The organism is Bacillus cereus group sp. N6 (assembly GCF_016483705.1).
Lineage (GTDB): Bacteria > Bacillota > Bacilli > Bacillales > Bacillaceae_G > Bacillus_A > Bacillus_A wiedmannii.
On the sequence record NZ_JAEHBI010000003.1, the window covers coordinates 171,318 to 228,988 of the forward strand.

A 57,671-nucleotide genomic window follows, 5' to 3' on the forward strand; every position below is an offset into this window, starting at 1 on the left:
ATATAAGTCCAGCAGATAACCGCGGAGCAGGGTCTTGGGTAGGAAATAAGTTAGATAAATACCCAGATGGTACGCGTGTGAAATTTGACGTAAAGTAGTAGTTGCATATTTCATAATGAAGGAGAAGGGGAACGATGGAGTTAACAATTTCTTATTCGCAATTAATGTTGATGAACTATGACGGTGATCAGCCTTACGTAGACTGGACGGATGAAGATTTTGAAAGAGGTTATGCGAAGGTGGATGGAACTTTTATTTTTGAAGCACTCTCTGATTATACTTGTGAAGTAAAAGTGACCCCTGGGAAACATATTGAGAAAGAAGAGGTGATTAGAACGGTTACAGTTCCTTTTACAGTTAAAAATGAATGTATCGTTGTAACAAGTATTCTTTCGAATAAATTCCAAATCCCTATTCCGAATGGTGAGTATACGGTTGTATTACAGGCAACTCCTCTTGAAGAACCAACGGATGATGAATTATATAAAATACAATACGAATTCTTTTTTGAAAGTAAAGAATAAAAAATGGGTTATCCTCAAAAAGGATAACCCATTTTTGTTATGCGTTTGTTTTTAGCAGGGAACGAGCATCTTTTGCTGCTTGCACCATGTGTTCTAAAGCCGGGATAACTTCTTCCGTTCTTCTCGTTTTTAAACCACAATCAGGATTAATCCAGAAATATTTAGGATCACATACTTCTAAAGATTGTTCTACGATTTTATACATTTCATCTTTACTCGGTACACGTGGGCTATGAATATCATATACACCTAGACCGATGCCTTTTTCGTATGTTGTATGTTTTAATGTGTCAATAAATTCACCGTGACTTCTTGATGTTTCGATAGAAATCACATCTGCATCTAATGCGCGAATCGCATCAACAATATCTTCGAAGTTACTGTAACACATATGCGTATGAATTTGTGTTTCATTTGCTACAGAAGAAGTTGCTAAAAGGAAGGATTGTACTGCCCATGTAATATAAGCATCCCAATCTTTTTCTTTTAGTGGCATTCCTTCACGAAGTGCTGGCTCATCGACTTGGATTACTCGAATTCCGGAAGATTCAAGTAGTTCAATTTCGTGACGAAGAGCTAATGCAATTTGATACGAAACTTCTTTTCTTGGAATGTCATTTCGAACGAAGGACCAATTTAAAATCGTAACAGGTCCAGTTAACATTCCTTTTACAACTTTCTCTGTTAAGCTTTGTGCATAAACTGTTTCCTTAATAGTCATTCCGTTAATAAAGGCAACATCGCCATAAATAACAGGTGGTTTTACGCAGCGAGAACCGTATGATTGTACCCAACCGTTTTTAGTGAATGAGAAACCAGCAAGGCGCTCACCAAAATATTCGACCATGTCAGTTCTTTCGAATTCACCATGTACAAGAACATCAAGACCAATTTCTTCTTGGTAACGAATCCATTTTTCTGTCTCTTTTTCAATAAATTGTTCATATTGTTCATTTGAAATAACACCGTTACGCCATTCTTTTCGAGTTTGACGAACTTCAGTTGTTTGCGGGAAGCTACCAATAGTCGTTGTTGGTAATAACGGTAACTCCAGGGCAACTTGTTGTAATTCGTATCGTTTTTCAAATGGAAGAGGACGTGAAAAATCTTCTTCTTTTAGTGCTGTTCGTGCTGCTTTAACATCTTCTCGGTTACGTGCAGCAGATGAACGAATTGTATGATGTACATTTCGGTATGTTTCCAGCTCATTACTAATGCTTTCTGTACCTTGAGTAAGAGCGGAATGAATAAGAACTAACTCTTCTAATTTTTGATTTGCAAATGCTAACGCATCGAATAGCTCAGTTGATAAGTGAGCTTCTTCTGTTTTATCAATTGGCGTATGCAATAAGCTACAAGAAGGCTGAACGATGAAATCTTTCGTTTGGACTTGTTTTTGTAACGTTGTAAATAACGTAAGAACTTCATCAAGGTCAGCTCTCCAAATGTTACGGCCATCTATACAACCGACAGCTAAAGTTTTATCAGCTGGGAATCCATATTTTGAAATAGCATTTAGATTACCTTCTTTACCATGAACGAAATCTAATCCAATACCGGATACAGGGAATGTAATAATTTCTTCATAGTTTTCTTCTACACTATCAAAATATGTTTGTAAAAGAAGATTCGCATTTGGAACTTCTTTACGAATAGCTTCATAAATTTCTTTTGCTTGTTGAACTTCTTCTTTCGTTAAAGAAGCAAAAATCGGTTCATCAACTTGAATGACTTGTGCACCAGCTGCATGTAGTTCTGAAATCAGTTGTACGTAAGGTGCAACTAACTGTTTTAAAATCGTAGCAAATTGCTCTTGTGTGTAGCCTTTAGCTAATTTTAAGAAAGTATATGGTCCTAAAATAACAGGTTTTCCATCTACTCCTAATTCTTGTTTTGCCTCTTCGTATAAGCGAAGTGGACGATTATCTTTTAAAGAGATTTGTAATCCCTCTTCATATTCAGGAACGATATAATGATAGTTTGTGTTAAACCATTTTGTCATTTCAGAAGCTACGTGATCTTTAGAGCCACGCGCCATTGCGAAATATACATCAAGGTAAGATGTAAACTCAGAAAAACGTGATGGGATAAATCCTAGCATATAAGCAGTATCCAAAACGTGATCATAATATGTAAAGTCGCCAATTGGAATGAGTTCAATCCCTTTTTCTTGCTGTACTTTTACGTGTTGAAGGCGAATTGTTTTCATCTTTGTTAAAAATTGTTCTTCATCGATTTTATTGGACCAAAAAGCTTCCAATGTCTTTTTCCACTCTCGTTGTAGTCCGATACGTGGATAACCTAAGTTACTTGTTTGAATTGCCATTTTAAATTCCTCCCTAATTGAAAGTAAGCATTTCCGTTTACTAGGAAATACCTATAACAAAAAGCATAAAGGCATAGAAAATAAGCCTTCCTTTTTGTTTTAACACCTCATCATCATCCGTGAATCTATCAGTGTTGTTAAAACAGGCAGGTCTCCTGACTTATGCTTCATATAATCTCTTTTACCTTCCCGTTTTCACAGTGGCATAGAAAAGAAATCTCAGCATTTACAGTGGCGGGACCGTGTTGGAGTTTCACCAAGCTTCCCTTTTAAACACGAAACAAAATTTTCGTGTACCTATTTTCCTTTTGAAAGGAAGTTAACAAGCGATATGATATTGAAACAAATTCTAACACAATTTTCGGAATTTTGTCTACTGTTTTAAAATAAGAAAATTCTAAAGTTTTTTATTTTTATTATTCGGATTATTCTGGTTTTTATAAGGCGAAGAAAAGTAAGAGGAATTGAAAGTAAGTACGATTAAACATACAAAGAAGTATGTACTTGTACAGAGCTAAGATGCTAGTTATGTTACTTGAAAATTAATCCATATTATGGAATAAGGAAGGGGATTGAATGGTTCATTTTGAAATAGTAAGTTATCACAAGAAAGAAAAAGGTTTCTGTATAAAGATACATATACTAAGTTTATAGAAATGGGGAATTTCAATTGGAACAAAGTACACAAAATATTTATTCACCACCAAAACATATAGTTTCAGCAGCGACAATTGTAATTAATGAACAAAAAGAAATCTTATTAATTAAGGGACCTAGAAGAGGATGGGAAATGCCAGGTGGACAAGTTGAAGAAGGAGAGTCTTTGAAGGATGCTGCAATAAGGGAGACTAAAGAGGAGACAGGTGTTGATATTGAAGTTTTAAAATTTTGTGGAGTATTCCAAAATGTGAACCATTCAATATGTAATACGTTGTTTTTAGCTAGACCAGTTGGAGGTAAACTAACGACTACACCAGAAAGTTTGGAAGTAGGGTTCTATCCTATTGAGCAGGCGTTAGAGATGGTGAATTTTATGAATTTCAGACAAAGAATTGAATACAGTTTGGATGAAAATCAACAACCTTTTTATATAGAATTTTAAGAAATAATCTTCTATTATGGGATGCCGGTGATAAATAAATCTTTGTTATATTTTTGAGTGCAGTGAAATAAGTATCTTATAGCGAAAATAAAACAAGCATCCCCGTCCTAAATTAGAACGGGGCTATGCTTGTTTTAGGGTGTAAAAAGAAATAACTTTATTGTCTTTTTACAGTTTCTTCTTTATAAGTTTAATTTGTATCTATATCAATTTCCGACAGTCGCCCTGCAACTGCATCTGTAAGGAGGGTGTTTAACCATTGCAATTCAACTGTAATATGTTCAATAACGCTTTGTAAAATATATAGTTGTGCACGTGGAATTTGTCCTTTACTACAATCATATATAGTTTGCATTTTATGTAAATATTGAACGGTATCATTTTTCTTTTTTTCTAAAATAGGAATTAACTCTTGATCATCACCAAAATGAGCGAAAGAGAGTGCTGAATAAATTGGTTTATATATTTGATTTTTTGCCTCGAATTGTTTTAATAGTAACGTGTGAAATAACCGTTTACCTTCTTCTGTTATATGAAAGATTGTTTTATCGGGTCTATTCGTATCCCGAACAATCGTGGTAATACGAATTGCACCCTGCTTTTCTAATTGCTCGAAGGCGTAGTAAAGTGATCCTTTTGCATATTTAATATAACAATCCATTTGTCGTTCTTTCATGATGTGCTGCACTTCATATGGATGTTTATCCCCTTCGAGTAGCAAGCCGAGAATGACTAGTTTCATGCTCATGCTGTCTCAACTCCTATAAATAAAAACTTTATACATAGTATAAACGGCATATCCGTTTTCATAAAGGGATATGCCGTTTCTTTTCTCTATATTAACTTACTTGCTTTTGTTTTTGTTTCGTTTTTGGACCTGTAAAGAGGCGTTCATTTCCCATAAGTAAAATACAAATAACACTTAGTACAGCCGGGATCAGTGCCCAGAAGAATGTACTGGCAATAGAGGTAGCGAGAGCATCTTTAATACCAGTTAATATTTCAGCTGGAATCTTCTCGGTAGCACCTTGTGATAATAAGAAACTTGTGTCTCCGCCTTTTGGAGCTAATTTAGCTAGTTCTGGAGGGAACACAGTGTTTAATTTAGTAGTAAAAATATGGTTTTGAATTGTACCAAAAATCGTTACACCAAGAGTCATACCGAGTGAACGGAAGAATGAGTTTGTTGATGTAGCAGAACCACGGTCTCGCATTTCTAACTTGTGGATAGAAGACATACTTAAAACTGAGAACGAGAAACCAACTCCAAGTCCAGTGAGAACCATAAATAGCGTTACAAGTAGACGAGGTGTATCCATTGTTAAAGTGCTTAGTAAATAAATACCAATTACGAAGAAAATGCCAGATACCATCATGATGTTACGATAGCTTGTTCGAGAAGCTAACTGTCCACCTGTTTGACTTCCAATTACAGAGCCAACCATCATAGGTGTTAAAATTAATCCAGCATTGGAGGCTGAACCACCGAGAACGCCTTGAACGAAGATTGGGATATAAACTGTACAGATAATAAAAGCGGCACCATAGAAAAAGGCAACGCCTTGGCTAGCTGCGAATAAAGGTTTTTTAAATAGATGGAAAGAAATGATAGGCTCAGTTGCTTTTCGTTCTACGAAGAAGAAAATAATAAGCATAATAACAACTGTTGTAAATAAACCGATAATTACAGTGGAATTCCATGCGTATTCTTTACCACCAAGTTCTAAGGCGAACATTAAGCAAACGATACTAATAACAAGTGTAATAGCGCCAGCCCAATCAATTTTTTGTTTTCTAAATTCTAGAGATTCACTGTAGTATTTAGTAATGAAGAAGAAGGAGATAATTCCTAATGGAATATTAATATAGAAGACCCAATGCCAACTTATATAGTCTGTAATATAAGCACCTAATAAAGGGCCAAATACACTAGATGTCCCGAAAACCGCACCAAATAGCCCTGTCATTTTTCCTCGCTTTTCTGGTGGGAATATATCGTACATAATCGTGAAGGCGATAGGCATAAGAGCACCGCCACCGATCCCTTGAATTGCTCTATAAATACTTAGTTGCTCAATACTAGATGCTGTCCCGCAAAGTGCAGAACCGAATAAGAAAAGAATGAGACCACCAATATAAAAGCGTTTCCGTCCGTACATATCAGAAAGTTTTCCGAAGATAGGCATCCCTGCCATTGTTGCTACCATATATGCAGACGTGACCCAAACAAACTTGTCAAATCCTCCTAGGTCTCCAACAATCGTTGCCATTGCTGTTGCAACGATTGTATTATCCATTGCCGCCATTAAAATACCAAGTAATAAACCTGCAACAACAAATTTTGTATTGTTAGAGTCTTTTTTTGATAATTGAGATTCCAAATATAACCCTCCTTTAATAATAAGTAAACTATATGAAGTTTTGAGTGCAGCGCATAAAAATTTGAAATATAGTTTTTAAAATTAATTTACATAAGTGCACTGACAAAGCCATAAAGAATATTATAGTCAAATTTGACTAAAAGGCAAACTTTTTCTTCCGCCAAAATATTCTGTTGTATGGACAGAGAAAGAGTGAGCAATACTTAGTATTGGTTTAAAGTCAATGAAGGAAATTGTAAAAAAATATTTCAGTAAGAATACCTTCTGTTAACAGAGGAAAAATGGTTTTTTCTTTATATTGTCGAATAGGATAAAAGAAAGAGTAATAACTATATATCGTTTGTAACAAGCTTTATTAATATTGTGTGGAGAGGCAGAATAAGGTCGTATGGATATGATGCATCTGAAATGGGGTGAATATTATTATGAAAATATGGAAACGAATTTCAGATCAAGGTAGGCGTTCAATGCCGCTACAACCGGTGTTATGGATTGATGGCTCAAAAAAAGAAAACGAATGTCCTAATGTAGCAGTTACATTGCAAATCCGTAGTATGTATAAAGAAAAATTTGCATATGAACTGACCTATGATGTAAATGACATACTTATTATTCGAATTGAAGTTGAAAATAAAGGAATGGAAATGATTTCACGAGTTGTAGTAAGTCATATGATTCGAGATTATTTTGCCTATATTCCAAACTCATTAAAGGCTGATAAGGGGATGAGTGAGTTCCTGTTCCAGCTTGTAAGGTGGCGGATTGATAATTTATTACCGAATGAGAAGGTAGAACTAATTTGTAAAATAAAAGCAAATAAAGATAAAGCACTTAAAAACGCATTATTTCAGGCTACATATACATTTCAATATAAAGGAGTATCATATGGTCCACTGCAAACAAATGAAGTTGTTGTGCGGCAATGATAAAAAGGAACCTGTAAGAAAGGTTCCTTTTTTAATGAAGATTGTGTTTTTTGAGTACTTTTTTTTGCTCGATTCCTTTTTTTCCTACATAATTATTTTTATAACCAAAATATAAAATGAAAAGAAAGGAAGCAACATTTACAATAGCATCAATTTGATCGTTTGTAATAAAGTTCACTCCGAAAGAATTAAACAGTAATTTTAATGATAATAGAAAACCTGCTAGTAAACGTATAATATCTGATAGATTCTCTTTTTGTAGCATATAAGTCACCTCTTTCTAAAACGATATATAGTATATATATGAAATAGAATAGAAATGGTAGACAAGCTTAAGCGGAAATGTACACTCAATATGTACATTTTTTATTTTGTAGAAAAACATAATTGTTATAGAAACATATATTGGTATAGAAAGGAGGGGAAGTATGAAACATAAAGGGAAAATTAGTGGGTTATTACTTGGGAATACAGTGGCAGTTACAGAATGGATTGCGCTTCAGGATGTAATTACAAAACTGGATTCGCGATCATTTTATACCGTCTTTATTATTTATATATTGCAAATGATACTCAGCTATTATTTTGGACATTGGTATGATAAAAGAGCGAGTGGGCGTATGGATACGGAAGTAGGGGGAATGGCAAGTAATGATTTTGTAGTTGATTTCTTTGAGAAAGTAGCTGCTTTATCAGAACGGGATTCTCATAATATTACAGTGTACATTCTTTCTGTGAAAGAATGGAAAGAACTAAAAGAAACAGTGCAAGAAAAAAAATTGGAGGTGTTAGTACAAAAATTGGAGAGTACGATTGTAAAGACAATTCGTAAAGGAGATGTCGTTACTAGGTGGGATGAAAATAAGTATGTTATTGTGGCGATTGATAACGGACATGAAAAGTCGACAATAACAAATCGATTAATGAAAAATATTGAAAGTGAAATAGAAAATGGTTTGTTAAGTATGACGCTATTATTTGGAGCTGCTAGTTATCCAATAGGAGGAAAAACTTTTGAAGAATTGTTAAGAAAGGCACAAAATCAATTGTACCAGCATAGGGATTTGTAAGAAAATGAGTGAAACTTTGATTTAAAGAAATATGATATGAAGAAGTTTTTAATGTAACATTTTTTTGACTTTTATTACAAAAAGAACTTTTATTGTAATAAAAGTCTTTAAAAATATATGGAATAAGCATATAATTATGATGGATGTGTCAATGCATTTTGCACAATGTGTTTCATTTTAAAAGTGTAGAGGGAAGCATGCTCTACACTTTTCCTTTTTAGGGAATGACAAGAATAATTGTAAGTTGTTGCAAGTTAGCATTTAAACTGTGTAAAATGAACAAAGAAATTATTTGATAGAAAGCGGAAAGGGAATGATAGAATGATAGACGTGAGAGAACAACGAACATCTTTTATCAGGTGAATTATTACTGTTGTTCTTCAAATTATTATGGCTGTGATGAATTCCGTTGTACTTTTATGTAATACATAGTATGAACAAGTTTTAAAAAGTACCAAGTAAAAGTATATGTAAAGATGGATACGAAACTGCTATTGAGTTCAAAGACGCAAAATGTAATTTCAAGTAATACAATTTGACAAGTATAATAAATAATATCAATGATTTTCGTAAAAAAGGTGCGAGTGTGGAGTTTATAGAAGGGTATATAATTTTCATAGCTTTTTACACGATGATCGTATATAAGTAGGAGGAAAAAGATGTTGAAGTATAGTAAATTAGCAATTGTAACTGCATTATCAATGACTTTATTAGCTGGTTGTTTCGGGCCGAAACCAGAAGAGGAATTATATGTTGCGTTTGAAAATGCTGCAAAGCAAGAAAAAACAATGTTTGAAGATGCAAAGAAACTTGAAACTTTAGAGAAAGAAGGACAAGAATTATATAACCAGATTGTTCAAGAAGGAAAAGATAATAATCAAACTGTTAAGGAAAAACTGAACCAAGCAGTGAAAAATACAGATGAACGAGAAAAAGTGCTAAAAAAAGAAAAAGAATCTTTAAATAAGGCACAAGAAGAAGTGAAATCAGTAGATAAATATGTGAAGAAAATTGAAGATAAGAAATTGAAAGATCAAGCAGGTAAAGTGAAAAGCGCATATGAGAAACGACAAGATTCATTTAACAAGATGTATGATAGCTATAATAAATCGTTAAAACAAGAAAAAGAATTATATACAATGTTACAAGATAAAGGTACAAAATTAAAAGATATTAGTGAAAAGGTAAAAGTAGTAAATCAATCTTATAAGGATATTGAATCAGAAAAAGACAAGTTTAATGAATTTACGAAATCTTATAATACAGAAAAAATAGCTTTTTATAAACAAGCAAATATTAAAATTAAAGAAGAGAAAAAATAAAACAGTTTGGCCTACAATTGGCCAAACTGTTTTATTTTTTTGTATAAGTACGACTATACCATGGAACAGGTTCACTTAATTTTTTTTCTTGTTTCAATGCTTCAGGACCAATATAATCTTGAAGTGTTTTTTTTGCTACTGTTAAAGATAAGGTTGTTTTCGGATTTCGATAGGAGGATTCAAGATGACCAAGATGTGGTAGGATTCGAAAATCTTCTTTGGTAGGAGGAATATGGAAAAAATAATCACCTAAACGTATAAGAACATCAGATTGTTGTTGGCTAAAACGTGGATTTCTAGAAAAATGTAATCCTTCTTTAATAGCTTTTTTCTCAGCAATTAAGCGTTCTAAAGCCGTCTTTTTTAACCAGTATAAATACTTCGGATTAGTTGCAGCTTTAGCATGACGATTCACAACGAAAATAGATTGAGCTAGTCGATTAATAGAATGTTGGTTTTGTAATTGAGATTGTGGTTGTGAAGGCTTCATATTGAATCTCCTTTCAATTTTTCATTATTATAACATAAATAAAAGAGGTTTTTATTATATGCAAAAAGTGATTGTATATATTTTCAATATTAAAGCAATATTGTTACAAAAAACAACTATTTTGTATAATAGTAATAGAACGTGTTTTAGAAATTTGATAATGAAAGAGTGAGAAGTTTGAAAGAAATATTAAAACAGCAATATGCCATTATAGATATTGGATCTAATACAATGCGTTTAGTTATTTATGAAAAGCAAAACGGAGGTTTTTATAAGGAGATTGAAAATACGAAAGTGGTTGCTCGGCTAAGGAATTACTTAATTGATGGTGTGTTAAATGAAGAAGGAATAGAGGTATTGTTACAAACGTTATTTCAATTTCAAGAAAGTACACGATTCCACCAGTTGCATCATGTACTTTGTGTTGCAACAGCAACAATTAGACAGGCTGAGAATCAAGAGGCAATTAAAAAACTGGTTGAAGGACAAACAGACTTTACTCTTAGAGTCTTATCAGAATATGAAGAAGCACGTTACGGCTATTTAGCGGTTATGAATTCAACTTCGTTCTCTGAAGGAATTACAGTAGATATTGGTGGAGGAAGTACAGAAGTTACATATTTTCGAAATAGAGAGATTCTAGAGTACCATAGCTTTCCCTTTGGAGCACTTTCTTTAAAGCAACAATTTATTAAAGAGGATATACCTACTGAAGACGAGTTGGAAAAGATTCAAACGTACTTAGAATATCAATTTCGAACATTACCATGGTTAATTGATAAGAAATTGCCTCTTATTGCAATTGGTGGTAGTGCGAGGAACTTAGTGAAAATCCATCAAAATTTAATTTGTTATCCTATAGCAGGGGTACATTTATATAAAATGAAAGAAGAAGATATTAAAAATGTGAAAGAAGAATTGGAAGCATTGTCGTTCATAGAACTTCAAAAATTGGAAGGATTGGCAAAAGATCGAGCAGATACAATTATTCCAGCAGTCGAAGTTTTTCATACGCTTGTTAATGTTATAGAGGCACCAGCATTTGTGTTAAGTAGAAAAGGGTTACGAGAAGGTGTTTTCTATGAAGAGTTGACAAAAGATTTGGGGATTTCATATTATCCGAACGTAGTCGAAGAAAGTTTGTATTTATTATCACATGAATATGAAATGGATATGGAATTTGTAATGCAGCTTATTAAACATGGAAGACTCATTTGTCAACAACTTGAAGAAACAGGGCTGATTTCTATGTCAGTAAAAGACTGGGAAGTATTCCATCAAGCAGCGAAAGTATTTAATATAGGTAAATATATAGACGAAGAAGCGAGCCGCTTACATACGTTTTATTTATTAGCGAATAAAACAATTGATGGGATGATGCATAAAGAGCGAGTTAGATTAGCGCTTATTGCGTCTTATAAATCAAAAATGTTATTCAAACAACATTTGTCCCCATTTGAAGGATGGTTTGATAAAAATGAACAAAAAAAAATCCGCCTATTAGGGGCTGTTTTACAGTTTTCAGCAGCTCTGAATATAAGACAAAGATCGCTTGTTGAATCGATATCTATAACAGAAAGTAAAGAAGGATTAACATTTAAAATTGTATGTGAGCAATCGGCATTAGCGGAAAAAGTGCAAGCTGAAAAACAAAAAAAGCAGCTGGAAAGAGTGTTGAAAACGACTATTAATTTATCCTTCGAATCAAAACGTTAAGTTGTACGGATGTCTTTACAAAAAATTAACACCTTGGAATATTGTAATTTGCTAAAATAAAAGTAACTAAATTATAGTAAAAAAGTTTCAGGGGAAGTGTGAAGAGGATGGAAATGTTGATGGGGAATATAGTGAATTTAAATGATACAGCTTATTACAATAATCGAGAATTAAGTTGGTTAGCATTTAATGAACGTGTACTACAAGAAGCGCAGGATGAAACAAATCCGCTCTTGGAAAGGTTAAAGTTTATTAGCATTTTCGGTTCCAATTTAGATGAATTCTTTATGGTACGCGTAGCAGGATTGAAGGATCAAGTGAGTGCTGGGTTTAACCAACCAGAAAATAAGGCTGGCTTAACACCAAAAAAGCAATTAAATAAAATTGCGATAAAGGCCCATGAATTAATGACTGTACAATATGATACGTTTAAAAATTATGTGTTGCCAGCGCTGGAGTTAGAGGGGATTGAACGTTTAACATTCCACGATTTGACGAAAGAACAGAGGGAATTTATAGAAGAGTATTTTGATGAGCAGATTTTTCCAGTCTTAACACCTGTAGCTATTGATGCATATCGTCCATTTCCGATGTTATTAAATAAAAGTTTGAATTTAGCTACTCTTTTATATGATGAGAAACAAGTGGAGGAAGAAAACCGCACGAAGTTAGGAATTGTACAAGTTCCTTCATTACTTGAACGTTTCATATTTTTACCGAGTGAGGGGCAAAAGCATAAATTTATTTTATTAGAAGATGTAATTAGTGGTTTTACTCATAAATTATTTACAGGATATAAAGTATCGTCTGTTACTCGTTTCCGTATTACACGCAATGCGGATTTAACGATTCATGAAGAAGGTGCGAGGGATTTATTAAAGGTAATTGAAAAAGAATTAAAAAAGCGTAAGTGGGGAGCTGCTGTACGTTTAGAAGTTGGCAAAGAGCATATTGATGAAAGAGTATTAGCATTATTATATGAGGTGTTGGAAGTAAAAGATGAAGATGTGTATATAATGGATGGACCATTAGATTTAACATGTCTATTTTCTTTATATAAAAAACTAGCTCCTTTATATGAACATCTAGTATATCCGGCTCTTATTCCGCAACGGCCTCAAGACTTGGGGGATGCGGAAGATGTATTCGAAAAAGCAATTGAGCATGATATTTTATTACATCATCCTTTTGAATCATTTCAGCCAGTAGTTGATTTTGTCCGTGATGCGGCAGACGATCCGAATGTACTTGCAATCAAACAAACATTATATCGAGTAAGTGGGGATTCACCGATTATTCAGGCGCTAAAGGTAGCAGCTGAAAAAGGGAAGCAAGTTACGGTATTAGTTGAATTGAAGGCAAGATTTGATGAAGAAAATAATGTGCATTGGGCTAAAGAATTAGAAAAGGCAGGCTGTCACGTTATTTACGGTGTAAGTCATTTGAAAACACATAGTAAAATTACGCTAGTTGTAAGAAGAAAAAACGGAAAAATCGAAAGGTTCGTACATCTCGGGACTGGAAATTATAATGACGCAACAGCAAAGTTATATACTGATTTTGGGTATATTACATCACGAAAAGACTTTGGGGTCGATGCAACAAATTTCTTTAATTATTTGAGTGGTTATACAACCAAGCCACATTTTCATCATTTATCGGTTGCACCATTTGATATAAGAGAGCAATTTATGGATTTAATAGATGAAGAAATCCGTTATCATAGGCAATATGGAAATGGATATATTATCGCTAAGATGAATTCATTAACAGATAAACCATTAATCAAAAAAATGTATGAAGCATCACAAGCTGGAGTAAAGGTAGAGCTCATCGTTCGAGGAACTTGTTGTTTAAGGCCTGGTATTCCAAATGTAAGTGAAAATATTCGGGTAGTTAGTGTTGTCGGGAGATATTTAGAACATAGCCGAATTTATTATTTCCATCATAATGGAGAAGAGAAAATATACTTATCTTCAGCTGACTGGATGACGCGGAATATGGAGAAGAGAGTAGAAATATCTTTCCCGATATTAGATATTGAAATGAAGGCGAGAATTAAGGCGATTTTACAACTTATATTAGCTGATAATGTGAAAACACGTGAACAGAATAAATCTGGTGAGTACTACTATGTTATTAATAGTAGTACAGAAGAAATTGATAGCCAAGTGAAGTTGTTTAAGATGGCGTATCAAAACACGGATGCTGAATAATGAGAACAAAGTAAAAAAACCTCTTTTTTTAAGAGGTTTTTTTACTTTGTTCTCTACTTATTATACATTCTCTAAATAGAAGGATGCGTAGAGAGAATAGTTTTTATTGTAAGCATGTTAATGGATCAGTTAAGAGAGGGAATAACATTGGTAGAATTGTTGGAGTACATTAATAATAGAATGGTTGTTGACAAGGTCCGCCATAACAAGGATAAGGTGTTGGCGGTGGGAAAGGTGGTGGATATGGTGGGTAATACGGTCTAGGACCGAAAGCTAATGCTCCACCGAGCAGTCCACCAGCAATCCCAGCTAGAAATGGAACACCAAAAAACGGAAAGAAGCGTGAGTCGCCTACTGGACCAATAGGTGCTGAACGGACTGGGATTGGTTGATAATATGGATACATGAACAAACCTCCTTTATTGGACTCATTTTTATCATATGGTAAATGAAACGTGGATGAGCGCGTACAAGAAAGGATATGTAAGAAAATAGGCGAATTATTACGAATGTTGGAGCGTAAAAATTGTAATTTCAGGTTTTGCCATAAATCGGAATGGGACGCGTGTTCTGCCAAGACCTCGATTGACATAGAGAGCTAAATCTTGAATCGTATAGAAACCTTCAACATAGTTTTTAGCAAGTGATGGGGTAATAATAGCACCTAAAAAGGGAATTTGTACTTGTCCGCCATGGCTATGACCAGAAAGTTGTAAGTTAACTGGATATTTAGCGATTTGTGGTGCAATATCTGGCTCGTGAACAAGAACAATGTTATAAGTGTTTTGCCTCGCGTGCTGTAGTGTTTTCTCTATTTTGGGTTTGCCTAGTAGTATATCATCAAGACCGAAAATTGAAATTTCACTATTATCCAGTAGACGAATTCTCTTTTCGCTATTTAGTAGTAGTTCAAATCCAGATTCACGCATGATGTGCTCGTAGTATTCCGTTCCATATCCGCCGTGATCATGGTTACCATAAATAGAAAATTTACCGAAGGGTGCTTGTATATTTTTTAAAATAGATGGAACGAAAGGAGTGTCAGTATATGTTTGATAATTATCAATGAGATCACCAGTGAAAAGAACAATGTCAGGTTTTACAGCATTAATTTTAGAAACGATTTGAGATAAATGTTGGAGAGAGAAATAGTATCCGAGATGTAAATCGCTAAATTGAAGAATCTTCATACCATGAAAACTTTTGGGTATGAGTTGTGATTTAAGTGTATGCTCTGTAAAAGAGAGTAAATGAGGCTCAATATATTTAGCGTAATAGTATCCGATGCTAGTGGTTATAAATGAATATAGACAAGTGCGCATTCCAGCTTTAAAAAAATCTCTTCTTGTAATTTTCTTCATAAAAATATGAGTATACCTATTTAACTTATATCACATGTTTTCGTTACATTTATAGGTTACTCAAATCTCCTTTCAGTTTATTTAAAATATATTTTAAATAATAAAAAAGTAGTATAGATTACGAAAAAAACGAATAAAAAGAAACCTCTTTACGTTAAAATATCAGAAAAGTTTAAAAATATAAAGATTTCTATTAAATAAAATGATAAAATGAATGTGTATTCATTTTTGGGAGGGGATGTATGTGAAAGAAAAGGTAGTTATTATAACAGGTGGATCGAGCGGAATGGGAAAAGGAATGGCGACCCGTTTTGCAAAAGAAGGGGCACGAGTTGTTATTACAGGACGTACAAAGGAAAAACTAGAGGAAACAAAGTTGGAAATTGAACAATTTCCGGGGCAAGTATTACCCGTACAAATGGATGTAAGAAATACTGATGACATTCAGAAAATGATTGAAGAGATTGATGAGAAGTTTGGTCGAATTGATGTTTTAATAAACAATGCAGCTGGAAACTTTATTTGTCCAGCAGAAGATTTATCCGTGAATGGCTGGAATTCAGTCATTAATATTGTATTAAACGGTACATTTTACTGCAGCCATGCTGTCGGAAAATATTGGATTGAAAAAGGCATAAAAGGGAATATCATTAACATGGTAGCAACATATGCATGGGATGCAGGTCCGGGAGTTATTCATTCGGCTGCTGCGAAGGCTGGAGTATTAGCAATGACGAAGACACTCGCTGTTGAGTGGGGCCGTAAATATGGAATACGAGTTAATGCTATCGCGCCAGGACCAATTGAACGTACGGGCGGTGCTGATAAATTATGGATTTCAGAAGAAATGGCTAAGCGTACGATACAAAGTGTTCCGCTTGGAAGACTGGGCACGCCAGAAGAAATTGCAGGTCTAGCTTATTATTTATGTTCAGATGAAGCTGCGTACATAAATGGAACTTGCATGACAATGGATGGAGGACAACATTTACATCAATATCCATTTTAAAAGGGATAAGAAAATGAATGTTTGATTCATATTCTCACGGTTAAATGTGACGGAATTGTGACATGTGAAAGAAAAGTGTTTACAAGAGGTCATATATACGTTATATTTAAGACCTCTTTTTTCTTCATAGTAGAATTGCTAATTCCCCTTAGCATTTTACCCCTCTAATCCCTTCAGGAAAACTGAAGGGATTTTTTATTATTTTTCCGTAAATATCATGTTATAATTTTTGAAAAGTAAAGGGAGGGAAGTACATTGATAGATGCATTAGATGTAATGAGTAACTTGGATAAAGTCCTTCCTTATTATCAAGCTATTTTTAGTGCTGATGAGCATACTGTAATTGGATATGAGGTAGTAGGACGTATTCAAACAGAAGAGGGCATACAAAGTTTAGCTTCTTTCTTTCATGATGATTCTATTCCGAGTGAGTTTCAACTGGAAGCGGATAACATTATAGTAGAAAAAGCTTTAAATCGTTATTTAGAAAGTGATCAAAAACTATTATTATTCATACATCGGAATGCTAACGTATTAATGAACGATGATGATGAAAGTTTACTTCAACTTTTATTGATGTATGAAGAGCAAGGTTTAAATTTGAAACACATTGTTTTAGAAATTACAGAACATGAATGTAAAGAAGATATAGAGCAATTTAATCATTTGCTTATGTATTATCGTACATATGGTATTCAAATTTCGATTAATAAAGTCGGAACGGGTACAAGTAATTTAGAACGTATTAGCGTGTTAGCACCGGATATTTTAAAAGTAGATTTAACAAACTTAAGGCAAACTGCACTTTTACAATCTTATCAAGATATTTTATATTCTTTATCATTACTTGCTAGAAGAATTGGTGCAACATTGTTATATGAAGAAATAGATGCTTTTTATCAACTACAATATGCTTGGAAAAACGGTGGTAGATATTATCAAGGGAATTATTTGAAAGAGTGCTTACCTGATTTTATTGAAACGAATGTTTTGAAAGAACGACTTGGTAATGAGTGTCATCAATTTATTCAACATGAGAAGAAGAAATTACAAAAAATTTATAATTTAACAGAAATGTTACGTGATCGAATTGGTGATGTTCTAGCCAAACAGAAAAAGAATGAAGATATAAATGATTGGTTATTACAATTTAGCCAAAGTGTATCACAGTGTAGTTTCCGCATATTTATTTGTAACGAAGATGGTTTCCAACAATCAGGAAACGTTATAAAAAAAGATGGGGAATGGATTGTGATGCCTGAGTATTATATGAAGAACTGGAGTTGGCGTCCGTATTTTCTAGAAAATATTATGAAAATGCGTTTTGAGAATAAGGCAAGACTTTCAGATTTATATGCTGATATTGAAACCGGTGAGATGGTACGAACATTTTCCTTCCCAATTGATGATGAAAACTTTTTATTTATAGATTTATCGTATGAATATTTATATGAAGAAGATGTTTTATTTTAATGCACGAAGAGATTCGTGCATTTTTTGTTTGTTTTTATCATAAATTGGTAATAGTGAAAATGGTGATGAAAATGCTGTCTATCGTTGTAAAGATTTTACGAACGAAACCACCCCTGTCTTTGCATAATCATTGTTACAATGAATACTACAAAGACAAGTTTTCTTAAAAGGAAGGTGAAAAAATGAGGAAATATGGAATATGGTTAGTTCTATTTGTATGCGTTGCCTTTCTAGTTGGTTATAGTGTCACAACTGTTTTAGGAAAAGAGGAAGTGAAAGTCGATCGGGAAGAAGTGTTTACAACGATACAAAAGGGCTATGAAACCCAATTTTCAATTCGTGGGAAGCATTTGCCGATGAATAAGATGATAGAAACGTTATCACCATATTTTACAGAGAATTTCCTTCAAGTATTTACAGATGAAAATAGTAGAAGTGATAAACAAAGTGGTGAATATTTACTTCCAGCAAAAGAAGCGCCGTTTTCTTTTCATTCAGAAACGAAAATGTCATATGATGAAGAGCATAAAATTTTATATGTATATGAGCGGGCGAAAAGTGGACAATATCAAATTGTAACATTGCAAAGAGATCAAGGGAAATGGAAATTGGCCGGATATCATGAAAGCCAAGAACTTTTAACTGAAATAAAACGATTACAACAATTATAAAGTGAAACTGTAATTGGTGGGGGATGTTTATCTCTCACTGATTAATAGCTCGCACCAATCGGGCTATTACTGCCCACAAATAGTGGGATAAAGATAAGAATAGGTCTTTACCTATTCTTATTCAATATTGAGTAGCTGTTGTAATTTTTCAATTTGAAAACCAGCAACAACTTCTCCATCAATTACAACTGTTGGAGTTGAATACGAATCATAGTCGTATAAAAGACGATTGCGTGCAGCAGCGTCTTTTTTTACGTCAAATTCTTCATATACAACGTTATTATGCTTTAAAAATTCTTTCACAATGACACATGGCGGACAATCAGGTTGTGTGTAAACCTCAATTTTTCTCATTGTAATTCCTCCTTTTTTCTGTTTTTTATTATATTCTTCCAGTATAAAAATCGCAATAAAGAAGGGAAAAGATGTTCTTTCTGTTTTTTCCTTCGCATTTCGACAAATTTTTAGTTGAGTTTCTGGCCAATAACCTTTATCCTAGACTGTGGAACATTTTTTCTGTTATGACGGATAGAATGAGTATAGCTGTAAAACCTATTGGTAGGAAGATCAGAGAAAGGAGAGATTTCATGTCTCTACTCCAAGGAATTTTAACTCGACTTGTTAGTCTACAAGAACAAGCTGAAAGCGGTGAAGTAGCACAACGCTATTTTGAAGTGAACGGTGAGCGCAAATGTAGCGTGAAATTTTTCGATAAAAGTGAAATGTATGAGTTAGAAGTGTATCAACAAGGTGAAAAACCTCAAGTGTATCAATTCGATAATATCGATATGGTTGCAATTGAGATTTACGATATCATTTCTTGATACATATAAAAAAGGTGTTGCCATATGGCAACACCTTTTTTAGTTCTATTACTTTTTAGCATATATGTATAGGGAGTTTTCATTTTTCCTACAATGGTAATAAAGTGAAATTGTAATCAGTGGGGCTTCTTCGTCCTATACTGAATATTAGTCATCACCAATTGGTTGTTTACAGATAGCAAAAGCGAGATAAAAATAACGAGGAGGTGTGTTGTATGGAACGTTTACCAGTTGTGCTTTGTCCTAAATGTCACAATTCTGCTGAGATTATTCATGTATTAACAGCTCAATCGAATCAAAATGTAATTTATACGTGCCAAGTTTGCCATTATGTAATTCGAAATATTGAAACGAATAAAGGATAGGAAGTTATAATTTTTATTTTTGTCCCATACAATGAGAATACGAAAAGTCTGTCTAATTGAAAGGACGTGACTATGTGGCCGGTGAACATACATTTTATAATGTTTCAGAGAGACATTTAAATTTTGATATGGTCTTTAGCCGTATTTGTAGTTTCATTGAAAAGGATCCACGAAATTTATATCGCTTATCCATTGGGACAGACTCACAAGCACATCAAAAGGATACGAGGTTTATTACGGCAATTCATATTCATCGCGTTGGAAAAGGTGCCTGGGGGTGTTTACACCATAAATCAGTGAAAGATAAGCCAGCAAATTTACGTGAGAAAATATATTTAGAAACGCAGTTTAGCCAAGAGATCGCATGCCTATTTACTCCAAATCATATACAAACAATATGGGATTTATTGCATCCATATGCTCAAGAGGGAGCTGGATTTATAATGGAAATTCACTTGGATATCGGAAATGATGGTTTAACAAAAGAATTTATTCTAGATATGACAGCGAAAATTCAAGCGATGGGATTAACTGCAAAAATTAAGCCAGATGCTTATGCGGCGTTTAGTTATGCAAATCGATATACGAAATAAAAAACAATTTTTATATATCCTTTGCTAAAAACTGAATATTACATCTATTAAATAGGTTGGAAATTATATATAATAAGAGTAACGATGCGAGTATAAGGAGAGGGGTATATGAAAAGGGAATTTGTTTTAACAGAAGAAGAAGAGAGTTTGTTACTAGATATTCTATTTCAGCAAAATTATGCGAGTGAAATTTTAGCTGTGGAAATTACAGATATTGAGAATGGTTTAAAACAGACAGATGTGACACAATATAAAAAAATCACAAGGTTATTTTACAGATTAAAAAATAAGGGGTATTAAGCGCTACCGGGATGGTAGTCTTTTTTTTGTGTTGTATGCTAAAATAGCTGTGTAATTTTGTTTTTATTGAAATAAAGTAAGGACAAAATAATAATATGAAAACGCTGTCATAAAATATGAATAGATTCGGTGATTAAAAGTAGGAAAATGGGGGATGTAATATGATTAGTATTCCGAAAGACGAGTTTCAACAAATTTTTGTGAAAGATTTAATGATTTCATCAGAAAAAGTAGCACATGTCCAAATGGGGAATGGTTTAGAGCATGCTTTACTCGTTCTTGTGAAATCTGGATATTCGGCGATACCTGTTTTGGACCCGATGTATAAATTGCATGGGTTAATTAGTACTGCTATGATTTTAGATGGTATGTTAGGGTTAGAACGTATTGAGTTTGAAAGACTTGACGAAATGAAAGTAGAACAGGTGATGAAGGAAGACATTCCGGTTCTTAAGTTAGAAGATTCGTTTGCAAAAGCTTTAGAAATGACAATTGATCATCCTTTTATTTGCGCTGTCAATGAAGATGGGTATTTTGAGGGGATTTTAACACGTCGGGCTATTTTAAAATTGTTGAATAAAAAAGTAAGGCAACATAATCGATAATGTGAGAAAAGTGACTTCATAGAAGCGGAGAAGTCACTTTTTTTTCGTGCATATCAGTTGTGTATGTATTATATTTAAAAAGATAAAAAATATAAGAGTATATAGTTAAATTAAGGATGAAAAGCTTATTGAGATAAGGTGTATGGAAGCTAAGGAAAGAGGGAGAAAGTTGCAAATTGATGATTTTCAAATGATGGTTGTGTTAGCTCAGGAATCAAATATGAGAAAAGCGGCGGAACGTTTATTTGTTTCACAACCTGCGCTTAGTCAACGATTACAATCTATGGAGAAACAATGGGGAATGAAGTTTTTTATTCGCTCACAAAAAGGATTGACAATTACACCTGAAGGGGAAAAAGTCGCAAATTATGCAAAAGAAATGCTGCAAAAGGAAGAGGATATTAAAAGTGAGCTAGCTGTTTTTAGAACAGAAACTCACGGAACGTTAAAAATAGCTGTTGCATCAGTTATTGGTCAATATTGGCTTCCTCCTGTTTTGAAGAAGTTTGTACATAAATACCCTTCTGTGAAAATATCGCTGTTTACTGGCTGGAGTAGTGAAGTACAAAAGCAATTTTATGAAGGGGACGTTCATGTTGCTATATTGAGAGGAACACAAGAATATAAAGGTCAGAAGCAACAATTATTTGAAGATGAACTTTATTTAGTGGATAAAGAAATAAAAGATATTACGATGTTAAAAGAAACAAATAGACCATTTATTCAATTTAAAAGTGATTCGACTTATTATGGACAAATACAAAATTGGTGGTATGGTTTATTTTCTAATCCACCTAAGAGAACAATTGTGGTTGATCAAATTGAGACTTGCAAGCAACTCGTTTTAAATGGTATAGGTTATGCTCTTTTACCTTCTACTGTTTTAAAAGAAGTACAGGAAAATATGTATAAAACACCTGTTCAATTAACGAGAGAAACATGGTTATTGACGAGTGAATCGGCCAGACAATTGAAGCAAGTAAGGGCATTTTTAGAAATTATAGAAGAAATTCAAATGGAAAAATAGGATTATTATCTTGCTACTCGCTCTATCGTTTGGTAGAGTAACATTATAAATGGATTTAGGAGGCAACAAGAATGAAAATGATGGACGCTAACGAAATTATTTCGTTTATTCAAAAAAGTGAAAAGAAAACTCCTGTAAAGGTATACATAAAAGGGGATTTAAAAGAAGTAACATTCCCTGAAACGGTACAAGCATTTGTAAATAAAAAGTCTGGTGTATTATTTGGAGAATGGTCTGAAATTAAGACAATTCTTGATGAAAATAGCAAGCACATCGTTGATTACGTTGTTGAAAATGACCGTCGTAATTCTGCAATTCCAATGCTTGATTTAAAAGGTATTAAAGCTCGTATTGAGCCAGGCGCGATTATTCGTGATCACGTTGAAATCGGCGACAACGCTGTTATTATGATGAATGCAACAATTAATATCGGTGCTGTAATTGGTGAAGGTACTATGATTGACATGAACGCGGTACTTGGTGGACGTGCAACTGTTGGTAAGAACTGTCACGTAGGTGCAGGTGCAGTACTTGCAGGTGTTATTGAGCCGCCTTCAGCAAAACCAGTTATCGTTGAAGATGATGTTGTAATTGGTGCAAACGTAGTTGTGTTAGAGGGAGTTACAGTAGGTAAGGGTGCAGTTGTAGCAGCAGGAGCTGTTGTAACAGAAGATGTACCTCCATATACAGTTGTTGCCGGTACTCCAGCACGTGTAATTAAAGAGATTGATGAGAAGACAAAAGCAAAAACTGAAATTAAACAAGAGCTTCGTCAATTAAACCCAGAGAAATAAACACAAAAAAAGCGTAAGAGCATAACAGGCTCTTGCGCTTTTTATAGATAGAGGTGCAAAAATGGCAGTAAGCAAATTCGTTCAAATTCGTAGAGACTTACACAAAATACCGGAAATTGGATTTAAAGAGTGGAAAACACAACAGTATATTTTAGATTACATAGGAACGCTTTCGAATGAATATGTGGAAGTGAAAGTATGGAAAACGGGTGTCATTGTTAAAGTAAATGGAAAAAATCCAGAAAAAATTATCGGTTATCGCGCAGATATAGACGGTTTATCAATTACCGAAGAAACTGGATATGAGTTTGCTTCTATTCATGAAGGAATGATGCATGCATGTGGACACGATTTGCATACAACAATCGGTTTAGGCCTTCTAACAGCAGCTGTAACAGAAAGAATAGATGATGACCTTGTGTTTCTATTCCAACCAGCTGAAGAAGGGCCAGGAGGGGCTCTTCCTATGTTAGAGAGTGAAGAGTTAAAAGAATGGAAGCCGAATATAATTCTTGGTCTTCATATTGCACCTGAATACGCTGTAGGAACAATTGCCACAAAAGAGGGGCTATTATTTGCAAATACATCAGAGTTATATGTTGATTTGAAAGGGAAAGGTGGACATGCAGCCTACCCGCATACTGCAAATGATATGATTGTAGCGGCAAGTCACCTTGTTACACAACTTCAATCCGTTATTAGTCGTAATGTGAATCCTCTTGATAGTGCAGTGATTACAATCGGAAAAATAACAGGTGGTACAGTTCAAAATATCATAGCAGAAAAGTCTCGGTTAGAAGGAACGATTCGAACTTTATCAGTGGAATCAATGAGGCGTGTTAAAAGTAGGATTGAGGCAATTGTTGCAGGTATAGAAGCTTCCTTCCAATGTGAAGCTGTTATTGACTATGGAGCGATGTATCATCAAGTATATAACCATGAAGTATTAACGAGAGAGTTTATGCAGTTTGTAAGTGAACAAACTGATATGAATGTAATTACATGTACTGAGGCAATGACAGGGGAAGATTTTGGTTATATGCTTCAAGAGATTCCTGGATTTATGTTTTGGCTTGGGGTAAATTCAGAATATGGTTTACATCATGCAAAATTAAAACCAGATGAAGAGGTTATTGAGAAAGCTATCGCATTTTTAGATCAATATGTAAAGTGGAAAGGAACTAGAAAGTAAACTCGCTCGCCAACTTTGAAAAAACTTACAGTGGGTACTTGTTAGTTCCAAGACGAAAACATCTTTCATATTTGTTTTGGATACACATGGGCATACAAATGGATAAAGTAATGAGCAGCGGTTTTGAGCCGCTGCTCATTATTCATTATCGCTTATTGAGAAGATGATTAGTTAACTAGCTTATATATGTTTACATTTCGTGTAGAAAGTGTGTAAAATCAAGGTGAAACATAGAAAAAAGGGTGGGGAATTACGTGCAAATTAGCAGTGCAATGTTGTGTTTCGTCTTATATGCGTATGTTATTATTGCGGCGGTGTATTTTGGGATAAGTTTTTATGCCTACCGTTTAGTAGATAATCACGAATATGACGAAACATATAAATGGGTGAAAAGATATTTATCACCTGTATTAGAAATTATGAATGGGTTTGTGCTCTTTTTATTTATTGGATTAATTGCTTTCTCGACGAGTTTAGTAGGGAATAAAACGACATTATTTGTACTAGGTATCATTATTTTTATGTTGTTAGGGATACGGATTGGTAACACAGTGTTTTGGAATGAAAGAAAAGTAGATGGTTGGACTGGAATGTTAATCCCGTGTATGTTAGCGGCTATCGTGACAAACATAGAGCATGAGTATTATCAATTACATTTTTGGCTTATTATCGTTTTAACAATTCTTTCAGTTTTGTACATAAGTACGGTAGTACTCACATACATTGCACATGAAAAAGGTGATGTTAAAGGAACACGCTTCTTTAGAGGGCGAGCATTATTTTGGAGTGTGCCAACGATGGCTGTTATAGGAATTATTGCGATATTAGTAAATGGATATCAATTTACTAATTGGCAACTGTTTTTAGAAAATTGGTGGATTTTCATTATTTCGTTTATCGCTTTTTTAGGTGCAACACATTATTTATTCCATCAACATCATTATATATTGGCATTGCTATTCGCATTTACACAACTATTATTTGCTTTCTTCGGACAAGAAACGTTATTATTCGTTTTTGAAACATTTAGTTCATTTGGAAATATATTTGTATTTGGTATGTTAATTTTCAGTATCGCATTTTATTTACAACAGTATTTTTATATGCAAAAACAAAAATAAGAATGATATACAGGTTTTTGTAGCAAATCTAAAGTATGTTACAATAAAAATACATAGTATTCGATGTTATTGGAGGAATTCCTGTGGGTGAAAAAGAGAAAGAATTTGCTGTCATTGGCCTTGGACGTTTTGGTGGAAGCATTTGCCGAGAACTCGCTCAATTAGGTATGGAAGTAATGGCAATTGATTCAGATGAAGATAAAATTAATGAGTTTGCAAATATAGCTTCACATGCTGTAATTGCAGATTCAACAGATGAGATGGTATTAAAAAGTCTTGGTATTCGTAATTTTGATCATGTAGTCGTTGCTATTGGAGACAATTTAAATTCAAGTATTTTAACAACATTAATTTTAAAAGAGTTAGGTGTAAAAAATATTACTGTAAAAGCTCAAAATGATTACCATGAAAAAGTGTTAAGTAAAATAGGGGCAGATCACATTGTGCACCCCGAGCGTGATATGGGAAAAAGGATTGCTAATAATATTGCATCAAGTAATGTATTAGACTATCTTGAGCTTTCAGATGAGCATAGTATTGTAGAGATTATTGCAAATAAAAAAATTGATGGTCATTCTTTAATCGAATTAGATATTCGTGCGAAGTTTGGATTGAATATTGTAGCGATTAAACGTGGTAAAGAAGTTATTGTATCTCCTCGAGCTACGGAAAATATTCAAGCGGGAGATATATTAATTGTAATTGGTCATGACGATGAAGTAGATCGTTTTAAACACTTTTTAAGATAAGAGAAAAGGACAATACCATGAAGGTATTGTCCTTTTTCTTATATTTCCATAATGATTGGTAAAATCATTGGGCGACGTTTCGTTTTCTCATATAGGAATGGTGCTAATGTATCTGTAATTTCATTTTTAATTTCAGACCATTGTGTTGTTTTACGCTCCATTACTTTTTCTAAATGAGTTGTAATTAATGTTTGAGCATCATTAATTAAATCACTACTTTCGCGCATATACACAAAACCACGTGAGATAATATCAGGTCCTGCTGCAACTTTAAACTCTTTCATATCAATGCTTACAACTACAATAACAAGTCCTTCTTCAGAAAGAATACGACGATCGCGTAACACGATATTACCGATATCTCCAATACCATTTCCGTCAATATAGACAGATCCAGATGGTATTTTACCAGCTACGCTTGCTTCATCAGAACGAAGAGCAAGAACATCTCCATTATCCATGATGAAACAGTTTTCTTCTGGAATACCACAATCGTTTGCTAACTTCATATGCATACGTTGCATGCGGTATTCACCATGAATTGGCATGAAATACTTCGGTTTAATTAGACGAAGCATTAGTTTTTGTTCTTCTTGTCCACCGTGTCCACTCGTATGAATGTTTGACAGTTTTCCGTGGATTACATCAGCACCAGCACGATACAACATGTTAATTGTACGGCTTACACTAATTGTATTACCAGGGATTGGTGAAGAAGAGAAAACAACTGTGTCGCCAGGAATGATTTGAATTTGACGATGAGTACCATTAGCAATACGTGAAAGTGCTGCCATTGGCTCACCTTGACTACCTGTACATAAAATAACAACTTTATTAGCCGGTAGGCGGTTTAGTTGAGCTGTATCTATGAATGTATCCTTCGGACAGCGAATATAACCAAGGTTTTGTCCGATTTCAATCGCCGCTTCCATACTGCGACCGAACACAGCCACTTTACGATTGTTTTCAACAGCCGCTTCAACAACTTGTTGTAGACGATGGATATTTGATGCAAAGGTTGCAAAGATAATACGACCTTCTACTTTGCGGAAAATATCTTGAATACTATCACCAACACGGCGCTCAGACATTGTAAAGTTTGGAACTTCACTGTTTGTACTGTCAGATAAGAGACAAAGTACGCCGTCTTTTCCGATTTCAGCCATTTTTGTTAAGTCCGCTGGTTCACCGACTGGTGTGAAATCAAATTTGAAATCGCCAGTATGAACAACTTGTCCTTGAGGTGTTTTCACAACAACTCCGTATGAATCTGGGATACTGTGAGTTGTACGGAAGAAGGAAACAGATGTCTTTTTAAATTTAATAACATCATCTTCTTGAATTTCATAAAGTTTTGCTTTACGAAGTAATCCGTGCTCTTCTAATTTGTTTTTGATTAGTGCAATTGCTAATTTTCCGCCATAAATCGGGATGTTTACTTGACGTAATAAGTAAGGAATTCCACCGATATGATCTTCGTGACCATGTGTAATGAATAATCCTTTAATTTTATCTTCGTTTCGCACAAAATAAGTGTAATCTGGTATTACATAATCGATTCCGAGGAGTTCGTCTTCTGGAAATTTAATTCCAGCATCAATAATAATAATTTCATCTTGAAATTGAACAGCATATGTATTTTTACCGATTTCACCAAGTCCACCTAAAGCAAAAACGGCAGCTTGATCATTCTTTAGAAATTTCATATGACTATACGATTTCCGCTAATATTAAATCAGCGTTTTCTTTTTCATATTCAAGATGAGCACCAGTAACAGACTGAACGAACTCGATATTATATGCGAACTTATTTAATTTCTTACGAACATCCTTTTCAGACGTAGCCTCTAAATATAAAACTTTTGTATTTTCACGTACTGGAACCTCAGTCAATTTTACTTGATAAAATACTTTAAAAATCATTTGGAAAACCTCTCCTTGTCTATGTTTTGCATTATCTGTTACTTATTATAAAGCAAACAGTCACGATTTTCATGTTTTTTCGAATGAGAATGAAGAAAAAGCCCGAAATGGGCACAATTTAAGCGATTGTCTTTTTACGGACTAGATCTTTTAAATAACGCTTGAGCTTTTTCTTCAGCTTCTTCAGCATGATTACTCCTTCCTTTCCTTATTTAAAACATGCATATTACTAGTGAAAACTCCGTCTCTGATATCTGATATAAGAAAGAAGACAAAAGTGAATGTTGAATCTTGTCCTTTCTCATACAGGGAAAGTTATTCTATAGTAACGATTAGTAGCCGTTAGTTATAGGTATAGTATGAGAAAGAATAGAAAAGAAAATTCATACGAACAAGTATCCACATTTTTTACTAATATATATATGCAGGTTTCATAAATAAGGTCAGAAAGTGAACGCTTTCTTCACAGATGTTTAATATGTTATACTTTTTTTTAGAATTTGAAAAGCGATAATCAAAATAGGAATATAGAGTAACAGAAAGGATTTTGACAAATGAATGATAAAATTGTCTTTTTTGATATTGATGGAACATTATTAGATCATGATAAGAAGATTCCGCAATCTACACGAGATGCAGTAAGACATTTACAAGAGAAAGGTGTGCATGTAGCAATTGCGACAGGACGTGCGCCATTTATGTTTGAAGATATTCGTGAGGAACTCAATATACATAATTATGTTAGCTTTAATGGACAGTACGTTGTATTTGAAGATGAGGTAATATTTAATAACCCGTTACATCCAGCTGCCTTACATAAGTTTACTCAGTTTGCAAAACAAGAAGGATATCCACTTGTATATCTTGATCATCAAGAAATGAGAGCATCGGTGGAATATCATGATTATGTGAAGGAAGGTTTTGGAAGCTTAAATTTTGAGCATCCGGCATATGAACCTGATTTCTATGAGAAACGTAATATTTATCAAACACTTCTTTTCTGTGAAGTGAATGAAGAAGAAAAGTTTATTAATCATTATCCAGACTTTCATTTTATTCGCTGGCATGCATATTCAATGGATATTATTCCGAATGGTGGTTCGAAGGCAAAAGGAATTGAGAAATTCATTGAAAAATTAGGATTTAACCGTGAACAAGTGTATGCATTTGGAGATGGTTTAAATGATTTAGAAATGATCGAAGCAGTTGGGACAGGTATTGTGATGGGTAATGGTCATGAAGACTTGAAAAAACTTGCAAATCACGTGACAAAGGATGTTAGTGAAGACGGCATATATCATGGATTAAAATGGGCTGGATTGCTATAAGTGAATATGGAACCCATTTCATATAAAAAAAGGCGGAAGATTAACTTCCGCCTTTTTTTATTATCGCTCTAAAGGTTTTGAATCGTCAGGAGCAGCAAATGGATTTTCTTTATTAATGTGATCATAGAACATAACACCATTTAAATGGTCAATCTCATGCTGAAATACGATTGCTGGTAAACCTTTTAAACGTAATTTTACTTCTTCGCCGTTGATAGATGTTGCTTTCACTGTAATTCTTGTGTAACGAGGGACATAACCAGGTACTTCGCGGTCTACTGATAGACAGCCTTCTCCACTTTGTAAATATGTACGTTCAACAGAATGACTAATGATTTTTGGGTTGAATAATGCATGACTATATAACGTACCGTCCGTATCAGTTACATGAACCGCAATCATTTTCTTCGAAATACCGATTTGTGGAGCCGCTAATCCGATTCCAGGGCGCAAACTATATTTTTCAGCCATTTCAGGATCTTGGCTATTTATTACAAATTCAATCATTTCTTTAAGGGTAGTTGTATCTTCTTCGCTCGCCGGCATTGATACCTCTTCTGCAACGTTTCGCAAAATAGAATCTCCTTCGCGAATTACATCTTTCATTGTAAGCATATGTAATCTCTCCTTTCTTCTTTAGTCTACCAAAGGAGGTGGAAAAAGTCATCGACAAGTAGGGAAGCACTTTGGAAAGTGTTTTACTATAGAATATTTATGTATGTAATAAAAAGAAAAGACGGCAAAGCCGTCTGTTTCTTTCCATAGTTGTTTCATTTTACATTAGCGAATGCAAGCAGCACCAACGATAATTAAAAGAATAAACAACACAACGATTAAGGCGAAGCCGCGTCCAGACCCGCCACAAGAACCGCCATAACCGTAGGATGGATTTGAACAAGTTGGATAGCAATATGAGTATCCGTACATGAGATGACCTCCTTTATCATTTCCCGCTAACACTGCGGTTACTATAATGTATGGAGGGAAGGATAGAAATGTATGGGTAATTACCTATAAAAGGAAGAAGAGTTTGTATATTTTTGCTAAGAAGAGAGAAAAACTAAAGAGAATTAAATCGTTTACATATTATTCTAAGAGAAAAAATAAGTTGAAAAGGGAATAATATAACAGTAGGTTAATGCTTACTAATACAGATGTGAAAAATAAAAACACGTTTGTGTAGAAGAAACCTGCAGATTATTTATAAAAAAACGTATCCAAAGTAATTGACATCGTAATTAGAATAGTTGTAAACTAAAAAACGTGATCAAGATTGTATTAATATGTTTCTGAAAAAACATTAGTACAGATTGTTAGGTACACAAAATTATTCTCAACCGACAGATAAATTTGTTGGTTTACATTGTTGCGTTTTCAGTCTAGCTAATAGATAGTGAAAGCGTTTCAGAATATGGTTCAAGAGAGGAAGAGGTGAACGGAATGGGTACTAAAACAAAAAAGACCCTATTTAATGTTGATGAGCAAATGAAAGCTATCGCAGCTCAATTTGAGACATTACAAATTTTAAATGAAAAAGGCGAAGTTGTGAATGAAGCGGCTATGCCTGAATTATCTGATGATCAATTAAAAGAATTAATGCGCCGTATGGTGTATACTCGCGTACTAGATCAACGTTCTATTTCTTTAAACCGTCAAGGACGTTTAGGTTTCTACGCACCAACAGCTGGACAAGAGGCTTCTCAATTAGCAAGTCATTTCGCACTTGAAGCAGAAGATTTCATCTTACCAGGATATCGTGATGTGCCACAATTAGTATGGCACGGTTTACCATTATACCAAGCATTCTTATTCTCTCGTGGACATTTCATGGGTAACCAAATGCCTGAGAATGTAAATGCACTTGCTCCACAAATCATTATCGGTGCGCAAATCATCCAAACTGCTGGTGTTGCGTTAGGTATGAAACTACGTGGGAAAAAATCTGTTGCAATTACTTACACTGGTGACGGTGGTGCTTCACAAGGTGACTTCTACGAAGGTATGAACTTTGCGGGTGCATTCAAAGCTCCAGCAATCTTCGTTGTACAAAACAACCGTTATGCAATCTCTACTCCAGTAGAAAAGCAATCTGCAGCTAAAACTGTAGCACAAAAAGCAGTAGCAGCAGGTATTTACGGAATTCAAGTAGACGGTATGGATCCATTAGCTGTATACGCAGCAACTGCTTTCGCTCGTGAGCGTGCAGTAAACGGAGAAGGCCCTACTTTAATCGAGACTTTAACATTCCGTTACGGTCCACATACAATGGCTGGTGATGACCCAACTCGTTACCGTACAAAAGATATCGAGAACGAATGGGAACAAAAAGATCCAATCGTACGCTTCCGTGCATTCTTAGAAAACAAAGGCCTATGGTCTCAAGAAGTTGAAGAGAAAGTAATCGAAGAAGCAAAAGAAGATATCAAACAAGCAATTGCTAAGGCTGACCAAGCTCCAAAACAAAAAGTTACTGATTTAATGGAAATCATGTACGAAAAAATGCCTTACAACTTAGCTGAACAATATGAAATTTACAAAGAAAAGGAGTCGAAGTAAGCCATGGCTCAAATGACAATGATTCAAGCAATCACTGATGCTTTACGCGTTGAAATGAAAAATGACCCTAACGTACTTGTGTTTGGTGAAGACGTTGGTGTAAACGGCGGTGTATTCCGTGCTACTGAAGGTTTACAAGCTGAATTCGGTGAAGATCGTGTAATGGATACTCCACTTGCAGAGTCTGGTATTGGTGGACTTGCAGTTGGACTTGCATTAGAAGGCTTCCGTCCAGTTCCAGAAATCCAATTCTTCGGTTTCATTTATGAAGTAATGGATTCAGTTTCTGGTCAATTAGCTCGTATGCGTTACCGTTCTGGTGGACGTTGGACTGCTCCAGTAACAATTCGTTCTCCATTCGGTGGCGGTGTTCATACTCCTGAACTACATGCTGATAGCTTAGAAGGATTAGTGGCTCAACAACCTGGTCTAAAAGTTGTTATTCCATCTACTCCATACGATGCAAAAGGTCTTTTAATCTCTGCGATTCGTGACAACGATCCAGTTATCTACTTAGAGCATATGAAATTGTACCGTTCATTCCGTCAAGATGTACCAGAAGGCGATTACACAATTGATTTAGGTAAAGCTGATATCAAACGTGAAGGTACAGATGTATCTGTTATCGCTTACGGTGCTATGGTTCATGCTGCATTAAAAGCTGCTGAAGAACTTGAAAAAGAAGGTATCTCTTTAGAGGTAGTTGACTTACGTACAGTTCAACCATTAGATATCGAAACAATCATCGCTTCTGTTGAAAAAACAGGCCGCGTAGTTGTAGTTCAAGAAGCACAAAAACAAGCTGGTATTGCAGCTAACGTTGTAGCGGAAATTAACGACCGTGCAATCTTAAACTTAGAAGCTCCAGTTGTACGTGTTGCAGCTGCTGATACAGTATTCCCATTCTCTCAAGCTGAGAGCGTATGGTTACCAAACCATAAAGATATTGTTGAAGCTGTTAACAAAGTAATGAACTTCTAATTTTTAGCTTTTCATGTGCAAAAGAAATCAGCACATGCTGGTTTCTTTTGTACATATTCCATAATAATGAAATGAATCAGGGGGCTGAATTCCGTGGCATTTGAATTTAAACTACCAGATATCGGTGAAGGTATCCACGAAGGTGAAATCGTAAAATGGTTTATTAAACCAGGCGATGAAGTAAACGAAGACGATGTACTTCTTGAAGTACAAAATGATAAAGCAGTAGTAGAAATCCCTTCTCCTGTTAAAGGTAAAGTACTTGAAGTACTTGTAGAAGAAGGAACAGTTGCAATTGTAGGAGATACATTAATTAAATTTGATGCTCCTGGATACGAAAACCTTAAATTTAAAGGTGACGATCATGATGCAGCTCCAAAAGCTGAAGAAGCAGCAGTAGAAGCTACTCCAGCAGCGGAAGCTACTCCAGCAGCAACTGCAGAAGTAGTAAATGAGCGCGTAATCGCTATGCCATCTGTTCGTAAATATGCTCGTGAGAACGGCGTAGACATTCATAAAGTAGCTGGTTCTGGTAAGAACGGCCGTATCGTAAAAGCTGACATCGATGCATTTGCAAATGGTGGACAAGCAGTAGCAGCAACTGAGGCTCCAGCAGCAGTAGAAGCTACTCCAGCAGCAGCGAAAGAAGAAGCACCAAAAGCACAACCAATCCCAGCTGGTGAATATCCAGAAACTCGTGAGAAAATGAGTGGTATCCGTAAAGCGATTGCTAAAGCAATGGTTAACTCTAAGCATACAGCTCCTCACGTAACATTAATGGATGAAGTAGATGTAACAGAACTTGTTGCTCACCGTAAGAAGTTCAAAGCTGTTGCAGCTGACAAAGGTATTAAATTAACTTACCTTCCATACGTTGTTAAAGCTTTAACATCTGCATTACGTGAATACCCAATGTTAAACACTTCTTTAGATGATGCTTCTCAAGAAGTAGTTCATAAACATTACTTCAACATCGGTATCGCAGCTGATACAGACAAAGGTCTATTAGTACCAGTTGTTAAAGATACAGATCGCAAGTCTATCTTCACTATTTCTAACGAGATCAATGATCTTGCTGGTAAAGCACGTGATGGTCGTTTAGCTCCGGCTGAAATGAAAGGTGCTTCTTGCACAATCACAAACATTGGTTCTGCAGGTGGACAATGGTTCACTCCAGTTATCAATCACCCAGAAGTAGCAATCCTTGGTATCGGCCGTATCGCTGAGAAGCCAGTTGTGAAAAACGGTGAAATCGTTGCAGCTCCAGTATTAGCATTATCTCTAAGCTTTGACCATCGTTTAATTGACGGCGCAACTGCTCAAAAAGCATTAAACCAAATTAAACGTCTATTGAATGACCCACAATTATTAGTAATGGAGGCGTAATAACAATGGTAGTAGGAGATTTCCCAATTGAATTAGATACAGTCGTTGTTGGTGCAGGTCCTGGTGGATACGTTGCGGCAATTCGTGCAGCACAATTAGGTCAAAAGGTAGCAATTATCGAAAAAGCTAACCTTGGTGGCGTATGCTTAAACGTTGGATGTATTCCTTCAAAAGCGTTAATCAATGCAGGTCATCGTTATGAGAATGCAATGCATTCTGATGACATGGGTATCACTGCAGAGAACGTAAAAGTTGACTTTACAAAAGTTCAAGAATGGAAAAACGGCGTAGTTAAGAAATTAACTGGCGGTGTTGAAGGCCTTCTTAAAGGTAACAAAGTTGAAATCATTCGCGGTGAAGCTTACTTCGTAGATGCTAACACATTACGCGTAATGACTGAAGATGCAGCACAAACGTATACGTTTAAAAATGCTGTTCTTGCAACTGGTTCTACACCAATCGAAATTCCAGGATTCAAATACTCTAAACGTGTTATCAACTCTACAGGTGCTTTAAGCTTACCTGAAATTCCTAAAAAACTTGTTGTAATCGGCGGCGGTTACATCGGTATGGAATTAGGAACTGCATATGCTAACTTCGGTACAGAAGTTACTGTAGTAGAAGCTGGCGACGAAATCTTAGCTGGTTTCGAAAAAGCTATGAGCTCTGTTGTTAAACGTGCTCTTCAAAAGAAAGGTAACGTAAATATCCATACAAAAGCTATGGCTAAAGGCGTTGAAGAAACAGAAACTGGCGTAAAAGTTAGCTTTGAAGTTAAAGGTGAAATCCAAACTGTAGAAGCAGATTACGTATTAGTAACTGTAGGTCGTCGTCCAAACACTCAAGAAATTGGTCTTGAGCAAGTTGGAGTTAAAATGACTGACCGCGGCATCATCGAAATCGATGAGCAATGTCGTACAAACGTATCAAACATCTATGCAATCGGTGATATCGTTCCTGGACCACCATTAGCTCACAAAGCTTCTTACGAAGGTAAAGTAGCTGTTGAAGCAATTAGTGGCCATGCATCAGCAATCGATTATATCGGAATTCCTGCAGTATGCTTCACTGATCCTGAATTAGCATCTGTTGGTTACACTAAGAAACAAGCTGAAGAAGCAGGAATGACAGTAGCTGTATCTAAGTTCCCATTCGCTGCTAACGGTCGTGCATTATCATTAAACAGCACTGACGGTTTCCTACAACTTGTAACACGTAAAGAAGATGGTCTTCTTGTAGGTGCTCAAGTTGCAGGTGCAGGCGCTTCTGATATTATCTCTGAGATTGGTTTAGCTATCGAAGCTGGAATGACAGCAGAAGATATCGCTCAAACAATCCACGCTCACCCAACATTAGGTGAGATCACAATGGAAGCAGCTGAAGTTGCTCTTGGAATGCCAATTCACATTGTAAAATAATTATAAAAAAACGTCTTCTAAATTTAGAAGACGTTTTTTTTATTCTTTATTTTCAAATTGATACATTTTTTATTTGTACTAGTGTCATTATAAAGGAATAACACGATATCAGCATTTAGTTTTTCGAGTTCTTGTTTTACATTTTTGCTTGCCGCAAATCGTGGATCAATAAATGTTGTTTGTTCAAACTCTTGTGCAAATAAAGGATAAGTTGCATCTGCATAAGAATCTTTAATAATGACAGCATGTAGTTTGGTTTTTGCATCTGGATTTAAAATATTTATCTGTGCATAGTCTGTTTTGTAAACGAAACTATAGTCTGGTGAAAGCTTATTTTTGTCCACTGCAAAGAATTCCTTCATCGGCATTTTCATTGATTCTTCTGATTTTGGACCGAGATATACAGTGTAATTATCCCACATATTTGGGTTTTGCTTTAATTGTACATATGGGATTGTTTCAGGTGTTTCTATTAAATTATACAGTTGTTTATTCCAACTACCGATAAAGTGTCCATTCGGTTTTTCTATAGTTATTTTATAATCATCTCGATTAACAGCATTACCTTTAAATGTTTTAGATTCATTAGCAATGTGCTTCATTGTTTGCTCGTATGCATAAAATGCACCTTTCATATTCCAATGATGATCGGTCTTAAAGTATAGATCTTCTAATTGTTCATGAGTAAATTCCTTTAGTGAAATTTTTCATAGTTAGCCCTCCTTTAGAAGCGGAAGTAAATAAATGGATTGTAAGTTGCATTCGTTAAATACATCATAGTTATGATTAAGACACTCAAGTAATAAAGTGGAGATAAAATGACTACCTTTTTATTTGCTAATTGATTCTTGATCCAAGAGAAAAATGGAGCGGATGTAATAATAGCAAGTATTAAAGATTAACCAATAATTCATCACATAGAAATAACTCGTAATGTCAGTCAACGATCTATTTAATCCGAACATTGCTTGTGAAAATTTAGAACAGTAGCTAAAATTATCAGCGCGGAAGAACACCCAACCAATAATCACTAAAAACATAACGTATACGTGTTGAATCGGCCAACATAATTTTTGTAATAATTTTTCGAAACCAGCCTTTTCTAAAGCGATTAAACATCCGTAATAAATACCCCAAAATCATAAATGTCCAACTAGCTCCATGCCAAAATCCGGTTAACGCCCATACAATGAAGAGATTACGATAGATTTTCCAAGTGGATACGCTCATTGTTGCTGGATCCATCGCAAATATTTCATCGGCAATAGCTCCTAATTGATTCGCAATTAAAACCTTCTTTCCTAATCCAATGATAAAATGACGAATTCCTTCTGAAAACTTATCAGCAGTAACTGTTCTAACATGTAATTGAAAAGCGATTGTATTATATCGAACAATGGGTCCTGCTATTAATTGTGGGAAAATAGTAAAGTATAGTGCAAGGTCAAATAGATTTCGCTGAGCTTCTACTTTTTTCTTATAAATGTCAATAATATAACTCATTGCATGGAAAGTGAAAAATGAAATCCCAATTGTAAGGGGATTTTTTCTAGTACAATGTTTGTATGAAAAATGCCATTTATATTATTTACTAAGAAATTAGCGTATTTAAAATATCCGCGTATAGCAGTATTGACAACGATTGCTATAGTCAGAATAACTTTTCTATTTGTACTAGACAGTCGGTCTTTATTAAGCCATATTTCGAACCAATAGTTGATGAAAATAGAAAAAAGCATTAGGAAGACATATATTGGTTCTCCCCAAGCATAAAATAATAAACTAAATAATAGAAGAACTATGTTTTGTAATTCTTTCCGTACTGAGTAGTACACGAAAAGAATTGCAGGTAAAAAAAGCATAAGAAAAACAAATTGCTAAATACCATGTATCATTAAATCCTTTCTATCTTTTCTCTTTAAGGAGTATGCCATGCGATGAATGAATAATCTATCTTATAGGAGATATGAGAGAATGTATTGTTAAAAACGAGGAATATTCGCATTAGAATAGTTGGAGAATTTGAAAAAGAAAAATACAACGATGAATTAGGTGGGATTTGGAAAAGTCTACCTTCAAAATGTTAAGAGGGAAGAGCTGAAGCATATAATAGGAAGAAAAAGGAGGTAACGCTATGAAAATTACACTAGCTTCATTTTTTCATCTAGTTTTATGGAGTGGATTTTCAGTAGTGTTATTATTGTCAAGTCGTGATAAACTTCATTATAAAATTTTTCTTTTTCTTATATTTTTGTACTTAGCGTATGTAATAGCGTATGTCATACTAAGTGCAAGGAGAAAAGCGATGCTTCTTACTTGCACAAATAGTATGATCTTTCTAATCATTTATTTTTGTTTTTAAATTAACGCTTATAGAAATACATTGTTCTTCCATTAAATAATTGTAATTCTCCTTCTAATTTCTTCGCTAGAAAACGGCAAAATTCATTTGCTTTTCCTTTATCACCGAATGTTGCATTAGGTGGTAAAGAAATCTGAATAAAAGATTGTTCCTTTTCTATACCAACACCAACATATATGGAGTCATATCGATCGTGAGTAGCTTGTAGTTTTAATGTTGTTGCTGATGTATCTAAAATTTCATAAGGAAAAGCGGTATTTGTATAAGCGTAATTAATTTGAACACCAGTTTTGGAAGTAACTGTTTTATAGTACTGAAAAAGTTGTTTTATATCATCTGTTGAAACAGTTTGTTGATTGGATTTAGGTACAAGCGTAATAAAGGCATGTTGCATATAAGTTCCTCCTAACTTAGTAGAATACTATCATTCTACATCCTACTGAATTTTTTGACAATTAAAAGGAGTATTCCTTTTTTTGTTTAATATACTAATGAAAGGTGATGTAGAAAGGTGGAAACCGATGTTTGAAAAATTGTATGATGAGCATGAAAGTGTGAAGGTACGATTTTTGGGGTTTATGACACATGATACTCGTTATGATTTTGGTGTTATTTATACAAATATGTTTTTTGGAAAGCTGCTCATTGTTTGTATGCAAACAGGAAGGTCTACTTTACTTGGAAGAGATGATGTAGAGAATGTGCAACATATACAGGAAGTTTTTAAATTAGGGTCAGAAGAGGAAGCAGCAGAGTTAGCTCAGTTTTTTAAATTTTTAGTCCCATCTACTTCTTTGCATGCGGAATATGAAGAATAATTAATGTAAAACAGTCGTACGTATAAATATGGCTGTTTTTTTGTTCGAATATCGCATACTAATTTAAATTAAAAATATTTAATGTGTTATACTAAAAACCTATTGACGTAAAAAGTATAACATATTAAAATAAAGACAGAAAGTTAAGCGGTTACAAAAGTTTTTGGGATTATAAACTTAGGGGGAAATGAAAAATGGGAACGATCGTATGTCAAGATTGTGAAGGTACAATTGCACACTTCGAGGATGAGAAAGTAACGGTACTTTACGGGAAATGTGGATCTTGCGGATGTGATCACACAGAGCATACAAAAGCCCAATAATTGATAGGAAATGGACAGCTAAAAGTTTTTAGGACCATAAACTTAGGGGGAAATGAAAAATGGGAACAATCGTATGCCAAGTATGTGAAGGAACAATCGGACATTTTGAAGATGAAAAAACGACAGTGCTTTACGGAAAATGTGGTACAAATTGTGACTGTGCTAATAGAGACAAGGCGAAAGCTTAATTATAAATAAGTAGATTATTATTAAAACTCAGGGGGAAATGAAAAGTGGGAACAATCGTATGCCAAGTATGTGAAGGAACAATCGGACATTTTGAAGATGAAAAATCAACAGTACTATACGGAAAATGTGGATCTCATTGCGAATGTGACCATAAAGAACATACAAAAGCTTAAATAAGAAGAAGCGCCTACATATGTAGGCGCTTTTTTTAATAAATTGTAGTTGTATGGCCAACTGTTGCAACGATTGCATCATCTCTAATCGGAATAAATCCTATCGATGTCTGTGGAGTGCTAGGAGAGGCGTAGTGGCTCATGAGACGGCTATCAATACGGGTAATAGTATCGGTCAAGAAAGCTGAAATAAAAGCGTAAGGGACTCGTCGTTCATTTAATGAGTATATAATTTCCTCTTTTGTTTTTACACCTACGCCATGTCCGTAAAAAAAGAAATTTCCTAGATAGATTGTATTTTCTCCTTGCCACTCGATCGTAGCTGGATTCACTTGTGGATTTTTAAAATAAACGAGATCACCTGGAACAAGATCGCCACCCGTTTTTGTTATGAGCTTTAAATCTTGATCGTAGTCCCACGTATAAAGTAAAAGGTTTGCAAAGAGACGGTTGAAAGTTTCTTCCTCATATAATGATAGTAAAGCTTTGTAAAAAATAATGATCATAGCGGTGGCGCATTCAGTTCCATATAGTTTTCCGTTTTTGAAAATATCTTGTATGGCAATGGAAGGGGGTATGTTTGGTAGTAGCTCGAATCCTCCAAGTGGTGTTCTTTTCCAATACTGGGGGTTGCAAAAGGATTGTTGAAATGTGCGAAACTGAAATCCACTTTGAAAAAGTTCTAATGCAGAAGTAATAATATTCACTCGCAAATTTAGATCAAAGCTGAGTTCATCAGATGTTCGGAAGGAATAAATTTCTTGATTTCCTGCCATTATCGATAAAATTTGTTGTTTCTCAGCTGCAAATGGCTCATATTCATTTGTGATATAAGGATGTACAATAGAACGGCCTATTACAATCATAATAGTATCCCCACCTATACGTTACATTACTTAATATCGTATGGGAAAAGAGAAAAAAGGTGAAAGAAAAGCCTATCAACTGATAGGCTTGTACTCTTTAATCACACGTAATGTTTGTAATGTCATATCTTCAGGACCTTGTACAGGTAAACCCGCTTCTAAGTTTTTACGAATATACTCTAAGTTATCTTGTGTAATAATTTCCCCCGGAGTAAAGATTGGAATCCCTGGCGGATAAACCATAACGAAATCAGCTATAATACGACCTGCTGCATTTTCAAACGGAATGACTTCTGTTTCCGAATAAAAAGCATCTCGAGGAGAAAGTGCTAGCACTGGTATTTCTGGAATTTCTACTTGTATTTGAACACCTTTATCGGCTTTATTTCTAAATGTTGCTGCTAAATCTTGTAATGCTGCAATAAGTGTATTTGTCTCACTTTCTGTATCCCCAAAAGTGACAAGACATAGTATGTTGTATAAATCCGAGAGTTCTACTTCAATGTTATATTGCTCTCTAAGCCATACTTCAGCCTGATGGCCTGTAATACCTAAATCTTTTACAGATACAATTATCTTTGTAGGATCGTAGTTAAAAGTAGCATCTGTACCTAGCATTTCTTTCCCAGGACAGTAAAGATCCTCAACAGCATTAATAGCATCACGAACTTGTTCCGCTAATTGAATTGTTTGTTCTATGAGTGCTGTTCCTTCTGTAGCAAGACGTTTTCTAGCAACATCTAGGGATGCTAACAAGATGTAAGAAGTTGATGTAGTCGTAAGCATGCTAATAATAGATTGAACATGTTTAACGTTCACAAGGCCTTCCTTCACGTTAAGAATAGAACTTTGCGTTAAAGATCCTCCTAATTTGTGAACACTTGTTGCTGCCATATCTGCACCGGCTTGCATCGCTGACATCGGCAATTCATCGTGAAAATGAATATGAACACCATGAGCCTCATCAACTAGTACAGGGATATCATAAGAATGGGCTAATTGGACAATCTGTTCTAAGTCCGCAGCAAAGCCAAAGTATGTTGGATTAATAACAAGTAAGCCTTTCGCATCTGAATGCTCTTCAAGTGCCTTTTTGACAGATTGAATTGTGATTCCGTGTGAAATACCAAGTTTTGGATCGATTTCAGGATGCATGAAAATCGGTTTTGCACCTGAGAAAATAATAGCTGACATTACTGATTTATGCACGTTTCGTGGCACTAGGATTTTGTCACCAGGACCGCACACGCTCATCACCATTGTCATTATTGCACCACTTGTACCTTGAATAGAAAAGAAAGTATGATCTGCACCAAATGCAGCGGCTGCTAAATCTTGTGCTTCTTTAATCATACCTTTTGGATGATGTAAATCATCGAGCGGCGCAATATTAATTAAATCAATTGCTAATGCATTATGCCCAATAAATTCGCGAAATGTAGGATCCATGCCCTGTCCTTTTTTGTGACCAGGAATATGGAATTGAATTGGATTTCGCTTACTGTGCTCAACTAAAGCGGTAAACAATGGTGTTTCGTATTGGGACAATCTATACACCCCTTCTTTTTCATAATATTTATTAGAGTTTGTTTTATATAATCTTGTTCTAAAAAAGTTAAGTGCTTTTTAGAATGAGACTTGTTTTTCTGCCAATCACAAAAGCATTTTTGAGATGGTAGGTTCACTTTATTTTCTATAAAACAAAAGCATTATATCACCAATAATTATAGATGTATAGAAAAAAATATTTTTACAGTGAGTATGTTAAATAGTTATTTCCAATTAACTTATAGAGGAAGACAATTCCATCACAATGAATAAATAGTGTATAATGCAAAGTGGCTATAGTGAAGAAGAAAAAAATCCCTTTAAGATAGCATATTGAAATAAGAAGAAATGATAAATGAGGTGCGAAATGGAATATCAATATCCGTTAGATTATAATTGGTCAAATGAGGAAATGGTTGTAATTGTGAAGTTTTATGAAGCAATTGAGAAAGCATATGAAAAAGGAATTATAAGAGAAGAATTAATGGGATTATATCGTCGTTTTAAAGAGATTGTTCCATCTAAAGCAGAAGAGAAGAAAATTGATAAAGAGTTTCAAGAAGTAAGTGGATATTCTATATACCGTGCGATTCAAAGGGCGAAAGAAACTGAAGAACAAAAGCTTGTGAAAATGTAAAAAAATTTTGAAAAATGAAAACTGAAGTGATATAATGTGATAACAACTAAAAACGGACAATATAAATTGTCCGTTTTCTACTATCGATTACAAAGTGCATATAAAGGAAGGAGTGATTGCATCGTAGATTCAATCTTAGCAAGGAATTGTTCGTTGGTCATTGCTGAAAACTCCTCTGGTGATATATGAATACCAACTAATAATTCTGCTTTTTTCACAGTAGCTAGACGTTCAATCATCTTTTGTAAGTCTTCTGTTTCAAGTGTTTTATGTAATTTTACACTTGGTTTAGTATGGTCAATGGACCAAACGAAGTCATTTGGAATATTTGTTTTTAAATCATTTAAATGTTCTAAGAAGGCGTGAGCCGTCTCCACTTTTTGTGGACACTCATAGATTAAACCAAAGTATATGAAGGCATGAGTACCCCATAATCCAATTTGGAAATGTGGCAGCATTTTATAACCGCGTTTATTTGTTGAAAAAGCAACCCAAGTATCGTTTGGTGGATTGACTTTGCGGCGTGCATGTTTTGCTACATGATAAAAAAAGTTCTCATCAGTTTGTTTGGATAAATACGTTGCAAACTGTTCCCCTAAAGCTTCAAGCTTAGGATGAATGTTCGTTTTAATTGCACTCATTCGTTCTTCGAGACCATCAACTGTAAAGACCTCAAAATCAGTTGACTTGAATGTTTGTAGTGTCATGATTGTTCCTCCAACTCCTATTTTGCTTTTATTTTAGCATAGCTTGTACTATTCATAAAAAAAACAGCACAAAAAAATTTAAATAAAAAAATATAATTTTGTTGCATAGATGATTTATCCAACATAGTATAGTATAAAACAAAAAATCAGAAAATTGAATCAATTACAGTCCGAGGGCAGACGAATATTGGGAGGAGGCAAATAATATGAGACAGGTGATTAATGCGTTAAAGAGAACAGATGCTGAAAAGAGAATACCGGTGCTACGTTTGGAGCTAGATTATGAATTAGCAACTTTATATGATGCGATGATGGAAAATGATAAACTGAAAAAAGAAGAGTGTGTACAAAAGTTAGAAGTGTTAAGACTTGAAATGATTCGTTTAGAAGCGTAATAATAGTATATGTATAAAAAATTAGTTGGTGCGAACCTTATAAAGGGTTCGTTTTTTCTGTGAACAGTATAGATCGGAGTGTTTAAACATGCAAGAAGTATGGAAAGACATCGATGCACACGCCAAACAGTGGATTCGAGATGCAGGAGAGTTTTTAAAGGCATCAATGGAAAAAGCACTTATTATAGAAACGAAATCCAATGCAGCTGATTTAGTAACAAATATGGACCGAGAAATAGAACAGTTTTTAATTGGGAAAATTAAAGAAACATTCCCGAACCATAATATTTTAGGAGAAGAAGGTTATGGAGATGAGGTAACTTCTTCTGATGGGGTTGTTTGGTTAATTGATCCAATTGATGGCACGATGAACTTTGTTCATCAAAAAAGAAATTTCGCAATTTCAATTGGAATTTATGAGAACGGTATCGGAAAGGTTGGACTCATTTATGATCCAGTTCATGATGAATTATACCATTCGGTAAAGGGAGCTGGAGCATTTTGTAATGAAGTACCAATACCTTTATTGGAAAAAGGAACTGTAGAGCAAGGTATTGTAGCTTTAAATGCGATATGGCTTACCGACAATCCAATGCTTAATAAGGAAAGTATGATGGCGCTGGTTAAGAAAGCAAGAGGCACGAGATCATATGGCTGTGCAGCGTTAGAGATGGTATACGTTGCAACAGGAAGAATAGATGCATATGTAACGCCGAGATTATCACCATGGGATTTTGGTGGGGGACAGATAATTGTAGAGGAAGTTGGAGGCAAGGTGACAACTTTTTCTGGATCCCCGCTTTCTATCGTAGAGAAGAGCAGCGTATTAGTTGCAAAACCAGGAGTGTATGAAGAGTTGTTACGATTTATAGCGGAGTAACAAAAAAAGTAAGAGGCTGTATAAGCGCTTCTTACTTTTTGACGTTATTTCGATTTACGCATTTTTCTTTTTGTTACAAAACCGTATCCAACTGTAACAAATGTGCCGATAATGCAAATAATAATACCGATGGGACTATTTTCAGCAACCATAATGCCGATACCGATTAAGAAAATAACACCGATAATTGCAGTTAATAAAAAGCGATATTGAATGTGTTCCATTTCTTCACCCTCCAATCTCATTTTACTTTCACAAAAGTAAGAATACAACTATATTTTCATTCTTGATTTTATTTTGATTGCCATTGTATCCCCTTCGCTCTTATAATAGAGAAGGATTAAAAAGACATTAGGAGTTGGACATGTTGAAAAAACGACAAGATTTACGAAATATAGCAATTATTGCCCACGTTGACCATGGTAAAACAACACTTGTTGACCAGTTATTACGTCAAGCGGGGACGTTCCGTGCGAATGAACATATTGAAGAACGCGCAATGGACTCAAACGATCTAGAAAGAGAACGTGGTATTACAATTTTAGCGAAGAATACTGCGATTCACTATGAAGATAAAAGAATTAACATTTTAGATACACCTGGTCACGCTGACTTCGGTGGAGAAGTAGAACGTATCATGAAAATGGTTGATGGTGTTCTACTTGTTGTTGATGCATATGAAGGTTGTATGCCACAAACACGATTTGTTTTAAAGAAAGCTCTTGAGCAAAACTTAACTCCAATCGTTGTTGTAAACAAAATTGACCGTGACTTCGCTCGCCCTGATGAAGTAGTTGATGAAGTAGTTGACTTATTCATCGAACTTGGTGCAAACGAAGATCAATTAGAGTTCCCAGTTGTATTTGCATCAGCAATGAACGGAACAGCAAGCTTAGATTCAAATCCAGCAAATCAAGAAGAGAATATGAAATCATTGTTTGACACAATTATTGAACATATTCCAGCACCAGTTGATAACAGCGAAGAGCCACTTCAATTCCAAGTAGCACTTCTTGATTACAATGACTATGTTGGTCGTATCGGGGTTGGACGCGTATTCCGTGGTACAATGAAAGTAGGACAACAAGTTGCATTAATGAAAGTTGATGGAACTGTAAAACAATTCCGTGTAACGAAATTATTTGGTTACATTGGATTAAAACGTCAAGAAATTGAAGAAGCAAAAGCTGGAGATTTAGTAGCTGTTTCGGGTATGGAAGACATTAACGTAGGTGAAACGGTATGTCCGGTTGAGCATGAAGAGGCTTTACCATTATTACGTATTGATGAGCCAACACTACAAATGACATTCCTTGTAAATAACAGCCCATTTGCAGGTCGTGAAGGTAAATTCATTACATCTCGTAAAATTGAAGAGCGTCTTCGTTCACAATTAGAAACAGATGTAAGTTTACGTGTAGATAATACAGATTCTCCTGATGCGTGGATCGTATCTGGACGCGGGGAATTACATTTATCTATCCTAATTGAAAACATGCGTCGTGAAGGTTATGAACTACAAGTATCTAAGCCTGAAGTAATTATTAAAGAAGTTGATGGCGTAAGATGTGAGCCTGTAGAGCGCGTGCAAATCGATGTACCTGAAGAATACACTGGTTCTATTATGGAATCTATGGGTGCACGTAAAGGTGAAATGTTAGATATGGTGAATAACGGAAACGGTCAAGTTCGCCTTACTTTCATGGTTCCAGCACGTGGTTTAATTGGTTACACAACAGAATTCTTAACATTAACTCGTGGTTACGGTATTTTAAACCATACATTCGATTGCTACCAACCAGTACACGCTGGACAAGTTGGTGGACGTCGCCAAGGTGTTCTAGTTTCACTTGAAACAGGAAAAGCATCACAATACGGTATTATGCAAGTTGAAGACCGTGGTGTAATCTTCGTTGAACCAGGTACAGAAGTATATGCTGGTATGATTGTTGGAGAACATACTCGTGAGAATGACTTAACAGTTAACGTTGTAAAAATGAAACAACAAACTAATATTCGTTCTGCGACGAAAGATCAAACTTCAACAATGAAAAAACCACGCTTAATGACTTTAGAAGAGTCATTAGAGTACTTAAACGATGACGAGTTCTGTGAAGTAACTCCAGAATCAATTCGTCTACGTAAAAAGATTCTTGATAAGAGCGAGCGCGAAAGAGCTGCTAAGAAAAAGAAATCTGTAGAAGCGTAAAATAATAGAACAGCTACCTTTGAGGGGTGGCTGTTTTTTATTGTATTTATTTTTGGAATATTTACTCTTTTTTGTGGACAGTATTTTTTTTGCGGGTTACTCTTGTATTAAGTACATAAATAAAATTTGTTTCTTGTGAGAAAGGGGGATGAATGATGTTAGAAAGAATGTCGTTTTTTGCGAAATTATGTAAAGTTGATGAAAATCCGGAACTAGGGATGTGGTTGCTGTATGGCATCATTATTATATTAAGTGCACTTGTGTATAATTTAGGTTTTGCAAGAAAACTATCAATAATAAAAAATATAGTGATATATATATCGTTAGCGATTGGATGTACAGTTTTAACTTTCTTTGCAGTTTTTTTACCTGTTGGAGAGGGCCTTGTTGTAGCGGCAATTGTACTTGGGATTTATAGGTTGCGTTTACGTCAAGCGAGACAACAAAAAGCAGGGTGAGGGGGCAAATTTTTATGCGTTCAGTACAAGATGCGTTATATAATTGGTTAACAATTAAAACAGTTGCCGAAGCACGTCCAGATGATCGTGCTGCACAAGAAACGTATTTGTTATTTGAAAATATGATATATGAAGAACATAAATTAAAGAATGTGGAAGTTAAAAAGAATGAAGAAATGTATTTGATTACATATGAAATGAATGGAGAAAGAAAATCTGCAAGGTTTCCGTTAGAAGCTATTGATTGTTTTTTGGATCAAATGAATCGTGAACCTGAAAAATATAAATAAGTCCTTATCTATATGATTAAGGACTTATTTACATTTTACCAATCGTCTTCGACTTTTTTATCACGGTATAATCGGAAATTACCACTTGCATGACGTTCCATCGTACGTTCTGCAATTCGTTCCGAACATTCCATGCACATATATGTATGAATAGGGCGGTTACGTAGTTTTTTTGCCATAGGATTTTCATCATCTAACATATCTTTTTTATCACAAATCATACACTTGACTCTCATTTCGTCACCTCAATACGAATTCTATCAGTATAAGTATATCATGGAAGTGTAATATTTTTGAATAATAGCGGGAAAAAATAATATTTTCGCAATTCAAAAAATAAGTTATGATAAGGATATAGTAAGTATATTTGGAGGTGGAAATATGGCGAATGTAGTAGATCCTACATTAACAGATGATTTAGTACAAACGTTACGTAAAGAATGTATTGTTATGGTAGCAACAACAGACTTCGAAAAACAAGTTCCTAACGTAAGTGCTATTTCTTGGGTGTATGCAGTGAGTAAAACTAGTATTCGATTTGCAGTAGATCAACGTTCACGTATTGTGGAAAATATACGGCATAGTACTGGGCTAGTATTGACTATAATGGCGAATGAATCCGTATTTTCCATAAGTGGTGCAGGTGAAATTTTGACTGATAGAATGGAAGGCATTCCTCTAAAATTAACTGTAATAGAAGTAAATGTACAAGAAGTACGTGATGTTATGTTTTATGGAGCGAAGCTTGCAACTGAGCCAACCTATGAAAAAACATATGATATTCGCGCAGCGAAAAAGCTGGATAACCAAGTGTTAGTAGGAATAAAAGAATTATAAATGTGATAAATAAGAAAATAAGTTATTAACTTTTGTAATCAGTTATTGTGATTTTATGTTAATAATTATAATTAAAAGTAATATATTGAATAGAAATGAATAAAAAATAAATAAAAGGTTTCATGGTTATGAATTTCGATTCTACCTCGTTTATACGGTACATATAATTATAACAATGGTTCGTCCATATTTTATGGATGAAACCCTTGTTCTACAAATTTAAAAGTGGAGTCAGGGGGTAACAGGTTGGATAAAATTTATGTGTTAGATACGAATGTACTTTTGCAGGATCCTTTATCTATTTTTTCATTTGAAACAAATGAAGTAGTGATTCCAGCAGTTGTATTAGAAGAGGTTGATTCGAAAAAACGTTATATGGATGAAGTAGGACGAAACGCTCGTTATGTATCTAAGTTAATAGACAAATTTCGTGAAATAGGAAAGCTGCATGAAAGTATTCCGTTAGAAAACGGCGGTACATTTCGTATTGAATTAAATCATCGTTCATTTGTTCAACTACAAGATATTTTTGTAGAAAAAACAAATGATAATCGAATTTTAGCTGTAGCAAAAAATCTATCTTTAGAAGAACAAGAAAAAGAGGACGGGAAGTCTGTTATTTTAGTAAGTAAAGACGTGCTCGTAAGGGTAAAAGCTGATGCAATTGGTTTGAAGGCGGAAGATTATTTAAGTGATCGTGTAATTGAAGTAGATAATATATATTCAGGATTTTTAGAAGGGTATATATCAAAAGAGCAATTAGATTATTTTTATGAAAAAGGTGAATTGCCTTTATCCGAAATTGCAAATCACCCTTTTTATCCAAATCAGTTTGTAGTAATGAAAGATGCATTAGGGGGATCTAGTTCAGCACTTGGCATTGTGGATCATTTAGGTAAGAAGGTAAAGAAACTTATTTTTCACAATGAACAAGTATGGGGGATACGACCACGAAATGTGCAGCAAATTATGGGGTTAGAATTGTTGCTTCGTGAAGATATTCCGCTAGTAACGTTAACGGGGAAAGCTGGTACAGGAAAAACATTACTCGCGTTGGCTTCAGGACTCATGCAAACGGAAGATTTAGGACTATATAAAAAACTACTCGTTGCAAGGCCAATTGTTCCAGTCGGAAAAGATATCGGTTATTTACCAGGAGAAAAAGAAGAAAAGTTAAGACCATGGATGCAACCGATTTTTGATAATCTAGAGTACTTATTTAATACGAAAAAGCCAGGAGAGTTAGATGCTATTTTAGCTGGAATGGGTTCGATTGAAGTAGAGGCCCTTACCTATATACGTGGGAGAAGTATTCCAGATCAGTTCATTATAATTGATGAAGCACAAAATTTAACGAAGCATGAAGTGAAAACGATATTAACAAGGGTAGGAGAAAAAAGTAAAATTGTATTAATGGGGGATCCTCAGCAAATTGATCACCCGTATTTGGATGAATATAATAATGGTTTAACATATGTTGTAGAGAAGTTTAAAGAGCAACGTATTAGTGGTCATGTAAAGTTTGTTAAAGGGGAGCGGTCTAATTTAGCTCAACTTGCAGCGGATTTATTATAAAAGGAGTGAGCTGAGGCTCACTCCTTTTTCTTCCAAGTATACACTTTAAATAATTGTAAATTTACGGATGTTACGGATTGGATTTTGTCTATTAGATCCATCATTGTAATATAGATGAACAGGTCCATCCTCTTTTAATGGCTTTCCTTCTTTTGAAAAACCAAGAATAGCATTTTCTACAGTTTCTAATGGAAGTATTATTGTTTGATCTACTGTTTCAATTTCGACTTGCGTAGCGTCCTCTGAAATTTCGGCGTTAGCAAGAAATGGATGAAATGGTATACCGAACGTTCCAGTAATTAGTTGTTCTTTTTTATATTTCTTTACACTTTGTTGTATCGGTGGAAACGCAGCACCATCACGGATTTCGCGATCCCAATGCTCTGAAGTGTTTTTTAAATAAGCTTCTAGTTCTGAAGTGTTTTCTCTTGTTTCATCAAAGTAAGTTGTCAAATCTACTTTTCGATCATCAAAGATCCAAACAGTTGGATCGATAGTGATTGGAAAACGAACTTTTCCATTAATAAATAAAATTTCGCTCATTGTTGTTCCCCCATTTGTGTTATACTCCCACTTTTCAGTATAATAGCATTAGACACGGTTGTCACAAAAAATGTTTCTATTGCAATTTACTAAAACTATCGCTAATATTAATAGATAGGAGAGAGTAGGACGGAAACGGAGGGAATCAATTTGGCGTCTGAGACAGTATCAAATCATCAGGAAAAGGCACTAGCCCTTCTACAAGCGGATGCGGAGAAGATTTTAAGACTTATTAAGGTGCAAATGGACAATCTTACAATGCCGCAATGTCCATTATATGAAGAAGTGTTAGACACACAAATGTTTGGACTATCCCGCGAGGTCGATTTTGCAGTTCGCCTTGGTCTTATTGCAGAAGAACAAGGGAAAGCAATGTTAGGAGAGCTTGAACGTGAGTTATCTGCACTTCATGAAGCATTTACGAACAAACAACAATAACGGGTTCAAATAGGGGGGCTCAAACTGAAATAGTTTGGGCTTTTTATTTGTATAATAAAGCAGGAAGAATCAATGTACATATGGAATACAACAATAATTAAATTGAAACAGAAAGAGGAAATGAAATGAAAAGAGTATGGAAATCAATGGATTATTCATTATTACTTCCTCTTGTTATCTTATGTGTGTTGGGAGTTATAATGGTATATAGTTCTAGTTCCATTGTCGCGATTTCGTCGAAATATAACTGGCCAGCAGATCACTTTTTTAAAAAACAATTAGTTGCTCTTGCTATTGGAACCGTAATACTTGTGATTGCCGTTATAATCCCTTACAAATTGTGGAGGAAAAAAATAGTTCTTGCAGCGATGGGGTTAGGGAGTATTGGATTACTAACAGCAGCTTTCCTTTTCGGTAAGGTAATCAATGGTGCAAAAGGATGGATACTAGGTATACAACCAGCTGAGTTTGTAAAAATAGCAGTTATTATTACGTTAGCAAGTTTTTTTGCTAAGAAACAAGAGAGGCAAACCCCTTTTTTCCAAGGGATAATACCTCCCTTATTTGTTGTCGGTGGATCGATGGTGTTAATTTTATTACAAAATGACTTAGGAACTGACATATTAATAGGTGGAACAGTGTTAATTATGTTCTTCTGTTCAGGAGTTAATGTTAACTTGTGGATAAAAAGATTTTTATTAACATCTGTCGTGTGGATACCGGCGTTGTATTTTATTGGGGACTATAAATTAAGTAAATACCAAAAAGCTCGATTTTCAGTTTTTCTTGATCCATTTAGTGATCCTCAAAATGATGGATTTCAATTAGTTAATTCCTTTATTGGAATAGCTTCAGGTGGGTTAAATGGTAGAGGATTGGGAAATAGTATACAAAAGTATGGCTACTTACCAGAGCCGCAAACGGATTTTATTATGGCGATTATATCTGAAGAACTAGGTTTTATAGGTGTAGCTATCATTTTAATCTGTTTACTACTTATTATCATTCGTTCGTTTAGAGTAGCGCAAAAATGTAAAGATCCATTTGGAAGTTTAATTGCAATCGGAATTGCAAGTTTAATTGGGATACAAACTTTTGTTAATGTTGGTGGTATGTCTGGATTAATACCACTTACAGGAGTACCTTTACCGTTTATTAGTTATGGTGGTAGTTCTTTATTGGCTAATCTAATTGCGATGGGTATATTATTAAATGTTGCTAGTCATGTAAAACGACAAGAGAAACAACAAAATGAGATAATGAAAGAAAGAGAGCAAGATGGACCGCGTCTTGTTGTAGTAAAATAAAAAACACATTGCACTTTAGAGCGTGATGTGTTTTTTTATGTGCAAGAAACATTAAATAGGATACATTAATTGGTATATACACTAAAAAATATATCACATTAAATTAAATGTGATATACAATTAAGTTGTTAGAAAAGGAAGAGGTATGCTATACTATTTTTGTGAAACAAATTGATCAGAAAACTTATCATTTGTTAAAAAATAAGGTATGATGGATAAAAATAAAGTGAAGCTTTCTAAGTATAATATAATGTAGAAAGTGAAGAACTTCACGCTCTTTAGGGTGTGTATATATTTTATCTCTAGAGTGGTAGGAAAGTAGAGGGGGAAAATCATGACAAAGCTGCAACGTATTCAAAAAGTATTGGTAGCTAACCGTGGAGAGATTGCAATTCGTGTGTTTCGAGCTTGTTCGGAACTTGGATTAAAAACAGTTGCAATCTATTCTAAAGAGGATAGTGGTTCTTATCATCGTTATAAAGCCGATGAGTCCTATTTAGTTGGGGAAGGGAAAAAGCCAATTGATGCTTATCTAGATATTGAGGGCATTATTGAGATTGCGAAAAGTAATCATGTAGATGCAATCCACCCTGGATATGGTTTCTTGTCAGAAAATATTCAATTCGCAAAACGTTGTGAAGAAGAAGGGATTATCTTTATTGGTCCAAAGAGTAAGCATTTAGATATGTTTGGAGATAAAGTGAAAGCAAGAACACAAGCGCAGCTAGCACAAATTCCAGTTATTCCTGGTAGTGATGGGCCGGTAAATTCAGTAGAAGAAGTTGGAGAATTTGCTGAAAAGTATGATTACCCGATTATTATTAAAGCTTCCCTTGGCGGTGGCGGTCGTGGTATGCGTATTGTACGTAGTAGTGAAGAATTAAGAGAATCGTATAATCGAGCGAAGTCAGAAGCGAAAGCAGCCTTTGGTAATGATGAAGTATACGTTGAAAAATTCGTTGAAAAACCTAAACATATAGAAGTTCAAATTTTAGCAGATGAAGAGGGCAATGTTGTTCATTTATACGAGCGTGACTGTTCTGTACAACGTCGTCACCAAAAAGTGGTAGAAATCGCACCTAGTGTGTCGCTTTCAGATGATTTGCGTCAGCGTATTTGTGATGCTGCTGTGAAATTAACGAAAAATGTAAATTATTTAAACGCAGGAACAGTAGAATTTCTTGTAAAAGGTGATGAGTTTTACTTTATTGAAGTAAATCCGCGTGTTCAAGTTGAACATACAATTACAGAAATGATCACAGGGGTAGATATCGTTCAATCGCAAATTTTAATAGCTGATGGACATGCATTACATAGTAAAATGGTAGGTGTTCCGAAGCAAGAGGAAGTAGTTGTTCATGGATTTGCGATCCAATCTCGTGTAACGACTGAGGACCCACTAAATAATTTCATGCCGGATACAGGGAAAATTATGGCATACCGATCAGGCGGTGGTTTCGGTGTTCGTCTTGATACAGGTAATAGTTTCCAAGGTGCTGTTATTACACCGTACTATGATTCTTTACTCGTAAAAGTTACAACATGGGCACTTACTTTTGAACAAGCTGCTGCGAAAATGGAACGTAACTTAAAAGAATTCCGTATTCGTGGTATTAAAACAAATATTCCATTCCTAGAGAATGTAGTAAAACATAAAAACTTCTTATCAGGAGAATATGACACTTCATTTATTGATGCGTCACCTGAACTATTCCTGTTCCCGAAACGTAAAGACCGCGGAACAAAAATGTTAAATTACATTGGGTCAGTAACAGTAAATGGCTTCCCAGGAGTAGGGAAAAAAGAGAAACCAATTTTCCCGGATGCTCGTATACCGAATGTATTACACTCAGAGCCCGTTCAAAATGGAACGAAACAAATTTTGGATGAGCGTGGAGCGGACGGATTAGTAAAATGGGTACAAGATCAAAAGCGTGTACTTTTAACGGATACAACATTCCGTGATGCGCATCAGTCATTACTGGCGACGCGTATTCGTACAAAAGATTTACATCAAATTGCAGAGCCGACAGCGAGAATGTTACCAAACCTATTCTCAGCGGAAATGTGGGGTGGTGCAACGTTTGATGTTGCATATCGTTTCTTAAAGGAAGATCCATGGGAACGATTACTAGATCTTCGTGAAAAAATGCCAAACGTTTTATTCCAAATGTTACTTCGTTCTTCAAACGCAGTTGGTTACAAAAACTATCCGGATAATTTAATTCAAAAATTTGTGGAATGTTCTGCTCAAGCAGGAATTGATGTGTTCCGTATTTTTGATAGCTTAAACTGGGTAGAAGGTATGAGAGTTGCGATTGATGCTGTACGAGATACTGGTAAAATTGCAGAAGCAACAATGTGCTACACAGGAGATATTCATGATCCGTTACGTAGTAAATATGATTTAAATTACTATAAAAACTTAGCAAAAGAGTTAGAAGCATCAGGAGCACATATATTAGGAATTAAAGATATGGCAGGCTTATTAAAACCTAATGCGGCATATGATTTAGTTTCTGCATTAAAAGAGACGGTATCGATTCCGATTCACTTGCATACACACGATACGAGTGGAAATGGTATATTAACGTATACAAAGGCAATTGAAGCAGGTGTTGACATTGTCGATGTAGCAGTAAGTTCTATGGCTGGTCAAACGTCACAACCAAGTGCGAACACGCTATACTATGCATTAGGTGGAAACGAAAGACAGCCAGACGTTAATATAGATTCATTAGAAAAACTATCTCATTATTGGGAAGATGTACGTAAATACTACGCACCGTTTGAAAGTGGTATGAATGCACCTCATACAGAGGTATATATGCACGAAATGCCAGGCGGACAGTATAGTAATCTACAACAACAAGCGAAAGCGGTTGGTTTAGGAGATCGCTTCGATGAAGTGAAAGTAATGTACCGCCGTGTGAATGACATGTTTGGCGATATTGTTAAAGTAACGCCATCATCTAAAGTTGTCGGTGATATGGCATTATTTATGGTTCAAAATCACTTAACAGAACAAGATGTTTTAGAGCGTGGGCATTCTATGGACTTCCCAGGATCTGTTGTTGAAATGTTCTCAGGAGATTTAGGACAGCCATATGGTGGTTTCCCGAAAAAGTTGCAAGAAATTATTTTAAAAGGGAAAGAGCCATTAACAGTAAGACCGGGTGAATTATTAGAGCCAGTAGATTTCGAAGCGTTAAAAGAAGAATTATTCCATAAACTTGGACGCGAAGTAACGATTTTTGATGTAGTTGCATATGCTTTATATCCAAAAGTATTTATGGATTATGAAAAAGTTGCTGAGCTTTATGGAAATGTATCTGTACTTGATACACCGACGTTCTTCTATGGTATGAGACTTGGTGAAGAAATCAATGTGGAAATCGAACAAGGTAAAACATTGATGGTTAAACTAGTATCAATTGGAGAACCTCAGCCGGATGGAAATCGTGTCCTTTACTTGGAATTTAACGGTCAACCACGTGAAATTATCGTGAAAGACGAGAGTGTAAAAGCAACAGTTGCACAACGTGTGAAAGGAAACCGTGAGAATCCAAATCATATTAGTGCAACGATGCCAGGAACGGTAATTAAAGTAGTTGTAAAAGAAGGCGATGAAGTGAAAAAAGGCGATTCTATGGCAATTACAGAAGCGATGAAAATGGAAACGACAGTTCAAGCGCCGTTCAATGGTAAAGTGAAGAAAGTATATGTTAACGATGGTGATGCGATTCAAACGGGTGATTTACTTATTGAATTAGATCACTAAAAAAGAAAAAGAGCTGTGTAAATGCAGCTCTTTTTTTTTTATCCCGCTATTCGCCGGGCAGTAAGACACCCGCCTCAAAATTCAGCGAAAACAAAGAAGTTAGATGGGGGATCAACTGCCCATAAAAGCCTGATTGGTGCGGGCTAATAATCAGTGGGGGGTGAAGACCCCCACTGATTAAAGTTTCATTTTATTGCAAAAAATACCTTGCCAATTCGGCAAGGTATTTTAATTTAAATTTATTTTGTTTGTTTAGAAGTTGATTCAGCTTCTTTTGCATTCACTTTACTTCGTGTACCTAACATAACTAAATAGCATAGTACAGCAAACAAGCAAGAAATGAATAGTGAATGTAATAATGCCATTACTAAATTAGCATTTGTAAATACGACTAAAATTCCTACGATAGCTTGAAGTGTAACAAGGATAAATGAAATGATCCATCCCCAGTATACGACAGGCTGCTGCTTGTAATGGCGAATAGCGAGAATCATCGCGTATAGTATCCAAGCGAAAATTAACATCGCTGCAACCCTATGTCCCATTTGAACCCATTCATGTAGTTGAGTTGGCATAGGTCTATTTTTGCTACATAAAGGAAAGTCTGGACAGGCTAAGCTAGCTCGTTCGTGACGTACTAAAGCACCTGTGTAGACGACAATATAACTGTAAATTGTTACACCATAAATATGAAATTTCATTTTTTTGTCCATAATAAGTGAACGTGCATCAAATTTCTGATCAATTTCAAAGATAAGACACGTTAATAAAATGACAGAAGCAAATGAAATTAAGGAAATACCGAAATGGATAGCAAGTACAGCTGGCATTTGTCCCCAAACAACTGCTGCCGCTCCCATTAATGCTTGCGCAACTAAAAATACGAAGGATAAAATTGCTAACGTTTTTGTTTCGCGCACATGTTTATAATATTTCCAGGACAAAATACAAAGGAGAGTGACAAGAATTCCTGCTGATCCTGATGTAAGGCGGTGACTTAGTTCAATAATAGTTTCCATTGATAAATTAGATGGAACAAATTCACCGTTACAAAGTGGCCATGATTTACCGCACCCTTGGCCAGAACCTGTTTTTGTAACTAAGGCGCCTCCTAGTAAAACTATTAATAAATCAAGACTCGTAATGACTGCTAACCATTTAATAAAGCGTTGCAATCTATTTCACCATCTTTCTGCTATGAAGTTATTGCGAAATATTTTCATTCCATTATGTATAGAATAAAAAGCGCTAGTTTCTATGATATATAAAAAATAATAAAATAGCAAAGAAATGGCGGGGGCAGACAGGGGAGAGAAAATGGGTGTGGAAATAGGATATATAAGGGAATTTTTAGGTGAAAAACAGGCTATTTTGAAAAGATATGGGGAGAATACGTGTTAAATATGACAAAAAAGTTTATTATAGAAGGTAACATCATGTTATGATAAGGACAAGTAAGAATTAAGTTTTTATATTCGACACAAAAAGTTCATGTTTTCTTCACAAAATGTTCGGGAAATATGATTTAATATATTGGAGTATGGGCGTAGATTAGTAGTAGAATGGATTAACAATATTTCTACTGT

General features: G+C 34.9%; 62 protein-coding genes, 2 pseudogenes and 1 riboswitch (1 of these 65 only partly in view). Of the genes and pseudogenes, 42 read left to right on the forward strand and 22 right to left on the reverse strand.

Annotated elements, in window-relative coordinates; genetic code table 11:
• Positions 1–98: the 3' portion of a DNA-entry nuclease gene (gene nucA, locus JDS99_RS04095; RefSeq protein WP_000811502.1), read on the forward strand. 337 nt of this gene lie to the left of the window's left edge; 98 of the gene's 435 nt are visible here — the last part of the coding sequence; the start codon falls outside the window, past its left edge; it ends in the stop codon at positions 96–98.
• 36 nt (positions 99–134) lie between these two features.
• Positions 135–524 carry a competence protein ComJ gene (gene comJ / locus JDS99_RS04100; protein ID WP_199694593.1) on the forward strand — a complete coding sequence of 130 codons (390 nt, stop codon included), beginning with the start codon at positions 135–137 and terminating at the stop codon, positions 522–524.
• Between the two features lie 37 nt (positions 525–561).
• On the opposite strand, the gene metE is transcribed toward comJ, so the two are convergent.
• Positions 562–2,850 carry a 5-methyltetrahydropteroyltriglutamate--homocysteine S-methyltransferase gene (metE, locus tag JDS99_RS04105; protein WP_199694594.1) on the reverse strand — a complete coding sequence of 763 codons (2,289 nt, stop codon included), beginning with the start codon at positions 2,848–2,850 and terminating at the stop codon, positions 562–564.
• Between the two features lie 128 nt (positions 2,851–2,978).
• Positions 2,979–3,166, reverse strand: a riboswitch (cobalamin riboswitch).
• Positions 3,167–3,520: 354 nt separating this feature from the next.
• Between metE and JDS99_RS04110 the strand changes: the two genes are divergently transcribed.
• Positions 3,521–3,952 carry an NUDIX hydrolase gene (locus tag JDS99_RS04110; protein ID WP_046957439.1) on the forward strand — a complete coding sequence of 144 codons (432 nt, stop codon included), beginning with the start codon at positions 3,521–3,523 and terminating at the stop codon, positions 3,950–3,952.
• Between the two features lie 190 nt (positions 3,953–4,142).
• Here the strand turns inward: JDS99_RS04110 and JDS99_RS04115 are convergent, their stop codons facing one another.
• Entirely contained in the window at positions 4,143–4,700 is a 558-nt protein-coding gene (locus JDS99_RS04115) for a PadR family transcriptional regulator (protein ID WP_060488391.1), read from the reverse strand.
• Positions 4,701–4,791: 91 nt separating this feature from the next.
• On the reverse strand, positions 4,792–6,333 hold the full coding sequence (locus JDS99_RS04120) for an MDR family MFS transporter (RefSeq protein ID WP_088064325.1): 1,542 nt from the start codon (positions 6,331–6,333) through the stop codon (positions 4,792–4,794).
• A 425-nt stretch (positions 6,334–6,758) separates the two neighbouring features.
• Between JDS99_RS04120 and JDS99_RS04125 the strand changes: the two genes are divergently transcribed.
• Complete coding sequence (locus JDS99_RS04125) at positions 6,759–7,259, forward strand: hypothetical protein (protein WP_088064324.1); 501 nt, start codon at positions 6,759–6,761, stop codon at positions 7,257–7,259.
• 31 nt (positions 7,260–7,290) lie between these two features.
• Here the strand turns inward: JDS99_RS04125 and JDS99_RS04130 are convergent, their stop codons facing one another.
• Entirely contained in the window at positions 7,291–7,524 is a 234-nt protein-coding gene (locus JDS99_RS04130; protein WP_000939452.1) for an SPP1 phage holin family protein, read from the reverse strand.
• A 163-nt stretch (positions 7,525–7,687) separates the two neighbouring features.
• Between JDS99_RS04130 and JDS99_RS04135 the strand changes: the two genes are divergently transcribed.
• Positions 7,688–8,329, forward strand: coding sequence for a diguanylate cyclase domain-containing protein (locus JDS99_RS04135; protein WP_087985096.1), 642 nt, complete (start codon positions 7,688–7,690; stop codon positions 8,327–8,329).
• Positions 8,330–8,988: 659 nt separating this feature from the next.
• The gene (locus JDS99_RS04140; protein WP_088064323.1) at positions 8,989–9,651 is read left to right on the forward strand and encodes a YkyA family protein; all 663 of its coding nucleotides are present in this window, start codon (positions 8,989–8,991) and stop codon (positions 9,649–9,651) included.
• A gap of 31 nt (positions 9,652–9,682) precedes the next feature.
• Here JDS99_RS04140 and JDS99_RS04145 read toward each other — a convergent pair whose 3' ends face one another.
• Complete coding sequence (locus JDS99_RS04145; RefSeq protein ID WP_000804864.1) at positions 9,683–10,141, reverse strand: YkyB family protein; 459 nt, start codon at positions 10,139–10,141, stop codon at positions 9,683–9,685.
• 177 nt (positions 10,142–10,318) lie between these two features.
• On the opposite strand from JDS99_RS04145, the gene ppx reads away from it, so the two are divergent.
• Complete coding sequence (ppx, locus tag JDS99_RS04150; RefSeq protein WP_046956440.1) at positions 10,319–11,857, forward strand: exopolyphosphatase; 1,539 nt, start codon at positions 10,319–10,321, stop codon at positions 11,855–11,857.
• Between the two features lie 107 nt (positions 11,858–11,964).
• Positions 11,965–14,073: a polyphosphate kinase gene (locus tag JDS99_RS04155; RefSeq protein WP_088064322.1), complete on the forward strand. Its 2,109-nt coding sequence runs from the start codon at positions 11,965–11,967 to the stop codon at positions 14,071–14,073.
• A gap of 169 nt (positions 14,074–14,242) precedes the next feature.
• Here JDS99_RS04155 and JDS99_RS04160 read toward each other — a convergent pair whose 3' ends face one another.
• Both JDS99_RS04160 and JDS99_RS04165 read right to left on the reverse strand, forming a co-directional pair.
• Complete coding sequence (locus tag JDS99_RS04160) at positions 14,243–14,479, reverse strand: hypothetical protein (RefSeq protein WP_000283744.1); 237 nt, start codon at positions 14,477–14,479, stop codon at positions 14,243–14,245.
• 97 nt (positions 14,480–14,576) lie between these two features.
• On the reverse strand, positions 14,577–15,434 hold the full coding sequence (locus JDS99_RS04165; RefSeq protein ID WP_048546146.1) for a metallophosphoesterase: 858 nt from the start codon (positions 15,432–15,434) through the stop codon (positions 14,577–14,579).
• Positions 15,435–15,678: 244 nt separating this feature from the next.
• Here JDS99_RS04165 and fadH point away from each other — a divergent pair, with 244 nt between their 5' ends.
• From fadH to JDS99_RS04180, 3 genes are all read left to right on the forward strand, one after another.
• Positions 15,679–16,443 (forward strand): 2,4-dienoyl-CoA reductase, encoded by a 765-nt coding sequence (gene fadH, locus JDS99_RS04170; protein ID WP_000660912.1) that lies wholly within the window; start codon positions 15,679–15,681, stop codon positions 16,441–16,443.
• Positions 16,444–16,698: 255 nt separating this feature from the next.
• On the forward strand, positions 16,699–17,916 hold the full coding sequence (locus tag JDS99_RS04175; protein WP_097889650.1) for an EAL domain-containing protein: 1,218 nt from the start codon (positions 16,699–16,701) through the stop codon (positions 17,914–17,916).
• 182 nt (positions 17,917–18,098) lie between these two features.
• The gene (locus tag JDS99_RS04180) at positions 18,099–18,587 is read left to right on the forward strand and encodes a DUF3993 domain-containing protein (RefSeq protein ID WP_001233813.1); all 489 of its coding nucleotides are present in this window, start codon (positions 18,099–18,101) and stop codon (positions 18,585–18,587) included.
• A 117-nt stretch (positions 18,588–18,704) separates the two neighbouring features.
• Here the strand turns inward: JDS99_RS04180 and JDS99_RS04185 are convergent, their stop codons facing one another.
• Positions 18,705–18,941: a glutaredoxin family protein gene (locus tag JDS99_RS04185; protein ID WP_001225788.1), complete on the reverse strand. Its 237-nt coding sequence runs from the start codon at positions 18,939–18,941 to the stop codon at positions 18,705–18,707.
• A gap of 233 nt (positions 18,942–19,174) precedes the next feature.
• Here JDS99_RS04185 and JDS99_RS04190 point away from each other — a divergent pair, with 233 nt between their 5' ends.
• The 10 genes from JDS99_RS04190 to JDS99_RS04235 all read left to right on the forward strand — a co-directional run bounded on the left by JDS99_RS04190 (position 19,175) and on the right by JDS99_RS04235 (position 26,157).
• A complete protein-coding gene (locus tag JDS99_RS04190) occupies positions 19,175–19,411 on the forward strand; it encodes a YkuJ family protein (RefSeq protein WP_000055151.1) in 237 nt (78 codons plus the stop codon).
• Positions 19,412–19,626: 215 nt separating this feature from the next.
• Positions 19,627–19,776 carry a hypothetical protein gene (locus JDS99_RS04195; protein ID WP_087985092.1) on the forward strand — a complete coding sequence of 50 codons (150 nt, stop codon included), beginning with the start codon at positions 19,627–19,629 and terminating at the stop codon, positions 19,774–19,776.
• A gap of 74 nt (positions 19,777–19,850) precedes the next feature.
• Positions 19,851–20,369: a ribonuclease H-like YkuK family protein gene (locus tag JDS99_RS04200; RefSeq protein WP_097889651.1), complete on the forward strand. Its 519-nt coding sequence runs from the start codon at positions 19,851–19,853 to the stop codon at positions 20,367–20,369.
• Between the two features lie 108 nt (positions 20,370–20,477).
• Positions 20,478–20,669 (forward strand): antirepressor AbbA, encoded by a 192-nt coding sequence (abbA, locus tag JDS99_RS04205; RefSeq protein WP_048546142.1) that lies wholly within the window; start codon positions 20,478–20,480, stop codon positions 20,667–20,669.
• A gap of 161 nt (positions 20,670–20,830) precedes the next feature.
• Positions 20,831–21,274 (forward strand): cyclic-di-AMP-binding protein CbpB, encoded by a 444-nt coding sequence (gene cbpB, locus JDS99_RS04210; protein ID WP_000623572.1) that lies wholly within the window; start codon positions 20,831–20,833, stop codon positions 21,272–21,274.
• Positions 21,275–21,416: 142 nt separating this feature from the next.
• A complete protein-coding gene (locus JDS99_RS04215; RefSeq protein WP_002008407.1) occupies positions 21,417–22,301 on the forward strand; it encodes a LysR family transcriptional regulator in 885 nt (294 codons plus the stop codon).
• Positions 22,302–22,372: 71 nt separating this feature from the next.
• On the forward strand, positions 22,373–23,095 hold the full coding sequence (gene dapD, locus JDS99_RS04220; RefSeq protein ID WP_000783245.1) for a 2,3,4,5-tetrahydropyridine-2,6-dicarboxylate N-acetyltransferase: 723 nt from the start codon (positions 22,373–22,375) through the stop codon (positions 23,093–23,095).
• A gap of 61 nt (positions 23,096–23,156) precedes the next feature.
• A complete protein-coding gene (locus tag JDS99_RS04225) occupies positions 23,157–24,287 on the forward strand; it encodes an N-acetyldiaminopimelate deacetylase (RefSeq protein ID WP_199694595.1) in 1,131 nt (376 codons plus the stop codon).
• 254 nt (positions 24,288–24,541) lie between these two features.
• Positions 24,542–25,408, forward strand: coding sequence for a hypothetical protein (locus JDS99_RS04230; protein WP_046956446.1), 867 nt, complete (start codon positions 24,542–24,544; stop codon positions 25,406–25,408).
• Positions 25,409–25,491: 83 nt separating this feature from the next.
• A complete protein-coding gene (locus tag JDS99_RS04235; protein ID WP_000504032.1) occupies positions 25,492–26,157 on the forward strand; it encodes a potassium channel family protein in 666 nt (221 codons plus the stop codon).
• A 38-nt stretch (positions 26,158–26,195) separates the two neighbouring features.
• On the opposite strand, the gene rnjA is transcribed toward JDS99_RS04235, so the two are convergent.
• Complete coding sequence (gene rnjA, locus JDS99_RS04240) at positions 26,196–27,863, reverse strand: ribonuclease J1 (protein WP_000670370.1); 1,668 nt, start codon at positions 27,861–27,863, stop codon at positions 26,196–26,198.
• A 4-nt stretch (positions 27,864–27,867) separates the two neighbouring features.
• Entirely contained in the window at positions 27,868–28,080 is a 213-nt protein-coding gene (locus JDS99_RS04245; RefSeq protein ID WP_048546139.1) for a DNA-dependent RNA polymerase subunit epsilon, read from the reverse strand.
• A gap of 554 nt (positions 28,081–28,634) precedes the next feature.
• Between JDS99_RS04245 and JDS99_RS04250 the strand changes: the two genes are divergently transcribed.
• On the forward strand, positions 28,635–29,408 hold the full coding sequence (locus JDS99_RS04250) for a Cof-type HAD-IIB family hydrolase (RefSeq protein WP_000998280.1): 774 nt from the start codon (positions 28,635–28,637) through the stop codon (positions 29,406–29,408).
• A 60-nt stretch (positions 29,409–29,468) separates the two neighbouring features.
• Here JDS99_RS04250 and def read toward each other — a convergent pair whose 3' ends face one another.
• Together def and JDS99_RS04260 are read right to left on the reverse strand one after the other, a co-directional pair.
• Entirely contained in the window at positions 29,469–30,023 is a 555-nt protein-coding gene (gene def, locus JDS99_RS04255) for a peptide deformylase (protein ID WP_076539891.1), read from the reverse strand.
• Positions 30,024–30,188: 165 nt separating this feature from the next.
• On the reverse strand, positions 30,189–30,335 hold the full coding sequence (locus JDS99_RS04260; RefSeq protein ID WP_000274561.1) for a YjcZ family sporulation protein: 147 nt from the start codon (positions 30,333–30,335) through the stop codon (positions 30,189–30,191).
• A 513-nt stretch (positions 30,336–30,848) separates the two neighbouring features.
• On the opposite strand from JDS99_RS04260, the gene pdhA reads away from it, so the two are divergent.
• The 4 genes from pdhA (at position 30,849) to lpdA (ending at position 35,749) form a co-directional block, all read left to right on the forward strand.
• Positions 30,849–31,964: a pyruvate dehydrogenase E1 component subunit alpha gene (gene pdhA, locus JDS99_RS04265; protein WP_000536893.1), complete on the forward strand. Its 1,116-nt coding sequence runs from the start codon at positions 30,849–30,851 to the stop codon at positions 31,962–31,964.
• Between the two features lie 3 nt (positions 31,965–31,967).
• The gene (pdhB, locus tag JDS99_RS04270) at positions 31,968–32,945 is read left to right on the forward strand and encodes a pyruvate dehydrogenase complex E1 component subunit beta (protein ID WP_000068162.1); all 978 of its coding nucleotides are present in this window, start codon (positions 31,968–31,970) and stop codon (positions 32,943–32,945) included.
• Positions 32,946–33,038: 93 nt separating this feature from the next.
• Complete coding sequence (gene pdhC / locus JDS99_RS04275) at positions 33,039–34,331, forward strand: pyruvate dehydrogenase complex dihydrolipoyllysine-residue acetyltransferase (protein WP_199694596.1); 1,293 nt, start codon at positions 33,039–33,041, stop codon at positions 34,329–34,331.
• Between the two features lie 5 nt (positions 34,332–34,336).
• Positions 34,337–35,749 carry a dihydrolipoyl dehydrogenase gene (lpdA, locus tag JDS99_RS04280; protein WP_000260106.1) on the forward strand — a complete coding sequence of 471 codons (1,413 nt, stop codon included), beginning with the start codon at positions 34,337–34,339 and terminating at the stop codon, positions 35,747–35,749.
• Positions 35,750–35,788: 39 nt separating this feature from the next.
• Here the strand turns inward: lpdA and JDS99_RS04285 are convergent.
• Positions 35,789–36,444: pseudogene (locus JDS99_RS04285) on the reverse strand (DHHW family protein); the annotation flags it as partial.
• Positions 36,445–36,473: 29 nt separating this feature from the next.
• Positions 36,474–37,637, reverse strand: a pseudogene (locus tag JDS99_RS04290) (MBOAT family O-acyltransferase).
• Between the two features lie 246 nt (positions 37,638–37,883).
• Here JDS99_RS04290 and JDS99_RS04295 point away from each other — a divergent pair.
• Entirely contained in the window at positions 37,884–38,111 is a 228-nt protein-coding gene (locus JDS99_RS04295) for a hypothetical protein (protein WP_048546134.1), read from the forward strand.
• Position 38,112: 1 nt separating this feature from the next.
• Here JDS99_RS04295 and JDS99_RS04300 read toward each other — a convergent pair whose 3' ends face one another.
• Positions 38,113–38,505: a DUF1885 family protein gene (locus JDS99_RS04300; protein ID WP_001163318.1), complete on the reverse strand. Its 393-nt coding sequence runs from the start codon at positions 38,503–38,505 to the stop codon at positions 38,113–38,115.
• Between the two features lie 127 nt (positions 38,506–38,632).
• Between JDS99_RS04300 and JDS99_RS04305 the strand changes: the two genes are divergently transcribed.
• From JDS99_RS04305 to JDS99_RS04320, 4 genes are all read left to right on the forward strand, one after another.
• Positions 38,633–38,929, forward strand: coding sequence for a DUF3055 domain-containing protein (locus tag JDS99_RS04305; RefSeq protein ID WP_088064496.1), 297 nt, complete (start codon positions 38,633–38,635; stop codon positions 38,927–38,929).
• A gap of 194 nt (positions 38,930–39,123) precedes the next feature.
• Positions 39,124–39,252 carry a GapA-binding peptide SR1P gene (locus JDS99_RS04310; RefSeq protein ID WP_000536778.1) on the forward strand — a complete coding sequence of 43 codons (129 nt, stop codon included), beginning with the start codon at positions 39,124–39,126 and terminating at the stop codon, positions 39,250–39,252.
• Between the two features lie 59 nt (positions 39,253–39,311).
• Positions 39,312–39,440 carry a GapA-binding peptide SR1P gene (locus JDS99_RS04315; RefSeq protein ID WP_000536801.1) on the forward strand — a complete coding sequence of 43 codons (129 nt, stop codon included), beginning with the start codon at positions 39,312–39,314 and terminating at the stop codon, positions 39,438–39,440.
• Between the two features lie 45 nt (positions 39,441–39,485).
• The gene (locus tag JDS99_RS04320; RefSeq protein ID WP_000536796.1) at positions 39,486–39,614 is read left to right on the forward strand and encodes a GapA-binding peptide SR1P; all 129 of its coding nucleotides are present in this window, start codon (positions 39,486–39,488) and stop codon (positions 39,612–39,614) included.
• A 35-nt stretch (positions 39,615–39,649) separates the two neighbouring features.
• Here JDS99_RS04320 and JDS99_RS04325 read toward each other — a convergent pair whose 3' ends face one another.
• Complete coding sequence (locus JDS99_RS04325) at positions 39,650–40,480, reverse strand: protein-glutamine gamma-glutamyltransferase (RefSeq protein ID WP_000635322.1); 831 nt, start codon at positions 40,478–40,480, stop codon at positions 39,650–39,652.
• 75 nt (positions 40,481–40,555) lie between these two features.
• Positions 40,556–42,028: an arginine decarboxylase gene (gene speA / locus JDS99_RS04330; RefSeq protein ID WP_000084901.1), complete on the reverse strand. Its 1,473-nt coding sequence runs from the start codon at positions 42,026–42,028 to the stop codon at positions 40,556–40,558.
• 367 nt (positions 42,029–42,395) lie between these two features.
• Here speA and JDS99_RS04335 point away from each other — a divergent pair, with 367 nt between their 5' ends.
• The gene (locus JDS99_RS04335; protein ID WP_000456567.1) at positions 42,396–42,665 is read left to right on the forward strand and encodes a UPF0223 family protein; all 270 of its coding nucleotides are present in this window, start codon (positions 42,396–42,398) and stop codon (positions 42,663–42,665) included.
• A gap of 80 nt (positions 42,666–42,745) precedes the next feature.
• Here JDS99_RS04335 and JDS99_RS04340 read toward each other — a convergent pair whose 3' ends face one another.
• A complete protein-coding gene (locus JDS99_RS04340; RefSeq protein ID WP_000175087.1) occupies positions 42,746–43,372 on the reverse strand; it encodes a YktB family protein in 627 nt (208 codons plus the stop codon).
• A 206-nt stretch (positions 43,373–43,578) separates the two neighbouring features.
• Between JDS99_RS04340 and JDS99_RS04345 the strand changes: the two genes are divergently transcribed.
• Both JDS99_RS04345 and JDS99_RS04350 read left to right on the forward strand, forming a co-directional pair.
• A complete protein-coding gene (locus tag JDS99_RS04345) occupies positions 43,579–43,767 on the forward strand; it encodes a hypothetical protein (RefSeq protein WP_001250166.1) in 189 nt (62 codons plus the stop codon).
• 88 nt (positions 43,768–43,855) lie between these two features.
• Complete coding sequence (locus JDS99_RS04350) at positions 43,856–44,647, forward strand: inositol monophosphatase family protein (protein WP_098230329.1); 792 nt, start codon at positions 43,856–43,858, stop codon at positions 44,645–44,647.
• A gap of 44 nt (positions 44,648–44,691) precedes the next feature.
• On the opposite strand, the gene JDS99_RS04355 is transcribed toward JDS99_RS04350, so the two are convergent.
• Positions 44,692–44,871: a DUF5325 family protein gene (locus JDS99_RS04355; RefSeq protein ID WP_000400128.1), complete on the reverse strand. Its 180-nt coding sequence runs from the start codon at positions 44,869–44,871 to the stop codon at positions 44,692–44,694.
• Positions 44,872–45,011: 140 nt separating this feature from the next.
• Here JDS99_RS04355 and typA point away from each other — a divergent pair, with 140 nt between their 5' ends.
• The 3 genes from typA (at position 45,012) to JDS99_RS04370 (ending at position 47,604) form a co-directional block, all read left to right on the forward strand.
• A complete protein-coding gene (typA, locus tag JDS99_RS04360) occupies positions 45,012–46,856 on the forward strand; it encodes a translational GTPase TypA (protein ID WP_000914755.1) in 1,845 nt (614 codons plus the stop codon).
• Between the two features lie 155 nt (positions 46,857–47,011).
• Positions 47,012–47,314, forward strand: coding sequence for a YlaH-like family protein (locus tag JDS99_RS04365; RefSeq protein ID WP_000893656.1), 303 nt, complete (start codon positions 47,012–47,014; stop codon positions 47,312–47,314).
• Between the two features lie 14 nt (positions 47,315–47,328).
• Positions 47,329–47,604: a hypothetical protein gene (locus tag JDS99_RS04370; RefSeq protein WP_046956451.1), complete on the forward strand. Its 276-nt coding sequence runs from the start codon at positions 47,329–47,331 to the stop codon at positions 47,602–47,604.
• A gap of 35 nt (positions 47,605–47,639) precedes the next feature.
• On the opposite strand, the gene JDS99_RS04375 is transcribed toward JDS99_RS04370, so the two are convergent.
• Positions 47,640–47,840: a YlaI family protein gene (locus JDS99_RS04375; RefSeq protein ID WP_001995040.1), complete on the reverse strand. Its 201-nt coding sequence runs from the start codon at positions 47,838–47,840 to the stop codon at positions 47,640–47,642.
• A 145-nt stretch (positions 47,841–47,985) separates the two neighbouring features.
• Here JDS99_RS04375 and JDS99_RS04380 point away from each other — a divergent pair, with 145 nt between their 5' ends.
• Together JDS99_RS04380 and JDS99_RS04385 are read left to right on the forward strand one after the other, a co-directional pair.
• Positions 47,986–48,441, forward strand: coding sequence for a PNPOx family protein (locus JDS99_RS04380; RefSeq protein ID WP_000024571.1), 456 nt, complete (start codon positions 47,986–47,988; stop codon positions 48,439–48,441).
• Between the two features lie 246 nt (positions 48,442–48,687).
• Positions 48,688–50,016, forward strand: a complete 1,329-nt coding sequence (locus tag JDS99_RS04385) for a PhoH family protein (RefSeq protein ID WP_000358079.1) — start codon at positions 48,688–48,690, stop codon at positions 50,014–50,016.
• 45 nt (positions 50,017–50,061) lie between these two features.
• On the opposite strand, the gene JDS99_RS04390 is transcribed toward JDS99_RS04385, so the two are convergent.
• Positions 50,062–50,559 (reverse strand): molybdopterin-binding protein, encoded by a 498-nt coding sequence (locus JDS99_RS04390; protein ID WP_088123318.1) that lies wholly within the window; start codon positions 50,557–50,559, stop codon positions 50,062–50,064.
• A 150-nt stretch (positions 50,560–50,709) separates the two neighbouring features.
• Here JDS99_RS04390 and JDS99_RS04395 point away from each other — a divergent pair, with 150 nt between their 5' ends.
• The 3 genes from JDS99_RS04395 to pyc all read left to right on the forward strand — a co-directional run bounded on the left by JDS99_RS04395 (position 50,710) and on the right by pyc (position 56,085).
• Complete coding sequence (locus tag JDS99_RS04395) at positions 50,710–50,997, forward strand: Fpa/YlaN family protein (RefSeq protein WP_000135698.1); 288 nt, start codon at positions 50,710–50,712, stop codon at positions 50,995–50,997.
• 125 nt (positions 50,998–51,122) lie between these two features.
• Positions 51,123–52,304, forward strand: a complete 1,182-nt coding sequence (ftsW, locus tag JDS99_RS04400; protein WP_147787103.1) for a putative lipid II flippase FtsW — start codon at positions 51,123–51,125, stop codon at positions 52,302–52,304.
• Positions 52,305–52,638: 334 nt separating this feature from the next.
• On the forward strand, positions 52,639–56,085 hold the full coding sequence (pyc, locus tag JDS99_RS04405) for a pyruvate carboxylase (protein ID WP_199694597.1): 3,447 nt from the start codon (positions 52,639–52,641) through the stop codon (positions 56,083–56,085).
• A gap of 239 nt (positions 56,086–56,324) precedes the next feature.
• On the opposite strand, the gene ctaA is transcribed toward pyc, so the two are convergent.
• Positions 56,325–57,260, reverse strand: a complete 936-nt coding sequence (ctaA, locus tag JDS99_RS04410) for a heme A synthase (RefSeq protein ID WP_001188735.1) — start codon at positions 57,258–57,260, stop codon at positions 56,325–56,327.
• Positions 57,261–57,671 lie beyond the last annotated feature (411 nt).

Excerpts from the sequence above, each read along its gene's own strand:
- JDS99_RS04310 (WP_000536778.1), top strand. The coding sequence starts at position 39,124 with ATGGGAACGATCGTATGTCAAGATTGTGAAGGTACAATTGCACACTTC.
- ftsW (WP_147787103.1), top strand. The coding sequence starts at position 51,123 with ATGAAAAGAGTATGGAAATCAATGGATTATTCATTATTACTTCCTCTT.
- JDS99_RS04315 (WP_000536801.1), top strand. The coding sequence starts at position 39,312 with ATGGGAACAATCGTATGCCAAGTATGTGAAGGAACAATCGGACATTTT.
- rnjA (WP_000670370.1), bottom strand. The coding sequence starts at position 27,863 with ATGAAATTTCTAAAGAATGATCAAGCTGCCGTTTTTGCTTTAGGTGGA.
- JDS99_RS04295 (WP_048546134.1), top strand. The coding sequence starts at position 37,884 with ATGAAAATTACACTAGCTTCATTTTTTCATCTAGTTTTATGGAGTGGA.
- JDS99_RS04380 (WP_000024571.1), top strand. The coding sequence starts at position 47,986 with ATGGCGAATGTAGTAGATCCTACATTAACAGATGATTTAGTACAAACG.
- JDS99_RS04160 (WP_000283744.1), bottom strand. The coding sequence starts at position 14,479 with ATGTATCCATATTATCAACCAATCCCAGTCCGTTCAGCACCTATTGGT.
- JDS99_RS04140 (WP_088064323.1), top strand. The coding sequence starts at position 8,989 with ATGTTGAAGTATAGTAAATTAGCAATTGTAACTGCATTATCAATGACT.
- JDS99_RS04135 (WP_087985096.1), top strand. The coding sequence starts at position 7,688 with ATGAAACATAAAGGGAAAATTAGTGGGTTATTACTTGGGAATACAGTG.
- cbpB (WP_000623572.1), top strand. The coding sequence starts at position 20,831 with ATGATTAGTATTCCGAAAGACGAGTTTCAACAAATTTTTGTGAAAGAT.
- JDS99_RS04155 (WP_088064322.1), top strand. The coding sequence starts at position 11,965 with ATGGAAATGTTGATGGGGAATATAGTGAATTTAAATGATACAGCTTAT.
- JDS99_RS04125 (WP_088064324.1), top strand. The coding sequence starts at position 6,759 with ATGAAAATATGGAAACGAATTTCAGATCAAGGTAGGCGTTCAATGCCG.
- metE (WP_199694594.1), bottom strand. The coding sequence starts at position 2,850 with ATGGCAATTCAAACAAGTAACTTAGGTTATCCACGTATCGGACTACAA.
- lpdA (WP_000260106.1), top strand. The coding sequence starts at position 34,337 with ATGGTAGTAGGAGATTTCCCAATTGAATTAGATACAGTCGTTGTTGGT.
- pdhB (WP_000068162.1), top strand. The coding sequence starts at position 31,968 with ATGGCTCAAATGACAATGATTCAAGCAATCACTGATGCTTTACGCGTT.
- JDS99_RS04305 (WP_088064496.1), top strand. The coding sequence starts at position 38,633 with ATGTTTGAAAAATTGTATGATGAGCATGAAAGTGTGAAGGTACGATTT.
- JDS99_RS04375 (WP_001995040.1), bottom strand. The coding sequence starts at position 47,840 with ATGAGAGTCAAGTGTATGATTTGTGATAAAAAAGATATGTTAGATGAT.
- JDS99_RS04345 (WP_001250166.1), top strand. The coding sequence starts at position 43,579 with ATGAGACAGGTGATTAATGCGTTAAAGAGAACAGATGCTGAAAAGAGA.
- comJ (WP_199694593.1), top strand. The coding sequence starts at position 135 with ATGGAGTTAACAATTTCTTATTCGCAATTAATGTTGATGAACTATGAC.
- JDS99_RS04245 (WP_048546139.1), bottom strand. The coding sequence starts at position 28,080 with ATGATTTTTAAAGTATTTTATCAAGTAAAATTGACTGAGGTTCCAGTA.
- JDS99_RS04180 (WP_001233813.1), top strand. The coding sequence starts at position 18,099 with ATGAGGAAATATGGAATATGGTTAGTTCTATTTGTATGCGTTGCCTTT.
- pyc (WP_199694597.1), top strand. The coding sequence starts at position 52,639 with ATGACAAAGCTGCAACGTATTCAAAAAGTATTGGTAGCTAACCGTGGA.
- JDS99_RS04250 (WP_000998280.1), top strand. The coding sequence starts at position 28,635 with ATGAATGATAAAATTGTCTTTTTTGATATTGATGGAACATTATTAGAT.
- JDS99_RS04225 (WP_199694595.1), top strand. The coding sequence starts at position 23,157 with ATGGCAGTAAGCAAATTCGTTCAAATTCGTAGAGACTTACACAAAATA.
- def (WP_076539891.1), bottom strand. The coding sequence starts at position 30,023 with ATGCTTACAATGAAAGATGTAATTCGCGAAGGAGATTCTATTTTGCGA.
- JDS99_RS04165 (WP_048546146.1), bottom strand. The coding sequence starts at position 15,434 with ATGAAGAAAATTACAAGAAGAGATTTTTTTAAAGCTGGAATGCGCACT.
- JDS99_RS04130 (WP_000939452.1), bottom strand. The coding sequence starts at position 7,524 with ATGCTACAAAAAGAGAATCTATCAGATATTATACGTTTACTAGCAGGT.
- abbA (WP_048546142.1), top strand. The coding sequence starts at position 20,478 with ATGAAAAGGGAATTTGTTTTAACAGAAGAAGAAGAGAGTTTGTTACTA.
- JDS99_RS04195 (WP_087985092.1), top strand. The coding sequence starts at position 19,627 with ATGGAACGTTTACCAGTTGTGCTTTGTCCTAAATGTCACAATTCTGCT.
- JDS99_RS04370 (WP_046956451.1), top strand. The coding sequence starts at position 47,329 with ATGCGTTCAGTACAAGATGCGTTATATAATTGGTTAACAATTAAAACA.
- JDS99_RS04335 (WP_000456567.1), top strand. The coding sequence starts at position 42,396 with ATGGAATATCAATATCCGTTAGATTATAATTGGTCAAATGAGGAAATG.
- JDS99_RS04190 (WP_000055151.1), top strand. The coding sequence starts at position 19,175 with ATGTCTCTACTCCAAGGAATTTTAACTCGACTTGTTAGTCTACAAGAA.
- JDS99_RS04145 (WP_000804864.1), bottom strand. The coding sequence starts at position 10,141 with ATGAAGCCTTCACAACCACAATCTCAATTACAAAACCAACATTCTATT.
- JDS99_RS04350 (WP_098230329.1), top strand. The coding sequence starts at position 43,856 with ATGCAAGAAGTATGGAAAGACATCGATGCACACGCCAAACAGTGGATT.
- JDS99_RS04325 (WP_000635322.1), bottom strand. The coding sequence starts at position 40,480 with ATGATTGTAATAGGCCGTTCTATTGTACATCCTTATATCACAAATGAA.
- dapD (WP_000783245.1), top strand. The coding sequence starts at position 22,373 with ATGAAAATGATGGACGCTAACGAAATTATTTCGTTTATTCAAAAAAGT.
- typA (WP_000914755.1), top strand. The coding sequence starts at position 45,012 with ATGTTGAAAAAACGACAAGATTTACGAAATATAGCAATTATTGCCCAC.
- JDS99_RS04185 (WP_001225788.1), bottom strand. The coding sequence starts at position 18,941 with ATGAGAAAAATTGAGGTTTACACACAACCTGATTGTCCGCCATGTGTC.
- pdhA (WP_000536893.1), top strand. The coding sequence starts at position 30,849 with ATGGGTACTAAAACAAAAAAGACCCTATTTAATGTTGATGAGCAAATG.
- JDS99_RS04215 (WP_002008407.1), top strand. The coding sequence starts at position 21,417 with ATGGAAGCTAAGGAAAGAGGGAGAAAGTTGCAAATTGATGATTTTCAA.
- JDS99_RS04355 (WP_000400128.1), bottom strand. The coding sequence starts at position 44,871 with ATGGAACACATTCAATATCGCTTTTTATTAACTGCAATTATCGGTGTT.
- JDS99_RS04340 (WP_000175087.1), bottom strand. The coding sequence starts at position 43,372 with ATGACACTACAAACATTCAAGTCAACTGATTTTGAGGTCTTTACAGTT.
- JDS99_RS04260 (WP_000274561.1), bottom strand. The coding sequence starts at position 30,335 with ATGTACGGATACTCATATTGCTATCCAACTTGTTCAAATCCATCCTAC.
- JDS99_RS04390 (WP_088123318.1), bottom strand. The coding sequence starts at position 50,559 with ATGAGCGAAATTTTATTTATTAATGGAAAAGTTCGTTTTCCAATCACT.
- JDS99_RS04365 (WP_000893656.1), top strand. The coding sequence starts at position 47,012 with ATGTTAGAAAGAATGTCGTTTTTTGCGAAATTATGTAAAGTTGATGAA.
- JDS99_RS04300 (WP_001163318.1), bottom strand. The coding sequence starts at position 38,505 with ATGCAACATGCCTTTATTACGCTTGTACCTAAATCCAATCAACAAACT.
- JDS99_RS04115 (WP_060488391.1), bottom strand. The coding sequence starts at position 4,700 with ATGAGCATGAAACTAGTCATTCTCGGCTTGCTACTCGAAGGGGATAAA.